At 72.2% G+C, this 55,499-nt stretch carries 46 protein-coding genes and 2 pseudogenes (1 of these 48 running past the window's edge); 29 read left to right on the top strand and 19 right to left on the bottom strand.

Translation table 11 applies throughout. The features are described from left to right. The 4 genes and pseudogenes from IG99_RS23150 to IG99_RS23135 form a co-directional block, all read left to right on the top strand. Positions 1 to 567: alpha-glucosidase C-terminal domain-containing protein (locus IG99_RS23150; RefSeq protein ID WP_037676778.1), on the top strand; the 567-nt coding region annotated here is incomplete at its 5' end. A gap of 28 nt (positions 568 to 595) precedes the next feature. Further along, on the top strand, positions 596 to 1,963 hold the full coding sequence (locus IG99_RS23145) for a maltokinase N-terminal cap-like domain-containing protein (protein ID WP_037676777.1): 1,368 nt from the start codon (positions 596 to 598) through the stop codon (positions 1,961 to 1,963). Between the two features lie 5 nt (positions 1,964 to 1,968). Continuing rightward, positions 1,969 to 3,960, top strand: a pseudogene (gene glgB / locus IG99_RS23140) (1,4-alpha-glucan-branching protein). 82 nt (positions 3,961 to 4,042) lie between these two features. After that, positions 4,043 to 5,042: pseudogene (locus IG99_RS23135) on the top strand (YbdK family carboxylate-amine ligase). A gap of 355 nt (positions 5,043 to 5,397) precedes the next feature. On the opposite strand, the gene IG99_RS23130 reads toward IG99_RS23135, so the two are convergent. Continuing rightward, positions 5,398 to 5,631 (bottom strand): DUF6480 family protein, encoded by a 234-nt coding sequence (locus IG99_RS23130; RefSeq protein ID WP_037676776.1) that lies wholly within the window; start codon positions 5,629 to 5,631, stop codon positions 5,398 to 5,400. A gap of 152 nt (positions 5,632 to 5,783) precedes the next feature. On the opposite strand from IG99_RS23130, the gene IG99_RS23125 reads away from it, so the two are divergent. The 3 genes from IG99_RS23125 to IG99_RS23115 all read left to right on the top strand — a co-directional run bounded on the left by IG99_RS23125 (position 5,784) and on the right by IG99_RS23115 (position 11,894). Continuing rightward, a complete protein-coding gene (locus IG99_RS23125; protein ID WP_037676775.1) occupies positions 5,784 to 7,688 on the top strand; it encodes an AMP-dependent synthetase/ligase in 1,905 nt (634 codons plus the stop codon). 203 nt (positions 7,689 to 7,891) lie between these two features. Then, positions 7,892 to 9,238: an NAD(P)/FAD-dependent oxidoreductase gene (locus tag IG99_RS23120; protein ID WP_394298042.1), complete on the top strand. Its 1,347-nt coding sequence runs from the start codon at positions 7,892 to 7,894 to the stop codon at positions 9,236 to 9,238. Between the two features lie 391 nt (positions 9,239 to 9,629). Next, complete coding sequence (locus tag IG99_RS23115; protein ID WP_234311923.1) at positions 9,630 to 11,894, top strand: FUSC family protein; 2,265 nt, start codon at positions 9,630 to 9,632, stop codon at positions 11,892 to 11,894. Positions 11,895 to 11,930: 36 nt separating this feature from the next. Here IG99_RS23115 and IG99_RS23110 read toward each other — a convergent pair whose 3' ends face one another. From IG99_RS23110 to IG99_RS23100, 3 genes are all read right to left on the bottom strand, one after another. Then, positions 11,931 to 12,767: a DUF1206 domain-containing protein gene (locus IG99_RS23110; protein WP_037676774.1), complete on the bottom strand. Its 837-nt coding sequence runs from the start codon at positions 12,765 to 12,767 to the stop codon at positions 11,931 to 11,933. A gap of 108 nt (positions 12,768 to 12,875) precedes the next feature. Beyond that, positions 12,876 to 13,124 (bottom strand): DUF5133 domain-containing protein, encoded by a 249-nt coding sequence (locus IG99_RS23105; RefSeq protein ID WP_037676773.1) that lies wholly within the window; start codon positions 13,122 to 13,124, stop codon positions 12,876 to 12,878. A 215-nt stretch (positions 13,125 to 13,339) separates the two neighbouring features. Then, a complete protein-coding gene (locus tag IG99_RS23100; RefSeq protein WP_037676772.1) occupies positions 13,340 to 13,783 on the bottom strand; it encodes an ATP-binding protein in 444 nt (147 codons plus the stop codon). A 203-nt stretch (positions 13,784 to 13,986) separates the two neighbouring features. On the opposite strand from IG99_RS23100, the gene IG99_RS23095 reads away from it, so the two are divergent. From IG99_RS23095 to IG99_RS23085, 3 genes are all read left to right on the top strand, one after another. Continuing rightward, positions 13,987 to 14,208, top strand: a complete 222-nt coding sequence (locus IG99_RS23095) for a hypothetical protein (RefSeq protein WP_037676771.1) — start codon at positions 13,987 to 13,989, stop codon at positions 14,206 to 14,208. Positions 14,209 to 14,302: 94 nt separating this feature from the next. Then, positions 14,303 to 15,790 (top strand): aminotransferase class I/II-fold pyridoxal phosphate-dependent enzyme, encoded by a 1,488-nt coding sequence (locus IG99_RS23090; RefSeq protein ID WP_037676770.1) that lies wholly within the window; start codon positions 14,303 to 14,305, stop codon positions 15,788 to 15,790. 302 nt (positions 15,791 to 16,092) lie between these two features. Then, positions 16,093 to 16,548: a cyclic nucleotide-binding domain-containing protein gene (locus IG99_RS23085; RefSeq protein ID WP_037676769.1), complete on the top strand. Its 456-nt coding sequence runs from the start codon at positions 16,093 to 16,095 to the stop codon at positions 16,546 to 16,548. Positions 16,549 to 17,330: 782 nt separating this feature from the next. On the opposite strand, the gene IG99_RS23080 is transcribed toward IG99_RS23085, so the two are convergent. From IG99_RS23080 to IG99_RS23060, 5 genes are all read right to left on the bottom strand, one after another. Next, the gene (locus IG99_RS23080) at positions 17,331 to 18,638 is read right to left on the bottom strand and encodes an MFS transporter (protein ID WP_037676768.1); all 1,308 of its coding nucleotides are present in this window, start codon (positions 18,636 to 18,638) and stop codon (positions 17,331 to 17,333) included. Between the two features lie 98 nt (positions 18,639 to 18,736). Next, positions 18,737 to 20,566 carry a sensor histidine kinase gene (locus IG99_RS23075; RefSeq protein WP_037676767.1) on the bottom strand — a complete coding sequence of 610 codons (1,830 nt, stop codon included), beginning with the start codon at positions 20,564 to 20,566 and terminating at the stop codon, positions 18,737 to 18,739. Then, entirely contained in the window at positions 20,563 to 21,276 is a 714-nt protein-coding gene (locus tag IG99_RS23070) for a response regulator transcription factor (RefSeq protein WP_051865790.1), read from the bottom strand. The genes IG99_RS23075 and IG99_RS23070 overlap by 4 nt, the downstream gene beginning before the upstream one ends. A gap of 19 nt (positions 21,277 to 21,295) precedes the next feature. Beyond that, positions 21,296 to 22,030, bottom strand: a complete 735-nt coding sequence (locus IG99_RS23065; RefSeq protein ID WP_037676765.1) for a L,D-transpeptidase family protein — start codon at positions 22,028 to 22,030, stop codon at positions 21,296 to 21,298. 41 nt (positions 22,031 to 22,071) lie between these two features. Next, positions 22,072 to 23,496: a M1 family metallopeptidase gene (locus IG99_RS23060; RefSeq protein ID WP_037676764.1), complete on the bottom strand. Its 1,425-nt coding sequence runs from the start codon at positions 23,494 to 23,496 to the stop codon at positions 22,072 to 22,074. Positions 23,497 to 23,671: 175 nt separating this feature from the next. Here IG99_RS23060 and IG99_RS23055 point away from each other — a divergent pair, with 175 nt between their 5' ends. Continuing rightward, positions 23,672 to 24,022 (top strand): DUF488 domain-containing protein, encoded by a 351-nt coding sequence (locus IG99_RS23055; RefSeq protein WP_037676763.1) that lies wholly within the window; start codon positions 23,672 to 23,674, stop codon positions 24,020 to 24,022. A 26-nt stretch (positions 24,023 to 24,048) separates the two neighbouring features. Here the strand turns inward: IG99_RS23055 and IG99_RS23050 are convergent, their stop codons facing one another. Further along, a complete protein-coding gene (locus tag IG99_RS23050) occupies positions 24,049 to 25,722 on the bottom strand; it encodes an FAD-binding dehydrogenase (RefSeq protein WP_037676762.1) in 1,674 nt (557 codons plus the stop codon). A gap of 67 nt (positions 25,723 to 25,789) precedes the next feature. Beyond that, positions 25,790 to 26,422 carry a TetR/AcrR family transcriptional regulator gene (locus IG99_RS23045; RefSeq protein WP_037676761.1) on the bottom strand — a complete coding sequence of 211 codons (633 nt, stop codon included), beginning with the start codon at positions 26,420 to 26,422 and terminating at the stop codon, positions 25,790 to 25,792. Positions 26,423 to 26,528: 106 nt separating this feature from the next. On the opposite strand from IG99_RS23045, the gene IG99_RS23040 reads away from it, so the two are divergent. Then, the gene (locus IG99_RS23040; RefSeq protein ID WP_037676760.1) at positions 26,529 to 27,155 is read left to right on the top strand and encodes an alpha-ketoglutarate-dependent dioxygenase AlkB; all 627 of its coding nucleotides are present in this window, start codon (positions 26,529 to 26,531) and stop codon (positions 27,153 to 27,155) included. A gap of 162 nt (positions 27,156 to 27,317) precedes the next feature. Here the strand turns inward: IG99_RS23040 and IG99_RS23035 are convergent, their stop codons facing one another. Next, complete coding sequence (locus IG99_RS23035) at positions 27,318 to 27,755, bottom strand: Lrp/AsnC family transcriptional regulator (RefSeq protein ID WP_037676759.1); 438 nt, start codon at positions 27,753 to 27,755, stop codon at positions 27,318 to 27,320. Positions 27,756 to 27,924: 169 nt separating this feature from the next. Between IG99_RS23035 and IG99_RS23030 the strand changes: the two genes are divergently transcribed. The 4 genes from IG99_RS23030 to IG99_RS23015 are packed head-to-tail and all read left to right on the top strand — an operon-like array spanning position 27,925 to position 31,502. Continuing rightward, on the top strand, positions 27,925 to 29,199 hold the full coding sequence (locus IG99_RS23030; RefSeq protein WP_037676758.1) for an ArgE/DapE family deacylase: 1,275 nt from the start codon (positions 27,925 to 27,927) through the stop codon (positions 29,197 to 29,199). Further along, on the top strand, positions 29,196 to 29,441 hold the full coding sequence (locus IG99_RS23025) for a hypothetical protein (protein WP_037676757.1): 246 nt from the start codon (positions 29,196 to 29,198) through the stop codon (positions 29,439 to 29,441). The genes IG99_RS23030 and IG99_RS23025 overlap by 4 nt, the downstream gene beginning before the upstream one ends. A gap of 51 nt (positions 29,442 to 29,492) precedes the next feature. Continuing rightward, on the top strand, positions 29,493 to 30,239 hold the full coding sequence (locus IG99_RS23020; RefSeq protein WP_037676756.1) for an MBL fold metallo-hydrolase: 747 nt from the start codon (positions 29,493 to 29,495) through the stop codon (positions 30,237 to 30,239). A gap of 9 nt (positions 30,240 to 30,248) precedes the next feature. Continuing rightward, entirely contained in the window at positions 30,249 to 31,502 is a 1,254-nt protein-coding gene (locus tag IG99_RS23015) for a DUF4032 domain-containing protein (RefSeq protein ID WP_037676755.1), read from the top strand. Between the two features lie 15 nt (positions 31,503 to 31,517). Here IG99_RS23015 and IG99_RS23010 read toward each other — a convergent pair whose 3' ends face one another. Then, positions 31,518 to 32,387: a universal stress protein gene (locus tag IG99_RS23010; RefSeq protein ID WP_037676754.1), complete on the bottom strand. Its 870-nt coding sequence runs from the start codon at positions 32,385 to 32,387 to the stop codon at positions 31,518 to 31,520. A gap of 73 nt (positions 32,388 to 32,460) precedes the next feature. Here IG99_RS23010 and IG99_RS23005 point away from each other — a divergent pair, with 73 nt between their 5' ends. From IG99_RS23005 to IG99_RS22985, 5 genes are all read left to right on the top strand, one after another. Next, positions 32,461 to 32,820 (top strand): VOC family protein, encoded by a 360-nt coding sequence (locus IG99_RS23005; protein WP_037676753.1) that lies wholly within the window; start codon positions 32,461 to 32,463, stop codon positions 32,818 to 32,820. Between the two features lie 95 nt (positions 32,821 to 32,915). Continuing rightward, the gene (locus IG99_RS23000; RefSeq protein WP_037676752.1) at positions 32,916 to 34,592 is read left to right on the top strand and encodes an NAD(P)/FAD-dependent oxidoreductase; all 1,677 of its coding nucleotides are present in this window, start codon (positions 32,916 to 32,918) and stop codon (positions 34,590 to 34,592) included. Next, the gene (locus tag IG99_RS22995) at positions 34,589 to 36,046 is read left to right on the top strand and encodes an ATP-binding protein (protein ID WP_037676751.1); all 1,458 of its coding nucleotides are present in this window, start codon (positions 34,589 to 34,591) and stop codon (positions 36,044 to 36,046) included. The genes IG99_RS23000 and IG99_RS22995 overlap by 4 nt, the downstream gene beginning before the upstream one ends. Further along, positions 36,043 to 36,396, top strand: coding sequence for a UBP-type zinc finger domain-containing protein (locus IG99_RS22990; RefSeq protein WP_037676750.1), 354 nt, complete (start codon positions 36,043 to 36,045; stop codon positions 36,394 to 36,396). The genes IG99_RS22995 and IG99_RS22990 overlap by 4 nt, the downstream gene beginning before the upstream one ends. Before the next feature lie 79 nt (positions 36,397 to 36,475). Next, complete coding sequence (locus IG99_RS22985; RefSeq protein ID WP_037676749.1) at positions 36,476 to 39,445, top strand: helix-turn-helix transcriptional regulator; 2,970 nt, start codon at positions 36,476 to 36,478, stop codon at positions 39,443 to 39,445. 33 nt (positions 39,446 to 39,478) lie between these two features. Here IG99_RS22985 and IG99_RS22980 read toward each other — a convergent pair whose 3' ends face one another. Beyond that, positions 39,479 to 41,275 carry a M4 family metallopeptidase gene (locus IG99_RS22980; RefSeq protein ID WP_037676748.1) on the bottom strand — a complete coding sequence of 599 codons (1,797 nt, stop codon included), beginning with the start codon at positions 41,273 to 41,275 and terminating at the stop codon, positions 39,479 to 39,481. A gap of 334 nt (positions 41,276 to 41,609) precedes the next feature. On the opposite strand from IG99_RS22980, the gene IG99_RS22975 reads away from it, so the two are divergent. Next, positions 41,610 to 42,809: a serine hydrolase domain-containing protein gene (locus IG99_RS22975; protein ID WP_051865787.1), complete on the top strand. Its 1,200-nt coding sequence runs from the start codon at positions 41,610 to 41,612 to the stop codon at positions 42,807 to 42,809. Between the two features lie 349 nt (positions 42,810 to 43,158). Then, positions 43,159 to 44,823: a serine/threonine protein kinase gene (locus IG99_RS22970; RefSeq protein WP_037676745.1), complete on the top strand. Its 1,665-nt coding sequence runs from the start codon at positions 43,159 to 43,161 to the stop codon at positions 44,821 to 44,823. Positions 44,824 to 44,852: 29 nt separating this feature from the next. Here IG99_RS22970 and IG99_RS22965 read toward each other — a convergent pair whose 3' ends face one another. Next, complete coding sequence (locus tag IG99_RS22965; RefSeq protein WP_037676743.1) at positions 44,853 to 46,298, bottom strand: serine hydrolase domain-containing protein; 1,446 nt, start codon at positions 46,296 to 46,298, stop codon at positions 44,853 to 44,855. A gap of 73 nt (positions 46,299 to 46,371) precedes the next feature. Between IG99_RS22965 and IG99_RS22960 the strand changes: the two genes are divergently transcribed. Further along, the gene (locus IG99_RS22960; protein ID WP_037676806.1) at positions 46,372 to 47,343 is read left to right on the top strand and encodes an LLM class F420-dependent oxidoreductase; all 972 of its coding nucleotides are present in this window, start codon (positions 46,372 to 46,374) and stop codon (positions 47,341 to 47,343) included. A 73-nt stretch (positions 47,344 to 47,416) separates the two neighbouring features. Here IG99_RS22960 and IG99_RS22955 read toward each other — a convergent pair whose 3' ends face one another. Further along, complete coding sequence (locus IG99_RS22955; protein WP_234311926.1) at positions 47,417 to 47,842, bottom strand: DUF6328 family protein; 426 nt, start codon at positions 47,840 to 47,842, stop codon at positions 47,417 to 47,419. A 165-nt stretch (positions 47,843 to 48,007) separates the two neighbouring features. Then, positions 48,008 to 48,991, bottom strand: coding sequence for an aldo/keto reductase (locus IG99_RS22950; RefSeq protein ID WP_037676740.1), 984 nt, complete (start codon positions 48,989 to 48,991; stop codon positions 48,008 to 48,010). Between the two features lie 147 nt (positions 48,992 to 49,138). Between IG99_RS22950 and IG99_RS22945 the strand changes: the two genes are divergently transcribed. The 4 genes from IG99_RS22945 (at position 49,139) to IG99_RS22930 (ending at position 52,914) form a co-directional block, all read left to right on the top strand. Then, positions 49,139 to 50,860 carry a cholesterol oxidase substrate-binding domain-containing protein gene (locus IG99_RS22945; protein WP_078947840.1) on the top strand — a complete coding sequence of 574 codons (1,722 nt, stop codon included), beginning with the start codon at positions 49,139 to 49,141 and terminating at the stop codon, positions 50,858 to 50,860. Between the two features lie 303 nt (positions 50,861 to 51,163). Further along, positions 51,164 to 51,529, top strand: coding sequence for an apotyrosinase chaperone MelC1 (gene melC1, locus IG99_RS22940; RefSeq protein WP_037676738.1), 366 nt, complete (start codon positions 51,164 to 51,166; stop codon positions 51,527 to 51,529). Between the two features lie 32 nt (positions 51,530 to 51,561). Further along, entirely contained in the window at positions 51,562 to 52,386 is an 825-nt protein-coding gene (melC2, locus tag IG99_RS22935; RefSeq protein WP_037676737.1) for a tyrosinase MelC2, read from the top strand. A gap of 75 nt (positions 52,387 to 52,461) precedes the next feature. After that, a complete protein-coding gene (locus tag IG99_RS22930) occupies positions 52,462 to 52,914 on the top strand; it encodes an SRPBCC family protein (protein WP_037676736.1) in 453 nt (150 codons plus the stop codon). Positions 52,915 to 52,938: 24 nt separating this feature from the next. Here the strand turns inward: IG99_RS22930 and IG99_RS22925 are convergent, their stop codons facing one another. Together IG99_RS22925 and IG99_RS22920 are read right to left on the bottom strand one after the other, a co-directional pair. Continuing rightward, positions 52,939 to 53,649, bottom strand: coding sequence for a ribonuclease H family protein (locus tag IG99_RS22925; RefSeq protein WP_037676735.1), 711 nt, complete (start codon positions 53,647 to 53,649; stop codon positions 52,939 to 52,941). A 31-nt stretch (positions 53,650 to 53,680) separates the two neighbouring features. Then, complete coding sequence (locus tag IG99_RS22920) at positions 53,681 to 54,475, bottom strand: VOC family protein (RefSeq protein ID WP_037676734.1); 795 nt, start codon at positions 54,473 to 54,475, stop codon at positions 53,681 to 53,683. 177 nt (positions 54,476 to 54,652) lie between these two features. Between IG99_RS22920 and IG99_RS22915 the strand changes: the two genes are divergently transcribed. Then, positions 54,653 to 55,499, top strand: the 5' portion of a protein-coding gene (locus tag IG99_RS22915) for a zinc-binding alcohol dehydrogenase family protein (RefSeq protein ID WP_199815580.1). The gene runs 161 nt beyond the window's last position; only the first 847 of its 1,008 coding nucleotides appear in the window; the start codon lies at positions 54,653 to 54,655; its stop codon lies off the right edge, out of view.

The raw sequence follows: 55,499 nt of genomic DNA, 5'->3' as shown, positions 1-55,499 counted from the left end.
TCCCTCCCGGGCTCGCCGATCCTGTACTACGGCGACGAGATCGGCATGGGCGACAACATCTGGCTCGGCGACCGCGACGGCGTGCGTACGCCGATGCAGTGGACCCCCGACCGCAACGCCGGGTTCTCCGCGGCCGACCCCGGCCGGCTCTACCTGCCGACGATCATGGATCCGGTCCACGGGTACCAGGTCACCAACGTCGAGGCGTCGATGTCCTCGCCCTCGTCGCTGCTGCACTGGACCCGCCGCATGATCGAGATCCGCAAGCAGAACCCCGCCTTCGGGCTGGGGACCTTCACGGAGCTCCCCTCCTCCAACCCCGCGGTCCTCGCCTTCCTGCGCGAGTACGAGGACGACCTGGTGCTGTGCGTGAACAACTTCTCCCGGTTCGCCCAGCCCACCGAGCTGGACCTGCGCAGGTTCGACGGACGCCACCCGGTCGAGCTGTTCGGCGGGGTGCGCTTCCCCGCGATCGGCGAACTGCCGTACCTGCTCACCCTCGCAGGACACGGCTTCTACTGGTTCCGGCTCGCCCGAGTCGCATCCCGCATCGGCCGCCGCCACTGAGCGTGCGCCGAGGAAAGGACGCGTCACCATGCCGAAGACCGCATCTCTCGCCCCGAGCAGTACCGGCATCGCCCAGCCGATGGCGTCGCTCGGGGAGTTGCTGCGCGAGTGGCTGCCGCGGCAGCGCTGGTTCGCCGGCAAGGACCGACCGGTCACGGACCTGCGTCTGCTGTCCATGACCGAGCTGTATCCGGGCTGTCTGCATCTTCTGGTGCAGGCGGACCACGCGCCGGTCCCCACACCGGGCGGCGGCACCGCCACGCCCGGCGGCGACTGCTACCAGCTGCTCATCGGAGTCCAGGAGCATCTGTCGCCGCGCCTGGGCCGGGCCCTGATCGGGCGGGCCGACAGCGGCCCGTTCGCCGGTCTCACGGTCTACGACGCGCTCCTGGACCCCCGTTCGGCGCATCTGCTCCTGGAGCGGCTGCGGCACCCCGGCGCGTTGGGTCCCCTGCACTTCCACTCGGACCCGGCCGTGCCGCTGCCCTCCGGACTCGCGCCGCGGCTGCTGGACGCCGAGCAGTCCAACACCTCGCTGGTGTACGGCGACGCGTTGATCCTGAAGGTCTTCCGGCGCATCCAGCCGGGCATCAACCCCGACCTGGAGGTGCCGGTCGCGCTGGCCGGGCAGGGCTGCGGGCGGGTGCCCGCGCCGGTGGCCTGGTTCCGCACGACGCAGCCGCAGGAGGCGACGCTCGGCGTGCTCCAGCCGTTCCTGCCCGACGCCTCCGACGGCTGGACGCTGGCCCTGCACGCGCTGTCGCGCGGTGCGGACTTCACGGCGGAGGCGCACGAGCTGGGGCGGGCCACCGCGGACGTGCACCTCGCGCTGGCCGCGGCCTTCCCCGGCGGTGATCCCGGCGGGGGCGGGGCGATGGCGACGGCGATGACCGAGCGCCTGGAGGCGGCCGCGCTCGCCGTGCCCGCCCTGCGACCGTTCGTGCCGGGTCTGCGGACCGCCTTCGCCGCCCTCGTCGCCTGTGACTCCGGTCCGCCCGCCCAGCGCATCCACGGCGACCTGCACCTTGGGCAGGTACTGCGGGCGGGGCGGGAGTGGTTCGTCATCGACTTCGAGGGCGAGCCGTCCCGTCCGCTGGCCGAGCGGCGCAGCGTCCACTCCCCCGTGCGCGACATCGCCGGCATGCTGCGCTCCTTCGACTACGCCGCCCGGCAGCGCCGCCCCTGGCGGCCCGAGTGGGCGCGCCGTTGCCGTGAGGCCTACTGCGCCGGCTACGCCCTGCGAGCGGGTTGGGACCCGCGCAAGAAGCACGCCCTGCTCCGTGCCTACGAGACGGACCGGGCCGTGTACGAGGTTCTCTACGAGGCCCGGCACCGTCCCGCCTGGCTTCCCGTACCCATGGCGGCGATCGAGCGTCTCGCCGTCAGAGGAGGCTGACCCCGATGGCACTGCGCGACACGTCGCTGACCGAGTCGGCGGGCCCCGTCCCGCCGACGGCCCCCGCCCTGGACGCCGGCGACCGTGCGCGCCTGCTGTCGGGTGCCCACCACGATCCGCACGCCCTGCTGGGCGCGCATCCGGTGCCGGACGGGATCGCCTTCCGCGCCCTGCGCCCCTTCGCGGACGCCGTGAGCGTCGTGATCGACGGCGAGCGCACGCCGCTCACCTCGGAGGGCGAGGGCCTGTTCTCCGCCGTACTCCCCCTCGACGCGGTCCCGGAGTACTCGCTGGTGGTGGTGTACGGCGGCGACGAGCACGCCACGCACGATCCGTACCGTTTTCTGCCGGCGCTCGGTGAGCTCGATCTGCACCTGATCCGGGAGGGGCGCCACGAGCAGTTGTGGAAGGCGCTAGGGGCGGAGCCGATGACCCACCAGGGTGTGAGCGGCACCCGGTTCACTGTGTGGGCGCCGAACGCCCAGGGCGTGCGCGTGGCGGCGGACTTCACCTGCTGGGACGGGACGGCGTTCCCGATGCGCTCGCTGGGCGCGTCCGGGGTGTGGGAGCTGTTCCTGCCGGGGGTCGGCGAGGGCACGAAGTACAAGTTCGAGATCACCTCCCGGTACGGCGAGCGGTTCCTCAAGGCGGACCCGATGGCGCGCCGGACGGAGGTGCCGCCGGACACCGCGTCGATCGTGACGGCCTCCCACTACGCGTGGGGCGACGAGGAGTGGCTGGCCCACCGCGGCGACACGCCCGTGCACGAGGCGCCGTTCTCGGTGTACGAGGTGCACCTGCCGTCCTGGCGGCAGGGGCTGACCTACCGTGAGCTCGCCGAGCAGCTGCCGCCGTACGTCAAGGACCTCGGGTTCACGCACGTCGAGCTGATGCCGGTCGCCGAGCACCCCTTCGGCGGCTCCTGGGGCTATCAGGTCACCGGTTTCTACGCGCCCACCTCACGGCTGGGCACGCCCGACGACTTCCGGTACTTCGTCGATTCCCTGCACCGGGCCGGCATCGGCGTGATCATGGACTGGGTCCCTGCGCCTGGTCGCCAACGCGGTGTACTGGTGCGAGGAGTTCCACATCGACGGGCTGCGCGTGGACGCGGTCGCCTCGATGCTGTACCTCGACTACTCGCGCGAGTCCGGACAGTGGGAGGCCAACAGCCACGGCGGCCGGGAGGACCTGGCCGCGATGGCGTTCCTGCAAGAGATGAACGCGACCGTGTACCGGCGGGTGCCGGGCGTGGTGACGATCGCGGAGGAGTCGACCGCGTGGGGCGGGGTGACCCGGCCGACCGACAGCGGCGGTGCAAGTACCACCACCACGAGATGACCTTCTCGATGGTGTACGCCTACAGCGAGAACTACGTCCTGCCGATCTCCCACGACGAGGTCGTGCACGGCAAGCAGGCCCTCGTCTCCAAGATGCCCGGCGACTGGTGGCAACGACGCGCCAACCACCGCGCCTACCTGGGCTTCATGTGGGCCCACCCCGGCAAGCAACTCCTCTTCATGGGGCAGGAGTTCGCCCAGGGCGGCGAGTGGTCCGAGGCGCACGGCCCCGACTGGTGGCTGCTCGACCCGGCCTACAGCGCCGAGCCGGACCACCGGGGCGTGCGTGACCTGGTCCGCGACCTCAACGTCCTCTACCGCCACACCCCGGCCCTGTGGCAGCGGGACACCGACCCCGCCGGGTTCCGCTGGGTGGCCTGCCACTCCGCCGACGACAACGTCTTCGCCTTCCTGCGCTACGACGGGGACGGCACCCCGCTGCTGGCGGTCAGCAACTTCTCCCCCGTGGTCCGCCACGACTACCGCCTCCGCGTCGCCGACGACGTCCCCGCCTGGCTGGAGGTCCTCAACACCGACGCGGCCCGCTACGGCGGCGGCGGCGTCACCAACCCCGATCCGGTGAAGCCGCAGGACGGCTCGATCGGACTCACGCTGCCGCCCCTGGCCACGGTGTGGCTGATGCCGTACCCCGTGTGAAGCACGCCCTGCTGGGCATTCGGGGGCGTACGACGGGGCTCTCCCGTCGTTCGCAGTTGGCCGGCAGAAAGGGCTGCATCCCGTGCGCACCGTCGGAGTGGAAGAGGAACTCCTCCTGGTCGACCCCGAGAGCGGCGAGCCGCAGGCGCTCTCGGCCGCTGTCCTCGCGCACGCCGAGCGGGAAGAGGAGGAGCAGGACGTCTTCGAGAAGGAACTGCACGACCAGATGCTCGAGTTCGCCACCCACCCGCAGTCGGGGATGGCCGAACTGGGCGACGAGATCGTGCGCTGCCGCAAGGAGGCGGCGCGGCACGCCCGGGAGACCGGGTGCGCGGTCGCCGCGCTCGCCACGTCACCGTTACCGGTCAGCCCCGCGGTGGGCATGAACCGCCGCTACCGGTGGATGGCGGAGAACTACGGGATCGCGACGCGCGAACAACTCGTCATGGGCTGTCATGTACATGTGTCCGTGGAGTCGGACGAGGAGGGGGTGGCGGTCGTCGACCGGGTCCGGCCGTGGCTGTCGGTGCTGGCGGCGCTGAGCGCCAACTCACCCTTCTGGATGGGCCGGGACTCGGGGTACAGCAGTTACCGCAGCCGGGTGTGGCAGCGCTGGCCGTCGGCGGGTCCGACGGAGCTGTTCCACTCGCCGGAGCGCTATCACCGTCGGGTCGCCGACATGGTGGCCACGGGCACCATCCTCGACGAGGGCATGATCTACTTCCCCCGGGGGGGGGGGGAACCCGCGGGCCGGGGGGGGGGGGCCCGGCGGGGAGCCGGTGGGCCACAGCGTGAGCCTGCTGCGGCTGGCCGACTGGCGGGCCGCCCGTTCCGGTCTGACGGGTGAGCTACTGCATCCCACGACCATGCGGCGCACGCCGGCCGAGACGGTCGTACGGGCCCTGCTCGACCACGTCGAGGACGCCCTCGGCGACGCCGGGGATCTCGATCTCGCCCGTACGGCCTGCCAGGAACTGCTGCGGCACGGCAACGGGGCCCAGATCCAGCGCGCGCTGATGGAGCGGACGGGCAGCCTGCGCGACGTCGTCACGGAGTGCGTGCGCCAGACCCAGGACGGCTGAGCAGGTACGCCGGGCCCGGGCCGACCGGGTGCGCGTGCCCGGGCACGGCCGGCTGGGTGCGTACGCCGGGTTCGGCCGGCTGAACCCGTGCGCCGGGAGTGGCGGCAGGCGCGTCGCGTGGGCAGGAGGAGGCCGCCGACGCCCCCGGGCCGACCGGGTGCGCGGGCCGGATCCAGGCCGGCTGGATGCGCGCGCCGTCCCCGCCCGGCTGAGCGAGCACGCCGGATCCAGGCCGGCTGGGTGCGCGCGCCGCGCCCGGGTCTGCTGAACGCGTGCGCCGGGCCCAGGCCGACGGGGTGCGCCTTGCCGGGTCCGGGCCCGGGTCAGTGCGCGCCAGGACCCGGGCCGGCTGGGGTCAGAAGATCAGGATCAGGGCGTACACGAGGAAGAAGGCCGCGACCAGGACGACGAGGCCGAGGATCAGGGCCAGTGGGCCCTTCGCCCAACCCTTGGGAGGGTTGTGCGTCTCCCGCGGTCCGGCCTCGGGGAGGCTGCTCTCCGCGGGGGGTGTTTCGCCGGGGGGTACGCCACCGCCGGGTTCGAGGCCGGTGGTGCGTTCGGGCTCGGGATCGGGACTGATGTGACTCATGCCGTCCGAGTCCCCCGATCCGCGCCCCTTCACCAAGGTCGCGCTACTTCCCGAATCACGGCCCCATCCGGTCTCACCTGGGCTACATTCGACCACCGCCGATGACGGTTCTCGTCGGCGCAGTCACATTCCGTACATGTCAGGAGCAGTGCATGCGCGACCTCGCTCTCGCTCCCCCAGCCGTCCCGCCCCTGACCGGAGGGCTCGCCGACAGCGTCTTCGACACCGCGGACCGCGACCCCAGCCTGCCGGTGCTGGCGCGCCGCCCCCACCCCGCCTCCACCACCTGGCAGGAGATCACCGCGATCGAACTGCGCGACCAGGTGGTCGATCTCGCCAAGGGCCTGATCGCCTCCGGCATCTCCCCCGGCCGGCGCGTGGCCGTGATGGCCCGCACCCGGTACGAGTGGACGGTGCTGGCGTACGCCCTGTGGGCGGTGGGCGCCGAGGTCGTCCCGATCCCGCCGACGTCCTCGCGGGACCAGGTGGAGTGGATCCTGCGGGACTCCGGCTGCGTCGGCGTGGTCGTCGAGGACGAGCAGACCGTCATGACGGTCGGCTCGGTGTGCGCGACGCTGCCGTCCCTGGGGCACGTCTGGCAGCTGGACGCCGGAGCGCTGGAGCAGTTGGCGGCCCGGGGCGAGGACGTACCGCTCGCCACCGTGGACTCACTGCGCCGGATCGTGATGCCGGACTCCACCGCCGTCGTCGCCTACACCTCCGGCGCCACGGGACGCCCGCTGGGCTGCGCGCTGAGCCACCGGAGCCTGGCGAGCCCGTGCGACACGCTGCTGGCCGGCTGGGGCCGCACGGCGGCGCGGCCCGGTGAACAGCCGGCCGTCCTCGCCTTCCTGCCCTTCTCCCACGTGTACGGCCTGATGATCCAGGGCCTGTGTCTGCGCGGCGGCCTGCTGATGGGCCACGAGCCGGACCTGAGTGAGGCCGCGCTGTCGTCGGCGCTGCGTTCCTTCCGGCCGACGTATTTCTACGCCGTGCCGTCGGTCTTCGAGAAGATGTACAAGACTTTCCTGCGCACCGCCGAACAGGCGGGCCGCGGCCCGCTGTTCGAGCGGGCCGCGGAGACGGCTCGGAACTTCGCCACGGCTCAGGAGCGGCAGCGGCTGGGCCGTGGGTCCGGGCCCGGTCTGGACCTGCGGCTGCAGCACGCCGTGTTCGAGCGGACGGTGTACCGCAGACTGCGGGCCGCGTTCGGCGGCCGGGTGGTCCGCGCGACGTCGGGCGGCTCACCGCTCAACCGTGAACTCTCCCTGTTCTACGAGGGCATCGGCATCTACGTGAACGACGGCTACGGGCTGACGGAGACCGGCGGCGGCATCACCATGCAGCCGTTGGGCCGGGAGAAGTCGGGCACGGTCGGGCAGGTGCTGCCCGGCTCGGAGATCAGTGTCGCCGACGACGGCGAGATCCTGGTGCGGGGCCCCTCGGTGTTCCAGGGCTACGTGGGCGATGAGGCCTCGACCCGGGCGGCGCTGTGGGGCGGCTGGCTGGCGACCGGGGACCTCGGGCACCTGGACTCCGACGGGTATCTCACGATCACCGGGCGCAAGAAGGACGTCATCATCACCAGCGGCGGCACGAGCCTGGCCCCGGCCGTGCTCGAACAGCGGCTGCGGATGCATCCGCTCGTCCACCAGGCGGTGGTCGTGGGCGACAACCGGCCCTGCGTCGGCGCGCTGATCACGCTGGACCCGGACTTCCTGACGCACTGGCGCGGCCGGCTGGCGATACAGGGCGACACGCCCAGCCGGGAGGCACGCGAGGAGAACGCGCTGCGGGACGAGATCGGGCGGGCGGTGGCCGCGGCCAACAGCGCCGTGTCCCGTGCGGAGTCCATCCGCGTCTTCCGGGTGCTGCCGGAGCCGTTCGCCCTGTCCAACGGCCTGCTGACACCGTCGATGAAGCTGCGCAGGGACTCGATCGTGGCGCACTACGCGGCGGAGATCGAGGCGATGTACCAGGCGCGTGCGCCGCTGCCCCGGCAGATCCCGGGCGAAGAGGTGCTGAGCTTGGACGACTCGGACAATGTGTTCCGGTAGGAACGGTTCCCCTTTCGGCGGCAGAGGATCATGCTGGGGCGCACGCGTTCGGCTGCCTGCCGTGCCCGGCTGGCGGGAGGGCTTCGGGCGCGATGGGATCAATGAGGTGCCAAGACGCGATACGAGGGCACGCGAATGGCGTTGAGGCAAACCGCCTGGAGCCGCAGAAGGGATGGACCATCGTGACACGACCCAGGATCCTGGTGGTGGGCGCGGGTTTCGCGGGAGTGGAGTGCGTACGACGTCTCGAACGCAAACTCGCCCCTGACGAGGCCGATGTCACCCTGGTGACGCCGTTCTCCTACCAGCTCTACCTGCCACTGCTGCCCCAGGTCGCCTCGGGGGTGCTGACGCCCCAGTCGATCGCCGTCTCCCTGCGCCGCAGCCGCAAGTACCGCACCCGGATCATCCCGGGCGGCGCGATCGGCGTGGACCTCAAGTCCAAGGTCTGCGTCATCCGCACCATCACCGACCAGATCGTCAACGAACCGTACGACTACATCGTGCTGGCGCCCGGCAGCATCACCCGTACCTTCGACATCCCCGGTCTCACCGAGCACGCCTTCGGCATGAAGACACTCGCGGAGGCCGCGTACATCCGTGACCATGTCATCTCGCAGCTCGACCTCGCCGACGCCAGTGACGATCCGGCGGAGCGGGCCTCCCGGTTGCAGTTCGTCGTGGTCGGCGGCGGGTACGCGGGCACCGAGACCGCGGCGTGCCTGCAACGGCTGACGCACGCGGCCGTCAAGCGGTATCCACGGATCGACCCGTCGCTGATCAAGTGGCATCTCATCGACATCGCCCCGAAGCTGATGCCCGAACTGGGCGACAAGCTCGGCCGCAGCGCGCAGGAGATCCTGCGCCGGCGCGGAATCGAGATCTCGCTGGGCGTCTCGCTCGACAAGGCGGGGGCGAACGAGGTCACGTTCACCGACGGCCGGGTGGTGCCGACCCGTACGTTGATCTGGACGGCCGGGGTGGCCGCCAGCCCGCTGATGAGCACGCTGGGTGCCGAGACGGTGCGCGGGCGCCTCGCGGTCACCGCCGAGATGAACCTGCCCGGCAACGACGGTGTCTTCGCGCTCGGGGACGCCGCCGCGGTACCCGACAAGGCCAAGGGCGACGAGGCCGCGGTCTGCCCGCCGACCGCGCAGCACGCGATGCGGCAGGGCAAGCACGTGGCGGACAACGTCATCGCCACGCTGCGCGGGCGGCCGCTGGAGCCGTACGTGCACAAGGATCTGGGCCTCGTGGTCGACCTCGGTGGCACGGACGCCGTCTCCAAGCCGCTCGGCATCGAACTGCGGGGGCTGCCCGCCCAGGCCGTCGCCCGCGGCTACCACTGGTCGGCCCTGCGCACCAATGTCGCCAAGGCCCGGGTCATGACCAACTGGACGCTCAACGCGCTCGCCGGCGACGATTTCGTCCGCACCGGCTTCCAGGCCCGCAAGCCCGCCACCCTCAAGGACTTCGAGTACACCGACGCGTATCTGAGCCCCGAGCAGGTCCGCGAACAAGTGGAGTCCGCTCAGCACCGGCACCCCTGACCCACCGTCGGCGGCCCGCCCACCGGGACCTCCCCGAGGGGCGGGCCGCACGCCGTCCGGCGGCCTGCGCGAATGGCTCGCGGAGGTGTCGGCGGGACGGCTGGCTCGCGGAGGTGTCGGCGGGACGGGCTCGCGGAGGTGTCAGCAGGACGGCGGAAGCGGAGCGGTCCTGCGGCTTGTGCCGGTGGCTCGCGCGGGCACCGGCAGGGCGGTGGGCGGTCCTGCGAGGAATGCGCGGCCGGGGTCAGCCGCGCAGGCGCCCTTCCCGTCGTCGGCCTGGACTGATTGCGTGGACGAGCACACCCTGGGGGTCGGGGGTGCGTTGGGTGGGGCCGGGGGGGCGTGACATGCTGGCTGCGGATCTTGGTGTCTGGTGGGAGAGCGCGACGGCGTGAGGGTGTTGGGACGGTCGGTGTGGGCGGAGCTGCGGGATCGGGCCGCGGCGTCCGATCCGGGGCTGCTGCGGCTGGCGGCCGGGCTGCGGACGGTGTCGGCGATCGTCCTGACCCTGGTCGTGCTGAGCCTGTTGCACGCGGACGTGACACACCTGGTCGCGGGGTCCATGGCGGCGATGGTCTCCACCTTCGCCATCCGCGAGAAGCCGCGCACCCAGCAGGCCGTCACCCTGGCCCTGGGCCTGCCCGTGGCACTGGCCTCCGTGTCGCTGAGCGCGCTGCTGAACACCCGCGTCCTCGTCGGTGACCTGTTCTTCGTCGTGCTGATCTTCGGCGCGGTCTACATCCGCCGGTTCGGCGACCGCGGCACCGCCCTCGGTCTGATCGGCTTCCAGATCTACTTCCTCTCCCTGTTCGTCGGCGCCACCACCGGGCAACTGCCCGAGCTGTACGAGGCGATCACCGTCGCCTTCGCGTGCAGCGCGGTGGCCCGTTTCGCCCTGGTCCGCGAGACACCCGCCGGAGTACTGGCGCGGCTGCGCAAGGCCTTCCGGGCCCGCCTCGCCCAATTGCTCGCCACCCAGGTCGACCTGCTGGACGCGGCTCCGGACGACCTGGAGAAGACGCTGGCCGACGTGCGCGAGAAGACCGCGCGGCTGCACGAGAGCGCGCTGATGATCCAGGGCCAGCTCGGCGAGGGCACCTCCGACGAGGCCGTGGCCCGCCTGGTGCAGCGCCGTATCGCCGACGCCGAGATCGCCGCCGAGCGGCAGGGCCTGCTCCTGCTGAACCTGCGCACCGCGGAGCGGGCCGACACCATCACCATGCATCTGCCCGGCGCGTCCTTCCCGGCCGCCGACCCGCTGCCCGACCGGGACGAGGCGACCGTGACGCTGCGCCGGGACCTGGAGTCGCTCCGGCTGCTGGTCCTGCGACCCGGCGGTCTGGGCATGAGCACCTCGCTGGCCCAGATCCGCAACCGGCTCCTCGGCTACCGCGACGAGGAGAACCTGCCGCCTGCGTCACCGGCCGTCCAGGACGTCTTCCGGGGCGTCGGCGAGACCGCGCGCGCGGTCCTGGGCCTGCGCATCGCGCTGGAAGGGCCCCTGGACGCCTCCGACGAGTCCGACGACTCCCCCGCGACGACCCGCTCGCGCGAGGAGCTGGACGCCGAGGACGCGGCCATCGCCGCCGGTGAGCAGGGCGATGACGAGGACGAGGAGCCGGCGGACGGCGGGCTGCGCCGACCGACGACCCGTGCCGCCGTACAGGTCGCCGTGGGGTCGGCGCTCGCCATCGTCGGTGGCGAGCTGCTCTCCAGCCACCGCTGGTACTGGGCGGTGCTGACCTGCTGGATCGTCTTCCTCAACACCGCCTCCACCGGCGAGATCCTGGTCAAGGGCTACCGTCGGCTGCTGGGCACCGTGTTCGGCGTCGTCGCCGGCATCGTGCTGGCGGGGCTGGTGGGGCAGCACACCTGGACGGCGTTCGCCCTGGTGCTGCTGCTGATCTTCGCGATGTTCTACTCGGCGCCGCTGTCGTACACACTGATGTCGTTCTTCGTCACCGCGATGCTGGGGCTGCTCTACACCCTGCTGCACACCTACAGCCTTTCGGTGCTGGTGCTGCGGGTGGAGGAGACGGCGCTCGGCGCGGCCTGCGGGGCTGTCGCGGCGGCGCTGGTGCTGCCGGTGCACACGGACCGCCGTACGAACGAGTTGCTGGCCACCGCGCTGAACCGGCTCGCCGAGGTCACCGAGGCGGCGGTCGAGCAGCTCAGCGGCGAGGCCGCCACCGATCTGCTGGACCTGGCGCGCGACCTCGACAAGGCCGTGGCGGATCTGCGGGCGTCCACGAAGCCGCTGACCCACCCGATCACCCCGCTGCGCACCCGCCGCGACACCGCGCAGTACGTGGTCGCTCTCCTGGAGACCTGCGCGTACCACGCGCGGACCCTGGCGGCGACGGCCGAACAGCTGCCCACGCATCCGTCGATCGCGGCGGATCCCCGGCTGGGCGGGGCGGGGCGGCGCATCGCGGACAACCTTCAGGTGATAGCGGCGCACGTCGCGGGCCGGCCGGACGCGGGCGAGGTCGAGTCGGGGTCCAGCATCGCGTCCCTGCTGGGCCCGGAGGTGCCCGGCTCCTCGCGCTACGGTCGCATCACCGACCGTGTGCTGCGGCATCTCCAGCGCCTCGACGAGGGCGTGGTGGGTCTGGCGCGGCCGCTGAAGGTGACCGTGGCCGAGCCGAAGCGGTGATCCCGCCCCGGCCCGGCCTCGGTGTCGCGCTTCGTGTCAGACGCGGCGCCAGCGCGCCATCGCGAACGAGAACAGCCCGAACATGACAATCCCGACCGCGACGAGGACCAGCAGCCACGGCCCGACCGGCGTGGCGGCGAAGGTGCGCAGGGTGTCGTCCAGGCCCTTGGCCTTGTCGGGCTCGTACTCGACCGCCGCGCGCACCGCGAAGGCCCCCGCCGCGGCGAACACCACGCCACGGGCGGTACCGCCGCCCACGCCCGTCACGTCCACCATGCGTCGCGTCCGGGGTGACATCGCGCCCAGCTTGAGCTTGTCGTGGAAGGCGCGGCGCAGCGCCTGGACGGCGATCCACACGCCCGCCACCACGATCCCGATCCCGGCCAGGGCGACGAGCCACTGTCCGCCGGGCCACTGCAGGACCTCGGCCGTGACGTCCTTGGACTGCTCGTCGCTGGATCCGCCGCCGCTGCCGGACCCCGCCGCGAACTCCAGGACGGAGTAGGCGACGAAGGCGTAGAAGGCGCACCTGAGCAGTGACAGCAGCCGCTTGCGCGCCTTGTGGCCGTCCTTCCCGGTCGATCCGAAGAGCGCCTCGGACAGCCGCCACACCGCCATGCCCACCAGTCCGATTCCCAGCGCCCACAGCAGTACGGCGCCGAAGGGCTTCTGGGCGATCTCGGCGAGGGCGCCGCGCCGGTCCGCCTGCTCCCCGTTGTCGCCGAAGGCGATCTGCAGGGCCAGCACCCCGACCAGCAGATAGATCACTCCGCGCGCGGTGAACCCGGCCCTGGCGGCGCCCTCCGTCACCGATCCCTTCGCCGCCCGCTCGGCCTCCCTACGGCCGTTGTGTGCCATGACCCTTGTGTTCATTCAGGCCTCCCGCCATCCGGATGCCCCAGGTCGGGGCGGACATACGCGGCCCCGCCCGGCCGGGGGGCGCGGGCGGGGCCGAGGGGTATTGATCCAGCCACTACCGGCTCATTCGGCCCCTGACGTCGCTCCCGTCAGTTGGCCGCGCTCGGCGGCGGTGGCGGTGGTCGCGAGCCAGCGCCGGGCCGTCTCCAGGGCCAGTCTCACGTCACGCGTCCCGGTCGAAACGCACAGGGTGTACGCCAGGTCCTGGGCCCGCGGGCTCGGCGCGGACCCGTGCGCGGTCTTCTCCGCGGCCTTCGACGCCTCGTAGTCCTCGACGAGCCTGCGCAGGACGGCGGGGTGGGGCCTCAGCATCTGTGTCGCTCCTTGTGTCCGTTCACGGTTCCTCACACGGCGAGTGCGCTCCTGGAACAGGGGTTTCAGGGCTCCCGCAGGAGGGGTGGCCGTCCGGACTGTCCCGGAGGGCGCCGGGCGGTGATACCGCTCCTGCGGGCGCGCCTCCGGTCCGAAGCACGAAACCGCGTGTGCCCCGGGTACGTCGGGGCAAACACCGGCGTGCACAAGTGACTTCAGAACACGGGCACCACGGCGGTGATGCGTTTCCCCCCGGTGGGAAGGTCGGACACCCGGACGTCCCGGGAGAGCCGGCATACGATCGGCCAGCCGCGGCCGCCGGTGCGCCGGCGTCCTCGCTCGTCGAACGGATCAGTGGCCACGGGCAGTCGGTCGCTGCGGTCGCTGACGGACACCCGTACGGCCTGTCCGTCGACCTGGACGTCGTACTCCGTGACGCCACCGCCGTGCAGGATGGCGTTGGTGGTCAGCTCCGAGGCGACGAGCAGCGCGTCGGAGAGGCCGTCCTCGTCGCACGGCGAGCCGGTCTCCCGGCACCGGCAGGCCACGACGCACCGTATGGCGTGGCGCACGTCGGCCGGTCGACACGGTCCATGGGCATGGGGCCGGTCCAGGGTGTCCGGCGCTTCGGCGGGTTCGGTCATGTACTTTGCACGCATCCCCTTCGCTCCCTGAGTCATGCTGCCTCACCGGTGTGAAGTGGCCGGGCCCGGCGGAGGTCCCTTTTGTTCGGCTCACCGCTCAGAGCCCGGTCAAACCGGACGTGTCGCTTCCTTCCGGTTCTCGGGCCGGCTTTTCACTCACTTCCGGCCACGGGTGGCCGGAAGGTCATCGAAGCGCGGCGAACGGGTACGCGGACGCCATGACCGATGTCGTGGACTCAGACGAATTGCTGCGCCGGATCCAGCGGGCCAGGGCCTGCGCGGAGGAGGAGACGCGGATCTGGCGGACGCGGGGCGAGGAGCTGGAGCAGACCGATCCGGGCGGAGCGCGCGACGCGGTCGTGCGGGGACTGGCGTACGAGGCGGTGCTCAGGGTGCTGGACGAGATAGTCAAGCCCGGAGCGCGCACCGAGCAGGGGTGAACCGCCGGCCGACGGCGGGCACCGGGAGGAACGCGATGCCGTCGGCCCCTGCCGGGCGTTGATTGGCGGTCGTCGGCAGGGGAACCCGTGTCGCATGGCTGTCGATCACACCCGCGCACCGATTCTGGAAGCCCTGGCCGACTATCACCGCAAGGGGCGGCTGTCGTTCACGCCGCCCGGGCACAAGCAGGCGCGTGGCGCCGATCCGGCGGTGCGGCAGGTGCTGGGGGACGCGGTCTTCCTCGGTGACCTCCTGGCGTCCGGCGGCCTGGACGACCGGCTCACCCGGGGGCAGGTGCTGGAGCGGGCCGAGAGGTTGATGGCCGACGCGGTCCACGCCGAGCACACCTTTTTCACCACGTGCGGGAGTTCCCTGTCCGTCAAGGCGGCGATGCTGTCGGTCGCAGGCCCGCACGAGAAGCTGCTGGTCGGCCGGGACGCGCACAAGTCGGTGGTGTCGGGCCTGATCATCTCCGGCATCGAGCCGGTGTGGGTCGAGCCCCGCTGGGACGCGCGACGGCATCTGGCCCATCCCCCGTCTCCCGAGGAGTACGAGGCCGCGTTCGAGGCGCATCCGGACGCGAGGGGCGCCTTGATCACCAGTCCGACGCCGTACGGCGGCTGCGCCGATCTGCGGGCGGTGGCCGAGGTCTGCCACCGGCGCTCGGTGCCGCTGATCGTGGACGAGGCGTGGGGCGCCCATCTGCCCTTCCATCCCGACCTGCCGTCGTGGGCGATGGACGCGGGCGCCGACATCTGCGTGACGAGCATCCACAAGATGGGCAGCGGCCTGGAGCAGGGGTCCGTCTTCCACGTCCAGGGCGACCTCGTGCCGCCGCAATTGCTGAAGAACCGCGCGGACCTGCTGGGCACGACCAGCCCGTCGGTGCTGATCTTCGCCGGTCTCGACGGCTGGCGCCGGCAGATGGCGCTGCGCGGGCGGGAGGTCATGGGCGGTGCGCTGGGTCTCGCGGCGGAGGTCCGGGCGGCGATCGAGGAGATCGACGGGTTGCACGTCAACGACCGCGCCGACTTCTGCGGTCCCGGGCTGGCCGACGACTTCGACCCGCTCCCGGTCGTCATCGACGTCTCCGGGCTCGGGATCACGGGCTTCCGGGCGGCGGACTGGCTGCGCGAGGAGCGGCACCTGGACGCCCATCTGACCGACCACCGCCGCATCGGCGCGCAGATCACCCACGGGGACGACCAGGAGACGACCGACGAGCTGCTGGCCGCGCTGAAGGACCTCGCGCGGGCGGCGCCGGACCTGGCGCCGGCTCCGCGGGTGGACGTGCCGTCCCCTTCCGAACTGCGCATGGACCAGGCCATGTTGCCTCGGGACGCGTTCTTCGGACCCGCCGAGGACGTGCCGGTGGGCGAGGCCGCCGGGCGGATCGCCGCGGAGATGGTGACGCCGTACCCGCCCGGGATCCCGGCGGTCCTGCCCGGCGAACGGCTCACCGAACCGGTGCTGCGCTATCTGCGCACCGGCCTGGCGGCGGGCATGCACCTGCCCGACCCGGGCGACCCGGAACTGGAGACGGTCCGGGTGGTCGCGGGCGACGCGGGGGGCGCGGAGTGAGTGTGCGGATACGTCGCGCGACAGCAGAGGGGCACGAAGTGAAACAGGTCACGCGGCCGGGTTTCGAGGCGCGAAATCCCTGTGGATGGTTTACGGTTCATTCATAAGTGGTCACGGGGTCGACTGTATCCGTCCCCCGGCGCCACCTCTGACGGCCCTGGCTGGCCTCCCCCGTCCAGCCAGGGCTTTTTCATGTCTTCGGGCAAAACCTCCGGTACGCCGAGGTGCCCATGGCGCCGCGAGCGGCTGAAATGGGCGTAGGGAAAGCACCGCATCCGCCCTTCGGCGAGGAGCTCCGCGCCATGACCAAAGCGATCAAACTCCTGACCGCCCTCCCCCCGCCCCAGCGCGAGCGGCTGATGACACTCGCCCGGGAGGTGCACTTCCCGGAGGACACCCGCATCTTCGAGGCGGGTGGCACCGCCGACCGCTTCTGGGTGATCCGCTCGGGCGCGGTCTCCCTCGTCCAGGAGGTGACGCCGCGCCGACGCGTGACCGTGGCCGGCCTGGGCGCCGGGGACATGCTCGGCTGGTCCTGGCTCTTCCCGCCGTACCAGTGGGACTTCGGCGCGGAGGCCTTCAGCCCCGTACGGGCCTACGAGTTCGAGGCGCGGCCGGTGCTCAAGCTGTGCGAGGAGGATCCGGCACTGGGAATGTCGCTGGTCCGCGTCGTGGCCGAGATCCTCGCGCACCGGCTGGAGATGACCCGTGGCAAGCTCATGGACGCGTACTCGTCGCCCCGGCGCGGGCGGTTCTAGGCACCGTGCGCCGGATGCGCCGGCGGCACGGGCGCGGCTCGTGGGCGGTCCCGTGGGATGAATGCGTCGGCGGCATGGCGGACGCTCCTGGGCGCACCGGTCGGAGGCGTCGACGACACCGCCGTGCGTGTCGGATGCGCCGGCGGCACGGGCGCGGCTCGTGGACGCACCGGTGGGATACGTGGACGACACGGCAGTGACTCGTGAGCGCACCGGTCGGAGCCGTCGATGGCAAGGGCGCGGCTCCTGGGCGCACCGGTCGGAGGCATCGACGACACGGCAGTGACTCGTGAGCGCACCGGTCGGAGCCGTCGATGGCACGGGCGCGGCTCCCGGGCGCACCGGTCGGAGGCATCGACGGCACGACGGTGACCCGTAGGCACACCGGTCGGAGCCGTCGATGGCAAGGGCGCGGCTCCCGGGCGCACCGGTCGGAGGCATCGACGGCACGACGGTGACCCGTAGGCACACCGGTCGGAGCCGTCGACGGCACGGGCGCGGCTCCCGGGCGCACCGGTCGGAGGCATCGACGACACGACGGTGACCCGTAGGCACACCGGTCGGAGCCGTCGACGGCACGGGCGCGGCTCCCGGGCGCACCGGTCGGATGCATCGACGACACGACGGTGACCCGTAGGCACACCGGTCGGAGGCATCGACGACACGACGGTGCCCCGTAGGCACACCGGTCGGAGGCGTTGACGACATGGCACTGGCTCGTCGGCGCGCCGGTCCGAGGCGTCGGTGCGCGGCCCGGCGTCGGGCGGCTGTAGGTTCGCCGGTCAGATTCTGTAGCGGCGCAGGGCCGGCGCCGTCGCGGCGAGGGCCAGCATGAGGGCGACCACCAGCAGGCCGCCGCCCGCGACGGCCGAACGGGGGCCGAACGCCGAGCCCGCCGTGCCGTGCAGGACGTCGGCGAGTCGGGGGCCGCCGGCCACCACGACCGTGAAGACGCCCTGCATACGGCCGCGCATCTCATCCGTGGCCGCGGACAGCAGGATCGCCCCGCGGAAGACCATCGAGACCATGTCGGCGACCCCGGCGGCGGCCAGGAACACCACCGCGAGCCACAGGCTGCCGCTCATTCCGAACCCCGCGATCGCCGCGCCCCAGGCGACGACCGCGCCGATGACCATCCAGCCGTGCCGTCGGGCCCGGGAGAAGGTGCCCGAGAACAGCCCGCCGAGGACCGCGCCGATGGGGATCGCCGCGAACAGCAGGCCGAGGGCGAGCCCTTCGCCGTACGACGCGTAGGTCTCGGCGGCGAGCTGCGGGAACAGGGCGCGGGGCATGCCGCAGACCATGGCGATGATGTCGGCGAGGAAGGACAGCAGCAGCACCTTGTGCCCGGCGATGTAGCGGAAACCCTCCACTATCTGCCGTATCCCCGCCCGGCGCACGGCCGTCGCCGTGAGCGGCGGCAGCGGGGGCAGCCGCAGCACCGCCCACAGCGTGACGCACAGCGCGACGGCGTCGATGAGGTACAGCTCGGGCAGGCCGACCACGGGGATGAGGGCACCGGCGAGCAGCGGTCCCGCGACCAGGCCGGTCTGCATTACGGTCGAGCCGAGGGCGTTGGCGGCGGCCAGTTCGTCGGCGGGGACCAGACGGGCGATGGACGCGTTGCGGGCGGGCGAGTTGAGGCCGAAGAACGCCTGCTGCGCGGCGAGCAGCACCATGAGGACCGCCACCGAGTCGAGTCCCCCGACGGCCTGGAGCCAGAACAGCACCGAGGTGACGGCGATACCGCCGTTGGTGACCAGCAGCAGCTTGCGCCGGTCCACCGTGTCGGCGACCGCGCCGCCCCACAGCGCGAACATCACCATGGGCACGAGCCCGGCGAGGCTGGCGTAGCCCACCCAGGCGGAGGAACCGGTGATGTCGTAGATCTGCTTGGGCACGGCGACGGCGGTGAGCTGACTGCCGACGGCCGTGACGACGGTCGAGGACCACAGCCGGCGATAGGCCGGACGGCGCAACGGACGCGTGTCCATGGCCCACCGGCGCCACCCGCGCCGGGGCGTTCTGTCCTGACTCGGGGCGCCCTCGTCCTCGGTCCCCGCTGCGCTGCTGCTCTCGCTCGTGTCCACGCGCTTCCTGGTTGCTCGTTACATCTTTCGATTCGGGGATCACTATGGCAGGAGGTATCACCCCGGGACGTCGTGGCCGCCTGTCCGCCCGACACCGCTCACGCGTCAGACGGCGCCGCTCCACCCGGCAGCCGCAGGGTGAAGACGGCTCCCCGGCCCGGTCCGCTCGCCGCCGTCACCGTGCCGCCGTGCGCGGCGGCCAGGTCGCGCACGATGGCCAGGCCCAGCCCACTACCGCCGGTGCGGCGACTGCGGGACTTCTCCGCGCGCCAGAAGCGGTCGAAGACGTGCGGCAGGTCGTCGGGCGCGATGCCGCCGCCGGTGTCGCGCACCTCGATGACCACCTCCTCCCCCACGCGACGCGCGGTCAGCGTGACCGTGCCGTCGGGCGGGGTGTGGCGGATCGCGTTGCTGACGAGGTTGCCGAGCACCTGCCGCATGCGGACCGGGTCGGCGTCCAGCCAGGGTCCGTCGTCCGCCTCGGTGCGCAGGGCGACCCCGGCTGTGTCGGCGGCGACGCGGTGGGCCGCCGAGACCTGGTCGAGCAGGTCGCCGCAGCTCACGGGCTCCCGGTGCAGCCGCAGGGTGCCGGCGTCGGCGGCGGCGAGGTCCTGGAGGTCGTCGATGACGCGCTGGAGGACGAGGGCCTCGTCGTGCAGGGAGGCGAGCAGCGTCGGGGCCGGCTCGACGACGCCGTCCCGGGTGACCTCCAGCCAGCCGCGGATGTTGGTGAGCGGGCTGCGCAGCTCGTGGGCGATGTCGCTGACCATGGCCTTGCGCTGGGCCTCCAGGCGTTCCCGGCGTTCGGTGAGGTCGTTGAACGCCTCCGCGAGAATGCCGGTCTCGTCCCGGGTGGTGACCGGCACGCGCGCGTGCGCCTCCGGCGGCTGCTGGGCGGCCTCGGTCAGGGCGCGCAGGGGCCGTACGAGACGGGTGGCGAGGACGGCGGTCACGGCGACCGTCACCGCGAGGACCAGACCGGCGGCGCCGACGACCTTCGCCTTGTTGGCCGGGGACATGTCGAACCGGGGCGCGATGCTGTCCCCGCCGCCCAGGAACAGCTCGGCGGCGGGCGCGACATAGGGGTCGAGCTGGGAGCGGCGCGCGGTGTCGGTGCAGTACCGCACGTCCCGCTCGTCGATGCCCCGGGCGGCGAACTTCTCCGAGAGGAAGCGCGAGCCGATGGACCGGTCGGTGATGTCGACGCCCTCGTACGCGAGTGCGGCATCGGGAAGGCCGAGACGCTTCAGGCACGGCTGGGCGAGCTTCTCGAGGTGGGCCAGGGCCTTCTTCTCGGTGCGCACCAGGGTGTTGAGCCGACCGTCGGCGCACGCGTCGGGCACGTATGCGGGGGCCGCGCCCGTGTCGGAGTCCTCCAGGGCGGGGCGGCCGCTGGGCGTCCGGACGATGTCGGTCTCGATGCCGTTGCGGGCGAAACACCGCCTCCGGGCCTCGGCCGCCGCGTCCAGCTCGGTCCGCTCCCCGGTGGTCAGCCGGTACGGGCCCACCACCCGCGGGTCGATGCCGCTGCGCTGGGCGCCGGGCTCGGTGGAGGTGTCGGTGCGCAGGGGGTCGACGGTGGCGGCGGCGCGCGGCGGCAGTGAGGTGCCGCGCGGTGCGGAGTCGGCGATCGGGGTGCGATCGGCCGTGGTGAGGGCGATGCGCCGGCCGGTCCTCGCCGACAAGGTCCTTACGGTCTCCTCGACGCCGTGCCAGTCGGGGTGGGTCGCGGCGTAGCCGCTCAGGCGGGCGAGGACGTCCATGTCCTCGGCGAGGACCTGGCCCTGCTCCTCGCGCAGGGCCCGGGTGGTGGTCTCCACGGCCAGCCAGGCCGTCGCCGTCACGGAGCAGACGGCGATCAGGACGGAGGCGCTCAGCAGCCGGACCAGCAGCCGTTTGCGCAGCGGTATCCGGGGCCGGGCGCTCATGTGCGCCCGCCCCCCGGTCTGAAGCTCCCGCTGAGCTTGTAGCCGACGCCGAAGACGGTGAGCAGCCGGACCGGTCGGCGCGGGTCCGGCTCGACCTTCCTGCGCAGGTTCATGATGTGCACGTCGACGGCCCGTTCCGTGGAGGCACGGTCGAAGCCGCGGGTGAACTGGAGCAACTGTCGCCGGGTGAAGACCCGTTCGGGTTCGGCCGCCATGGCGAGGAGGATCTCGAACTCGGCCGGGGTGCACTCCACCGGTTCATCGTCGCACCGCACCTCGTGCCGCCGCGGGTCGACGGCGATCCCGGCGGCGCGGACGACGGGGTCCGCGTACCGGTCGGCGGCCCGGCCGCTGCGCCGCAGGACGGTGCGGATACGAGCCATCAGCTCGCGCGGACTGTAGGGCTTGGTCATGTAGTCGTCGGCGCCCAGCTCCAGTCCGAGCAGGACATCGTCCTCGGCGGAGCGCGCGGTGAGCATCAGCACCGGGATGTCGTCGTTCCGGCGCAGCACCCGGCACACCCCGAAGCCGTCGATCACGGGAAGCATGAGGTCGAGGACGACGAGGTCCGGCCGCTGCTCACGGACCGCGTCCAGCGCGGCGGGGCCGTCGTGGACGACGGTGGCGGAGTGGCCCTCCGCGAGGAGGGAGCGCCGGATGAGTTCGGCCTGCATCTCGTCGTCCTCGGCGACCAGCACATGTGCGCACACGTGAGCGAATCCTAGGTGCTCAGCGGGCCAGGGAGGCCCGGTCACCCATGACGACGACGGGGTGGGCGTCGGGGTCGAGTTCGAGGAGCAGGTCCTTCATGTGCGCGCGGTCGATGCTGACGCAGCCGTGGGTGGGCCCGTCGTGGTCGACGTGCAGCCAGATACCGCCGCCCCGGCCGGCGCCCAGGGGGCGGGCCCAGTCGAGGGGCGAAGTGCCGGGCTCGCGGTTGTAGTTGATGGCGATGACGTAGTCGAAGGATCCGGTCAGGGGCTCGCCCTCGAAGCCGGTGCCGGGCGCGGTGAAGCCGATGGAGCGGTCGTACGGCAGCCGGGTGCCGGGGTCACGGAGCAGACCGCCGGCGTCGGTGAGGGTGTAGACGCCGACGGGCGAGCGCAGGTCGCCGGCCGTGTGGTGGCCGGTCCAGCCCTTGAGCGCGTTGTGCGCGGGCCAGCTCGGGCCCGCCTTCCAGCCGGCCCCGGTGCGCTCGTAGAGCACGACGGTCGACTGCGGGGAGTTCTTGCCACGCCCGGTGACCAGCACCACCTGCCGTGACTCGCGCGGTACTTGGGCCCAGGTCCTGGGACCGATGCCGGGCACCTGCTGGGGGGCCACGTCGAGGGAGACCTCGGGGCCGGGCGCGGGTGGGTGCGAGGTCACCGAGGAGGTGGCGGAGGTGGCCGCGGCACCGCCGCCGCATCCGGTGAGCAGGAGGGACGCGGCGAGCAGCGCAGCACGGGGACTGTGTCTGATCATGAGGCGAGCGTGACCGGGAGTTGTGAGGAACTGGTCAGGTTCTATGTTCTGTCGGGCTTGCCGGGTGTGTAGAGCCATGTCTCGAACAGCCTGTCCAGGTTCTTGCCGGACACACGTTCCGACAGGGCGACGAACTGTGCGGTCGTGCCGTGTCCGTCGCGGTGCCCGGTCGCCCAGGCCCGCAGGATCCGCTGGAAGGCGCGGTCGCCCACGGCGGTGCGCAGGGCGTGCAGGGCCATGGCGCCCCGCGCGTAGACGGGCGTGCCGAAGATGTTCGCGCCGCTGCCCGGGTCGCCCGGCGGGAACTCCCACAGGGGGTCGTCGGCGGGGCGGGCGTAGAGCGCGTCGAAGGTCTTCTGCGCGCTGTCGCCGCCGTGCTGCTCGGCGTAGAGCCACGCGGTGTAGGTCGCGAAGCCCTCGTTGAGCCAGATGTCCTTCCAGGTGGTGAGGGAGACGGAGTCGCCGAACCACTGGTGGGCACTCTCGTGGACAAGGGTGGACAGGCTCGGCGCGGAGTCGTACACGGGCCGGGTCTGGGTCTCCAGCGCGAACCCGACGTTCGGGGCACGGTCGACGATGGAGCCGGCGGCGCGGTACGGGTAGGGCCCGAACAGCTTGCTCTCCCACTCCAGGACGGACGGCAGCTTCTTGAGCACCGGCGCGGCGGCGCCGGCCTCCCGGGGGTCGACGGCGTTGTAGACCTGGATGCCGTCGCGGGTCGTGTACTGCTCGACCTTGAACTTCCCGACCGTCGCGGTGGCGAGGTAGGCGGCCATCGGTTCGGGCTGGTGCCAGCGGAAGGTGGTCCTGCCGTGGGCGGTCCGGCTGCCGCGCAGGACGCCGTTGGCGACCGCCGTGTGCCCCTGGGGGACTGTGATCGTGAAGTCGTACGACGCCTTGTCGGTGGGATGGTTGTTGGCGGGGAACCAGGTCATGGCGCCCTGCGGCTCCCCGGCGACGAACGCTCCGTCGTCGGTGGGGATCCAGCCGTCGAGGGAGCCGTCGGGGTCGGTGACCGGGCCGGGCTTGCCGGTGTAGGTGACGGTGACGCGGAACCACTGGCCCTTGCGCAGGGCGCGGCGGGGGGTGACGACGAGTTCCTGTCCGGCACGGCGGTGGTCGGCCCTGATGTGGTCGACGGTGAGTCCGGTGACCTTCAGTCCTTGCAGGTCGAGGTCGAACCGGGTGAGCCGCTGGGTGGCGCGGGCGGTGAGGACCGCCTTGCCGTCGAGGCGGCGCCCGGCTGGGTCGTAACGGAGGGTCAGATCGTAGTGGCCGACGTGGTAGCCACCGTTGCCGGCGAGCGGGAAGTAGGGGTCGCCGACGCCGGAGGCGCCCGTCGTCGTGGCCGCCGCGGGTCCGGCGGCCGCGAGCAGCGCCGCGAGGGCGACGGGGACGGTCACGACGACGGCCTCGCGGCGCAGGACATGGGTGCGTCTCGCGGGCTGCTGCCGAGGGTGCGTCACATGCGCTCCTTGGGGGGTGGAGGGTGGTCAACCGCCCCCAGACTAGGCGCGTCCCCAGGTCGATCGCCCCTCGTTCAGGTCAAGTTCCGCGCGCGTCGCGGGACGGCCGCCGCACCTGCTCCGGGCTGCGGCAGTACGCTCCCGACAGCACCCGCCCCGCGAGAAAGGCCGGCCCGTGAGCGTCCGAGTGCGTCGCGTCTACGAACCGCCCGAGCCCGAGGACGGCGTGCGTGTCCTCGTCGACCGGTTGTGGCCGCGGGGTGTCTCCAAGGACGCGGCGCGGGTCGACGAGTGGCCCAAGGGCCTGACGCCGTCGACCGAGCTGCGCCGCTGGTACCACGCGGGCGAGGGGTCCTACGAGGAGTTCGCCCGCCGGTACGAGGCGGAGCTCGCCGAGCCGGAGGCGGCGGAACTCGTCGACCACGTCCGCGGCTTGGCCCGCGAGGGCACGGTGACGTTGGTGACCTCGGCGAAGGAGCCGGAGGAGAGCCATGTGGCGGTGCTGGTGCGCCTCCTGAAGGCCTAGGAGGCGCACCGGCGTCGGCGTCGAGGTCAGCCCGTCTGCTTCGCCGCCGCCCGGCCCGCCGCGCGGCCGGAGAAGAGGCAACCGCCGAGGAAGGTGCCCTCGAGGGCGTTGTAGCCGTGGACGCCGCCGCCGCCGAAGCCGGCGACCTCGCCCGCCGCGTACAGGCCCTCGATGGGCTGTCCGTCGGTGCCGAGGGCACGTGAGTCTAGGTCGGTCTGGATGCCTCCGAGGGTCTTGCGGGTGAGGACGTGCAGCTTGACGCCGATCAGCGGGCCCGCCTCCGGGTCGAGGATGCGGTGCGGGGTGGCGACCCGGCCGAGGCGGTCGCCGACGTAGCGGCGGGCGTTGCGGATGCCCTGCACCTGGGCGTCCTTGGCGTAGGGGTTGGTGATCTGGAGATCGCGGGCCTCGATCTGGCGGCGCACCTCGGCGGCGTCGAGCAGTGCCTTGTCGGTCAGCCCGTTCATCTTCTCGACGAGCTGTTCGAGGGTGTCGGCGATCACGAAGTCCGCGCCGTTGCGCAGGAACGCCTGGACCGGGGCGGGCGCCCCCTTGCCGAGGAGGCGGTCGCGCAGAACGGCCCGCCGGTCCTTGGCGGTGATGTCGGGGTTCTGCTCGGAGCCGGAGAGGGCGAACTCCTTCTCGACGATCTTCCGGGTGAGGATGAACCAGGAGTGGTCGTGTCCCGCGATGTCCTCGGTGGTGCGCAGGTGCTTGAGGGTGCTGAGGGTGTCGTACCCCGGCAGGCACGGCTCCGGCAGTCGGCGGCCAAGGGCGTCGAACCACATCGAGGACGGACCGGGCAGGATGCGGATGCCGTGGCCGGGCCAGATGGAGTCCCAGTTCTGGACGCCCTCGGTGTAGTGCCACATGCGGTCGCGGTTGACCAGCCGGACGCCCGCGTCGGCGCTGATGTCGAGCATGCGGCCGTCGACGTAGGCGGGCACGCCGGTGACCATCTCGGCGGGCGGGGTGCCCAGCCGCTCGGGCCAGTGGCGGCGGACGATGTCGTGATTGGCGCCGATGCCGCCGCTGGTGACGATCACGGCCTGCGCGGTCAGCTCGAACTCGCCGATCGCGTCCCGGTTGGAGGCGACACCGCGCGGCGAGTCGTCCTCGGCGAGCACCGTGCCGCGTACGCCGCGCGCCACGCCGTCCTCGATGACGAGGGCGTCGACCCGGTGGCGGTGGTGGAAGGTGAGGAGGCCGTCGCGGGAGGCCTGCTTGGCGTAGTCGGCGAACGGCTCGACCACGCCCGTGCCGGTGCCCCAGGCGACGTGGAAGCGCGGGACGGAGTTGCCGTGCCCGTCGGCGCGCAGGTCGCCGCGCTCCGCCCAGCCGACGGTGGGCAGCAGCTTGATGCCGTGCCCCTCCAGCCAGGACCGCTTCTCGCCGGCCGCGAACTCGACGTAGGCGCGCGCCCAGCGCACTGCCCAGGAGTCCTCGTCCTCGACGCGGTCGAACCGCGCGCTGCCCTGCCAGTCGTTCCAGGCGAGGTCGAAGGAGTCCTTGATGCCGAGGCGGCGCTGTTCCGGGGAGTCGACGAGGAAGAGCCCGCCGAAGGACCAGAACGCCTGGCCGCCGAGGTTGGCGGCGTTCTCCTGGTCGACCAGGGCGACGCGCCTGCCCCTGCTGGTGAGTTCGTGCGCCGCGACCAGGCCCGCGAGGCCGGCTCCGACGACGATGACGTCCGCATCCATGGCGACCGTTGCCCTTTCTCCTGAAGGAGTCGTGAGTGGTGTCGTTGAGGTGGTGTCGTTCCGGGTGTCACTCGGTGGTGCCGCTGCCGTCCGTCAGCAGCGCGGTGAGCAGTTGCTTGAGCCAGGCGCGGGCGCGGTCCACGTCCTTGTCCAGCAGCAGTTGGGTGGTGACCCCGTCGTACGCGGCGACCACCGCGTGGGCGGCGGACTCCGCGTCGCCGAGGACGGCGGGCAGCGCGGTGTGGCCCCGGGCCCGGGCGAGCCGGTCGGCGACCGCGCCGCGCAGCCTTGCCCGGTGTTCCAGCAGGGACTGCGCCACGGCGGGGTCCCGGGCGGCGTGCACCAGGAAGTCGGTCTTGACCAGCAGCCAGTCGAGGTCGAGGAGCAGGACATCGGTGACGCGGTCCACGGAGGCCGGCACGTCGAGGTCGGGCTCCGGTCCGTCACTGGCGAGCGCGTCGGCGACCTGCCGGGCGATGAGGTCGGCGCGCTCCTGGTAGAGCGCGAAGAACAGTTCGTCCAGGGTGTCGAAGTTGGAGTAGAAGGCGCCCCTGCTGTAGCCGGCGGCTTCGCAGACCTCCTCGATCGACACCCGGCCGAACCCCTTGGCGGCGAACACGGCGAACGCGGCGTCGAGGAGGTTGGCCCGCGTGCGGACGCGGCGGCGGGTCACCCGACCGGTGATCTGCTGTGCGGCCATCTCTCACCCCTCCCGTTCGATACGGAAATGTATCCGATACACCAGTGCATCGAAAAGAGAGTTGTCCACAGAACACACTTTCGATTCACGGGGTAGGCTGGAGCGCATGGCCGCGCACCTCCAGGGCTCCCTCTTCGACCAGGCCGACGAGCTGCGGCTCGGCAACCTCGACGGGATCCGCCGGACCGAACTCGGCCGTGGCGCCTGGCTCGACGAACTGCCCGGCTGGCTCAGCGGCTCGGACGAGCTGTTCGAACAGCTGGCGGCAGAGGTGCCGTGGCGCGCCGAGCGCCGCAAGATGTACGACCACGTCGTGGACGTCCCCCGGCTGCTGGCGTTCTACGGCCCGGACGACCCGCTGCCCCATCCGGTGCTGGCCGAGGCGCGCCGGGCCCTCTGCGCGCACTACGCCGACGAGCTCGGCGAGCCTTTCACCACGGCGGGCCTGTGCTACTACCGCGACGGACGCGACAGCGTCGCCTGGCACGGCGACCGGATCGGACGCGGTGCCCACGAGGACACCATGGTCGCCATCCTCTCCGTGGGCACCCCGCGCGACCTGCTGCTGCGCCCGATGGGCGGGGGCAGCGCCGTGCGGCATCCGCTGGGGCACGGCGATCTGATCGTGATGGGCGGCTCCTGCCAGCGGACCTGGGAGCACTCCGTACCGAAGAGCACACGCGCCACGGGACCGCGCATCAGCATCCAGTTCCGCCCGCAGGGCGTGCAGTAGGGCGACCCGGGCCGAATATGAACCCGCGCGGATGCCGACGTCGGCCGTCGCGGCCGCATCAGCTGCGCTTCGTGCCGCCGAAGGGCAGGCGTGGGTCGGAGGCGAGGACGGCATTGACGAAGGCCGCTCCGCGGAAGGTCGCGACGGGGCGGTGAAGTCCCGTCACTTCCTGGGGCGGTTGATCAGCCGGGAGAGGACGATGACGCTCTCGGTCCGGTCGATGTGTCTGGCCTCGCGGACTCGCTGGACCGCCCGTTCCAGGTGGGGAATGTCCCGGGCCAGCATGTGCACCATCGCGTCCGCGGCACCGGACACGGTGCACGCTTCGACGACCTCGGGTATCTCCTCGAGCTCCCGCCTGAGCACGTCCGGTGTCGCATCACTCTTGCAGTAGACCTCGACGAACGCCTCGGTGCGCCAGCCCAGCGCCTGCGGATCGACGAGTGCGGTGAACCCCCGGATCGCTCCCGTGGCGACGAGCCGGTCGAGACGGCGTTTGGCAGCCGACGCGGACAGACCGGCGGCCTCACCGATCTCGGCATAGGTACTGCGCGCGTTGCGCATCACGCACAACAGGATGCGTTCGTCGATGGCGTCCATGCGTCGCATCACCCTTCACCGACCCGACAGTCACGCAAAGGATCGTCCACAAGCCCGTATCTACGCAAGAAACCATTGCCTGATCACAACGCATGATGATTGTTTGCACGCCTTCCGGACTTCTAGCATCGGCCCACCGCCCGCCACCCTGGATGAAGGTCCCTCCCGCATGCCCGCGACGCTGAGTTCTCTGGAAGCCGCCGCCCTCGCCGCGGTCGATGAAACGGCCATCGGCCGGATGCTGCTCGACCTGCTCGCCGTCCCCAGCGTGACCGGAAGCGACGCCGAGTCCGACCTGCAGCACGTCCTGGCCAAGCACCTGCGGGGTCTCGGACTGGACACCGATCTGTGGTCGATGGACCTGCCCGCACTGCGCGCCGCATCCGGGTTCCCCGGCACCGAGGCAGCGCGCAGTGAGGCCTGGGGCCTGGTCGGGCTGACCCCGGACGGTGGCGACGGCCCCACCCTGATCCTTCAGGGCCATGTCGACGTCGTGCCGCCCGGCGACCCGGCGCAGTGGGACGGTGACCCGTTCGCGCCCAGGACCGCCGGCGACATCGTGTACGGGCGCGGCGCCTGCGACATGAAGGCCGGAGTGGTCGCCAACCTGGCCGCCCTGGCAGCGATACGCGCCTCCGGCGCCCGGCTGCGCGGACGGGTCGCGGTGCACTTCGTGGTGAGTGAGGAGGACGGCGGCCTGGGCGCGTTCGGCACACTGCGCCGCGGCCACACCGGCGACGCCTGCATCATCACCGAGCCCACCGGCGGCACCCTGGTGACCGCGAACGCGGGCGCTCTGACCTTCCGTATCGAGGTACCCGGCAAGGCCACCCACGGCAGTACGCGGTACGCGGGAGTCAGCGCGATCGACGCCTACCTGCCCATCCATCAGGCCCTGGCCGCTCTGGAAGCCCGCCGAAACCTGCGGCCCGACCCGCTCATGGCCGAGTACCCCGTCCCTTATCCCCTGTCCGTGGGCAGCGTGAGCGCGGGCGACTGGGCGAGCAGCGTCCCCGACCTGCTGGTGGCCGAGGGCAGGCTCGGCGTCCGGCTCGACGAGGACCCGGCACAGGCGCGCGCCGAACTGGAGGAGTGCGTGGCCCGGGCCTGCGAGCGCGATCCCTGGCTGAGCGGACATCCGGCGAGAGTGACCTGGCCCGGCGGCCAGTACGCGAGCGGCCGCCTGAGGGCCGACAGCACGCTGCGCGACATGGTGCACGACGCGCACGCCGACGCCGTCGGCGGACCACGGATGCCGGAACGCGGTGCCCCCTACGGCAGTGACCTCCGGTTGTACTCCGCTGCGGGCATACCGACGCTGCACTTCGGCCCCGGTGACGTACGGCTGGCCCACGGCCCCCGTGAACAGGTGAAGGTCGGCGAGGTCCTCACCGTGGCCCGCACCCTGGTCCTCGCGGTCCTACGGAGCGTCGGCACCAAGTGATCTCCGGCGGCACGGCCGAGGGAGGGCTCCACCAGCCCGTCGTCGTCGCCTTCGCCTACGGCGTGGTCGGCTGGTCCGTGCCGATCGTGGTCAAGTACGCGGCGATCGTGGCCGCTTCGCTGGCGGTGATCCTGGTCGTGTACGAGTACCTGGTGCGCCGGGCCCGGGTGACGCGGTTCCTGTTCGGGATGCGTCCCGACGCCGGTGTGCGACCCGCCCCGCCGACCAGGCCGGTTCCCTGATCTGCTTTGCTGTGCCCCGTCGGGCTCGGACCTCACCACGGCGGGACCATCATGCGGGCAGAAGTGCAGCAAGTCGCCGACGGCACCTATCTGGTGCACGGCTCCAACACCAACTGGGTGATCCTCACCGAGGGGGACTCCGCCACCCTGGTCGACACGGGTTACCCGGGCGACCGCGAGCTGGTCCTCGACTCCCTGGCCCAGGTGGGCAGTTCGCCCGAGGCGGTCGCGGCCGTGCTGATCACCCACGCCCACAACGACCACCTGGGTTCGGCGGAGTACCTGCGGGCCGCCCACGGCACGCCGATCTACCTCCACGAGGCCGAAGTGCCGCACGCGCGCCGCGACTTCCTGCACCAGGTGAGCGTCGGCGAGGTGCTGAAGAACGGCTGGCGGCCCGGTGTGCTGCCGTGGGCGGTGCACGCGATCCGGTCCGGCGGCACCGCGAAGGTGCCGGTGAGCGCCCCCGAGCCGTTCCCGGCGTCCGGCGCGCTCGACCTGCCCGGCCGGCCCGTGCCCGTGCACACCCCCGGCCACACGCTCGGACACAGCGCCTTCCACCTGCCCGAGGCGGGTGTGCTGATCTCCGGCGACGCCCTGGTGAGCGGCCACCCGACCTCGCGGACGCGGGGCCCGCAGCTGCTGCCGGACATGTTCCACCACGAGCGCGGCCGTGCCGTCGCCTCCCTGGACGTGCTCGAAGGGCTGGCGGGCGACGTGCTGCTGCCGGGGCACGGGCCGGTGCACCGGGGCAGCGTGCGACGTGCGGCACAGCGCGCACGCGAGCTCGCGGTTTAAGGTCGGGCCATGGCATTGCAGATCAGCGCCACGAACCCGGAGCATCCCACGCTCCTGCTCACCCTGCCGTGGCAGCTGCCGCTGGAGGAGTGGCCCGAGGAGTACCTCGTGCCGCTGCCGCGCGGCATCTCCCGGCACGTCGTGCGGTACGCCCGCGCCGGTGACGAGGTCATCGCGGTCAAGGAGCTCGCCGAACGGCCCGCGCTGCGCGAGTACGAACTGCTGCGCGACCTCGACCGGATCGGCATCCCGTCGGTGGATCCCCTCGCCGTGGTCACCGGACGCCTCGACCAGGCGGGCGAGCCGCTGGAGCCGGTGCTGATCACCCGGCACCTCGGCGGCTCGATGCCGTACCGCTCGATGTTCGAGACGACCATGCGCCCGGCGACCATGCACCGGCTGATGGACGCGCTGGCCGTGCTGCTGGTCCGGCTGCACCTCGCCGGGTTCGCCTGGGGCGACTGCTCGCTGTCCAACACGCTCTTCCGCCGCGACGCGGGCGCCTACGCCGCCTATCTCGTGGACGCGGAGACCGGCGACCTGCATCCGCAGCTCAGCACCGGCCAGCGCGAGTACGACCTCGACCTGGCGCGCGTGAACATCAGCGGCGAGCTGCTGGACCTGGAGGCGTCGGGGGCGCTGCACCCCTCGGTGGACCCGATCGACTTCGGCACGGAGATCTGCGGCCGCTACGGCAGCCTGTGGGAGGAGCTGACCCGCACCTCGGTCTACCCGGCGGGCAAGTACCACTACATCGAGCGCCGGATCCGTCGGCTGAACGAGCTCGGTTTCGACGTGGCCGAGATGCAGATCGAGCACTCCGCCAACGGCGACACGGTCACCTTCGTGCCCAAGGTCGTCGACGCCGGTCACCACCAGCGGCAGCTGCTGCGCCTGACCGGCCTGGACACCGAGGAGAACCAGGCCCGGCGGCTGCTCAACGACCTGGAGAGCTGGATGGCCACCCAGGACGACTACGCGCCAGGCGACCCCCTCGCCGCCCGCCCCGAGGTGCTCGCCCACCGCTGGGTGCGGGACGTGTTCCGGCCGACCGTGCGCTCGGTGCCGATCGAACTGCGCGGCTCCATGGACCCGGCGGAGATCTACCACGAGCTCCTGGAGCACCGCTGGTACATGTCCGAGCACGCGCAGCACGACATCGGGCTCGACGTCGCCGTCGAGGACTACATCGACAACATCCTGCCGAAGGCCCGCGAGACGCTGGTTCCGACGACTCCGGACACGAGCCCGCTCACCGGGTGACCGGGTCCGAGCGGCTCAGTCGTGCGGCACCACGGCGACGGGGCAGCCCGCGTGGTGCAGCACGCCATGGGCCACGGAGCCGATCCGGGCGCCCACGGCCGTGCGGTGGGCGCGGCGCCCGACGACCATCAGCTGGGCCCGCCCGGCCACCGACAGCAGGACCTGGCCGGCGCTGCCCATCTCGACGTGCTCGACCACGGGCACGTCGGGGAAGCGCTCCCGCCACGGCTGCAGGGCCGCGGCCAGCGCCTTCTTCTCGTACGGCTCCAGGCCGCCGGCCTCGTCGAGCATCTTCAGCGAGCCCGGGCTGTAGGCGAACACCGGCGGCAGGCTCCAGGCCCGTACCGCGCGGACGGTGGCACCGCGGGCGGCCGCCGTCTCGAAGGCGAACCGCAGCGCGGCGGCGCTGTCGTCGGGCTCGCCCTGCTGACCCACGACGACGTCGCGCCCGGCCGCCTCGGCGCTGGGGTCGTCCCCGGCGCGCACCAGGACGACGGGCCGGGTGGTCTCGGCGATCACCTGCCGGCCGACGGAGCCGAGCAGGAACCCGACGACAGGGCCGTGGCCGCGCGAACCGAGGACCAGCAGCTCGGCATCGGCCGCCGCGGCGGTCAGCGCCTCGACGGGCGCACCCTCCGGCACCTCCGTGGCGGCGTCCAGACCGGGGTGCCGTTCGACGACCGTGCGCACGGCCTCCGCGGTCCCGTCCCGCATCCACTGCTCCTGGGCCGCCCGGTCCGCCAGCTCCGCCAGCTCCGGCTGGAACCGCCAGGCGTGCACCACCCGCAGCGGCAGTCCGCGGCGCACCGCCTCCCGGGCCGCCCAGGCCAGCGCGGCCAGGCTCTCCTCGGTCCCGTCGACCCCTGCCGTGATCGGGCGCGTCATGCGGATGTCCCCTCGTCTCGTCTCGTCCCGTGATCCGGATGCCTCGGCCCCAGTCTTCACTACGCTGGCCGTCATGACCTTGGAATGGGAACAGGTGATCGTCGACGCGACCGACCCCGTGGCGCTGGGCCGCTGGTGGGCCGAGGCACTGGGGTGGGTGGTGGTGAGCGACGCTCCCGACGAGTACGAGATCCGGCCCGCGCCGGACCGCAAACCGGGCCTGCTCTTCGTTCCCGTACCGGAGGGCAAGACCGTCAAGAACCGTCTGCACCTGGACTTCCGGCCCGCCGACCACCGTGCCGAGGTGCACCGGCTGCTGTCCCTCGGGGCGCGTTACGCGGACATCGGACAGGGCGAGCAGACCTGGGCCACGCTGTGGGATCCGGAGGGCAACGAGTTCTGCGTGCTCAGCGACCGCGTCTCGGATACCTGAGCACGTCGGGGCGATCGAACATACGATGACCGGAGCCGGGCCGGTGACATTGGGGGTACCGGCCCCCGACCCGACCGCTCGGGGTGTGAGACGTTATGCCAGAGGCCGCCGAAACAGCGCGGACCGTCATCCTGACCGTGGACGACGACCCGGGGGTCTCCCGTGCCGTCGCCCGTGACCTGAGGCGCCGCTACGGCGCGTCGTACCGGATCGTGCGCGCCGAGTCCGGCGAGTCGGCGCTCGAGGCGCTGCGCGAGCTGAAGCTCCGCGGGGACCTGGTGGCCGTGATCCTCGCCGACTACCGGATGCCGCAGATGAACGGCATCGAGTTCCTGGAACAGGCACTCGACGTGTATCCGGGCGCGCGGCGGGTGCTGCTGACCGCGTACGCGGACACCAACGCGGCGATCGACGCGATCAACGTCGTCGACCTGGACCACTACCTGCTCAAGCCGTGGGACCCGCCCGAGGAGAAGTTCTACCCCGTCCTCGACGACCTGCTGGAGGCGTGGCGGGCCGGTGACCACCGGCCGGTGCCGAGCACCAAGGTGGTCGGGCACCGTTTCTCGGCGCGCTCCTCGGAGGTGCGGGAGTTCCTGGCGCGCAACCAGGTGCCGTACCGCTGGTACTCCTCGGACGAGCCCGAGGGCCGGCGGCTGCTCGCGGCGGCCGGGCAGGACGGGCAGCGGCTGCCTCTGGTGGTCACCCCGGACGGTACGCCGCTGGTCGAGCCGGAGGCGCCCGACCTGGCGGCGCACGTGGGGCTGGCCACGACGCCGACGGCCGACTTCTACGACCTGGTGGTGATCGGCGGCGGCCCGGCGGGGCTCGGCGCGGCCGTCTACGGGGCCTCGGAGGGGCTGCGGACCGTGCTGGTGGAGCGGTCGGCGACCGGCGGTCAGGCCGGGCAGAGCTCCCGCATCGAGAACTACCTGGGCTTCCCGGACGGCGTGTCCGGCGCGCAACTCACCGACCGGGCCCGGCGGCAGGCGACGAAGTTCGGCGCCGAGATCCTCACCGCGCGCGAGGTGACGGGACTGGAGATCGGCGGGGCCGCGCGGGTCGTACGGTTCTCCGACGGCTCGGCGGTCGCCGCGCACAGCGTGATCCTGGCGACCGGCGTGTCGTACCGTCAGCTGGGCGCGCCGGGGACGGACGACCTGACCGGCTGCGGGGTGTTCTACGGCTCCGCGCTGACCGAGGCGGCCTCCTGCCAGGGGCACGACGTGTACATCGTGGGCGGCGCCAACTCGGCCGGCCAGGCCGCGATGTACCTCTCCCGGGGCGCCAAGTCGGTGACGCTGCTGGTGCGCGGCCCCGACCTGTCGGCGTCGATGTCGCACTACCTGATCCAGCAGATCTCCGAGTCGTCGAACATCTCGGTGCGCTGCGGCACGGTCGTCGAGGAGGCGCACGGCTCGGACCATCTCGAACAGCTGACGCTGCGGGACGTGGCGAGCGGCGAGACCGAACGTGTCGACGCGCAGTGGATGTTCGTGTTCATCGGGGCGGCCCCGCTGACCGACTGGCTGGACGGGACGGTGCTGCGCGACGAGCGCGGGTTCATCCTGGCCGGGCCCGACCTCACGCCGGACGGGCGGCCGCCGGCGGGCTGGGAGCTGGACCGGCCGCCCTACCATCTGGAGACCAATGTGCCGGGCGTGTTCGTGGCGGGCGACGCGCGCGCCGAGTCCGCCAAGCGGGTCGCGTCCGCCGTCGGAGAGGGAGCCATGGCCGTGATGCTCGTCCACCGGTATCTGGAGCAGTCGTGAGCGGGCGGGCGATGCCGTGCAGCCCGGCGGAGATCGGCTCGCTGTTCCTGTTCGAGGAGCTGACGCCCGAGCAGCTCGGCAGCCTGTGCGCCGCGGGGCGGGTGGAGAAGTTCGAGCCCGGGTGGGTGTACACCGAGGGTGAGCCGGCCACCTGCTTCTACGTCATGATCGAGGGCACGGTCGTCATCTCCCGGCGGGTCGGCGGCGACGACGTGGAGGTCAACCGGACCTCGCAGCGCGGGGTGTACGCGGGCTCCATGCAGGCCTATCTCGGGGACCGGGTGCCGCAGGTCTACGGCAGTTCGCTGCGCGTGACGGAGCCGACGAGGTTCTTCGTGCTGCCCGGCGAGACGTTCGCGGCGTTCATGCGGCAGTGGTTCCCGATGGCCGTCCATCTGCTGGAGGGGCTGTTCTTCGGTTCGCGCAACACCCAGCGGGCCGTGGGGCAGCGGGAGCGGCTGCTGGCGCTGGGCTCGCTGTCGGCGGGGCTCACGCACGAGCTCAACAACCCCGCGGCGGCGGCCGTGCGGGCGACGGCGACCCTGCGCGAGCGGGTGGCGAAGATGCGGCACAAGCTGGCCGTCATCGCGCAGGGCTCCTACTCCCCCGAGGTCCTCTCCGGACTCATCGAGATCCAGGAGCGCACCGCCGAACGGGTCGCCAAGGCCCCGGCGTTGAGCCCCCTCGAGGCGTCCGACCGGGAGGACGAACTCTCCGACTGGCTCGACGACCACGGCATCACCGAAGGCTGGCGCATCGCGCCGACCTTCGTCCAGGCCGGACTCGACGTGGACTGGCTGGAGCAGGTCGCGGCCGCGGTCGACGAGGAGATCCTGTCCGGTGCGGTCGGCTGGCTCAACTACACGGTCGAGACCGAGCTGTTGATGGACGAGATCGCGGACTCCACCAACCGCGTCTCCCACCTCGTCGAGGCCGCCAAGCAGTACTCGCAGCTCGACCGCGCCCCCTACCAGGTCGCCGACGTGCACGAACTCCTCGACAGCACGCTGCTGATGCTGTCGGGCAAGATCGGGCAGCGGATCAAGGTCGTCAAGGAGTACGACCGTACGCTCCCGAAGGTGCCGGCGTACCCGGCGGAGCTGAACCAGGTGTGGACGAACCTCGTCGACAACGCCGTCTTCGCCATCAACAGCACGGGCGGGGAAGGGACGTTGACGGTGCGGACGGCGCGTGAGCACGACCGGATGCTGGTGGAGTTCCGGGACACCGGGCCCGGGGTGCCGCCCGACATCCGCACCCGCATCTTCGACCCCTTCTTCACCACCAAGCCGGTGGGCGAGGGCACCGGACTCGGTCTGGACATCTCCTGGCGGATCGTGGTCAACAAGCACCACGGTTCTTTGCAGGTCGAGTCCGCACCGGGTGACACCCGCTTCCAGGTGCTGCTGCCGCTCACCGCGGCGGACCCCGACACGACAGAGGAGCCGCAATGACCAGCGAGAACGCGATCGACCCCACGGCCCTGCCGAGCGGCGCGGGCTGTCTGGAGTGCGACGAGGCCGGCGGCTGGTGGTTCCATCTGCGGCGCTGCGCGACCTGCGGCCACGTCGGCTGCTGCGACTCCTCCCCCGCGCAGCACGCCACGGCCCACTACAAGGCCACGGGGCATCCGCTGGTGCGCAGCTTCGAGCCGGGCGAGGAGTGGTTCTGGGACTACGCCACGAACGAGCTGTACGAGTCGGGCCCGGACCTGGCACCCCCGGCCGCCCACCCCGAGGACCAGCCGGTCCCCGGCCCGGCGGGACGTGTCCCGGCGGACTGGGCACGGACGTTGAGGCGCTGACGCGGGCGGGGAGAGCCCGGGTACGTCTCCCTTCCGGGCTCAGCGGGGTGCCGCCGGAGGCCCGTGCCAGGATGGGGCCGTGCCGCAGAATGTGTTCACCCCGCCGCTGATCGGCCGGGACGAGGAGCTCGCCCGACTCGCCGGTGTTCTGGAGCGTACCCGGGCCGGGGAGGCGCGGGCCGTGCTGCTCGCCGGGGACGCCGGTGTCGGCAAGACGCGGGTGCTGGACGAGGTCGCCGCCCGGGCCGCCGCGGCGGGGACGACCGTGCTCACCGGTCACTGTGTCGACCTCGGTGACGTCGGTCTGCCGTATCTGCCGTTCACCGAGATCCTGGGCGCGCTCACCGCCGACGAGCGCTTCGCGGACGTCCTCGCCGGGCATCCCGTGGTCGACCGGCTGCTGGGTGCCGGGACGGACGCCGTGCGGGACGTGGGCGGGCGGCTGCGGCTGTTCGAGGGCATGGCGGCGCTGCTGGCCGACCTGTCGGACACCGCCCCGCTGCTGCTCGTCCTGGAGGACCTGCACTGGGCCGACCAGTCCTCCCGTGACCTGCTGCGGTTCCTGCTCAGCCGGGGCATCGTGCAGCGCCCGGCCGGCGGTGCGCCCGGCCACCGGCTGGCGGTCCTCGCGTCGTACCGCGCGGACGACCTGCACCGCCGTCATCCGCTGCGCCCGCTGCTCGCCGAGCTGGTACGGCTGCCCTCCGTGGAGCGGCTGGAGCTGCAACCCATGGCGGACGCGGAGGTGACCCGGCTGGTGCGGGCCCTGGAGGCGCGGCCCCTGCCGGAGACGACGGTGCGCCGGATCGTGGAGCGGGCCGAGGGCAACGCCTTCTACGCCGAGGAACTGCTCGCCGCGACGGACACGGAGGCCGGGGGCGTGCCCAGTGGTCTGGCCGACGTCCTGCTCATCCGCGTCGAGCAGTTGTCCGACACCGCCCAGCAGGTGCTGCGCACGGCCGCCGTCGCCGGGCGCCGCGTCGAGCACGAGCTGCTGCGGGACGCGGTGCGCCTTGCCGAGGACGAGCTGGAGTCGGCGCTGCGCGAGGCGGTCGGGCGCCAGCTGCTGGTCGCCGGGGACGGGGACACGTACGCGTTCCGGCACGCCCTCGCCCGCGAGGCCGTGTACGCGGATCTGCTCCCGGGCGAACGGGCCCGCCTGCACGGCGCGTTCGCGCGGCTGCTCGCCGCGGGCGGCCGGCCGGAGAACGCGGCCGAGCGCGCCCACCACCACCGCGAGAGCCACGAACTCGCCGAGGCGCTCGCGGCGTCGATGGAGGCCGCCGACCACGCCCAGCGGGTGGGCGCGCCGGCCGAGGAGCTGCGCCATCTGGAGGCGGTCCTCGACCTGTGGGCGGCGGTGGAGTCGGCCGCGCGGCCCTGGGGCGAGGGCGTCGACCGGGTCACGCTCACGCTGCGCGCCTCGGCGGCGGCCGCACACGCCGGGGACACCCACCGCGCGGTCGCCCTGGCCCGCTCCGCGCTGGCCGGGGTCGGCCAGGACGCCGATTCCGAGCTCGCCGCCCGGGTGCGCTACACGCTCGCCGGGAACCTGATGAACGTCGACAGCCTGTCAGCGGCCTTCGCCCACAGCAGTGAGGCGCTGGCGATGATCCCCGCCGAGCCGCCGTCGCCCACCTGGGTGTGGGCCGCGGCCACCCACGTCATGGCGGCGCGGCACGTCGGGGACAACGACACCGCGCTGCGCGTCGCCCGGCAGGCCCTGGGCGCCGCCGAGGAGTTGGGCCTGACGGACGCGCAGGCCGACCTGATGGTGTCGCTCGCCCTCCTCGAGGGCGGCGGCCGACAGAGCGCCGGGGGTCGCGAGCGGCTCCGTGAGGCCCGGGAGCTGGCCCGGCGGTCGGGCAACGCGCAGGTGGAGGGGCGGGCCCTGTTCAACCTCGCCATCGGCTCCTTCGAGGCCGGGGCCCTGGAGGAGTGCGTGCCCTGGGTGACCGAGGGGCTGGACCGCGCCCGCCGCGCGGGGCTGCTGTCGTCGCTGTATCCCCTGGAGATGCGCTACCTCCGACTGCTGGTGCTGTACGCGCTGGGCCGCTGGGACGAGTGCCTCGGTGCGGTGGCGGAGGACGCCGAGGTGCTGCCCGCGGCCGGCGTGTACACGGTCGGGCCCGCGCTGTACGTGTCGGTGGCCCGGGGGGACCTGATGGGGGCCACGGAGCGGGCCGAGGCGCTGCTGAAGGGGCCGTTCGACTGGATGGCCGCGCTCGTCGCGGGCATCGTCCTGACCGACGCGGCCGCGCTGCGCGGGGATCCGCCAGGGGCCGTGGCGCGGCTGCGGTCCACCGTCGAGGCCCTCACGGACGAGGCGGGCAACCGCCCGTACGTCACGGTGCGGCTCGCCGCGCTCGCCTTGTCGGCCGTCGCCGACGCGGCCTGCGCCGCGCGCCTGACCGGCGACGAGGCTGCGGCGCGCCGCTGGGCGGGCACTGCGGCCGAGTTGGAGGAGTTGGCCCGCCCGACGGTCCTGCCGGAGGAGGGCGGAGCGCGGCAGGGGCCGGAGGGGCTCGCCTGGCTGGCCCGTGTGGAGGCGGAGCGGATACGCGCCGTGTCGGGGCCGGACGTGGCGGCCTGGGAGAAGGCGGTCGCCGCTTTCGCCTACGGCGACGTGTACGAGCGGGCGCGCTGCCGACTGCGGCTCGCCGAGGCTCTGTTGGTGGCCGAGCGGCGCGAGGAGGCGGCCGCCGAGGCCGGGGCGGCGCGGGAGACCGCCGTGCGGCTCGGTGCCGCCGCGCTGCTGGAGCGGGTGGACGCGCTGGTCCGCCGCGGCCGTCTCACGGAACCCGCCGCGGAGGGCACCATGGCCAACCGGGCCTCGCCGCTCACGGCTCGCGAGCAGGACGTGCTGCGACTGCTCGCCCGGGGCCGCAGCAACCGTCAGATCGGCGAGGAGCTGTTCATCAGCGGGAAGACGGCGAGCGTGCACGTCTCCAACATCCTCGGCAAGCTCGGCGCCGCGAGCCGCACGGAGGCGGTGGCGATCGCCTACCGCCTGGGCCTGGTCACCCCCGAGCCGACGGCGTCCCCCTGACCCTGGGGGCTCGCCGTCGGCGCCGGGTTGGTGTCAGTGCCGGGCGGGCGTGTTCGCGGCGGTCACGTTGACGGCCGCCCACGACGTGTTGACCGTCTTGTACTCGACGCTGGTCGCGCCGTAGAGGTCCTTGGCCGCCTTCAGCGTCGCGATGCGCGCTCCGTGGAAGTCGGTCGAGGAGACCATGTAGCGGGTCAGGGCCCGGTAGTAGATGGCCGTGGCCTTGGCTCGGCCGATTCCCCTGACCGTGGAGCGGTCGTAGGTGGGCGAGTTGTAGGTGACGCGGCCGATGGTCTTGCGGCCGCTGCCCTCGGCGAGGAGGTAGTACGCGTGCGAGGAGACGCCGGAGCCGGCGTGGACCTCGGCGTTGTACACGGCCGGTGACCAGTAGTCGATCGCGCCCTCCAGCCGGTCGAGGGACGGGCGGTCCAGACGGCGCAGGAACTTCTGGTCCAGGCCGAGCTTCTCGCCGATGAGGTAGTTGGGCGGGTTCTTCGCGTTGTTGGCGCTGAACTCGACGTTGGAGCCGAAGATGTCCGCCAGGGACTCGTTCAGCGAGCCGGGCTCGCCGTACTGGTTGCCGGCCGAGTCGACCCGCGTGGGTTCCAGGCGGGCGGTCGCGTCGACGACGCCGTGGGTGAGCTCGTGGCCGGTGACGTCGAGGACGACGAGCGGCTTCTTGAGCATCTCCCCGTCACCGTCGCCGTAGAGCATGCAGCCGCACTCCGGGTACCAGAACGCGTTGCCCACCTTGTTGCCGAAGTGGACCATGGCGAGGGCGCCCTTGCTGTTGTTCTTGATGCCCTTGCGGTTGAAGGTCTTCTTGTAGAAATCCAGGGTCTGGGTGACGCCGTACTGGGCGTCGACCGCGGCACTGGTGCGGTTGGAGACCGTCCCGTTGCCCCACTTGTTGTTGGTGGAGGTGAACTTCCGGCCCTGAGCGAAGTTCTCCAGCTCCTGCCCCTTGGCGTCGCGGGTCTCCGTCCCCCAGCGGGTGGGGTCCTTCAGGAGGTAGCTCGTGCGGGCCGTGCGGGTGGTGGTGAGCTTGACGGAGCCCGCGAAGAGGGAGGCGCCGGTGCCCGTGGCGGTCGACGGGTAGGCGGCGGCGCCCGGTGCCGGAGCGGCGGTGAGGCCGTTGGCGGGCGGGGCGGTGCCGGTCTGCGGGTCGAGCCTGTCGCCGCGCTCGCGCAGGGTGTCCAGCAGCCGGGGCGAGAGGAACTCGTCGCTGTCGGGCGCGCTGCTGCGCACCTTGCCGGTGAGGGCGTCGACGACGACCGTACGGGAGCCGCCGGCCCCGGTGGTGTCGGCGTCGGTGACGCGCACCTGGTAGGCGAGGGCCGGGGCGCCGTCCCGGGCGTCCACGACGAGTTCGGCGGCGGCCGCGCGGCCCTTGGCCGCCGCGGCGGCCTTCGTCTCGGCCTGCCGGGCCGTCAGCTTCGCCGTGACGGTGGCGGGACGGACGGTGCGGTCGGCGGCGCGGGTGACACCGGCGTAGGCGAGCCGCTCGGTGAGGTGGACGACGAGGTCGCCGCCGAGGACGGGCATCCCCTCGTGTGTCCGGGCGAAGCGGACGTGTCGTGCGCCCTCCGGGTCGATCAGCACGTCCTGGGGTTCGAGCGCGTCGCCGTCGGTGACGCCGGTCGCCGAGGCGTGCGCGAAGGCGGCGGCCCGGGCTGCCTCGACGACGGCCGCTGCCGGTGATCCGGCGGCGGTGGCCAGGGCGGGGGTGTCCCCCGCGGACGGGGCCGCGAGGGCCGTGCCCGTCAGGCCCGTGGCGGCCGTCGCCACGGCCACGGCAACCGCGAGGCTGCGTATGTGTGCTCTACGCACGAATGAGGGTTCCTTCGTTCACGGGCGGCGGTGGTCACCGGCCAGCCGTGGCCAACCGCCCAGTGTCACGGCGCCGTTGAGCGCCGTGGGGGCCGGTCGAGCCCCGGGAGTAACCCTTACGGATACGTCATGTCCATGTAAAGGCCGGAAAGCGGTATTGATGACACTTCGAGGCGATACTCTGCGATTCCGCGCCGCTCGGTGATCAACGGATGACCAACTGTGCTGCGGATGTGGAGATGTGATGGAGTGCGAGAAGGTTCCCCGCTTCGGGTGTGATCGATCTCGCACCGGATCGCCGGGCAGGCCCCGGCGGAGACGGGAGAGAAACCGGATGGTCTCAGCAACGGTGGGCAGGGGTACGGCACTGGCGGCGGCCCTGCTGACCCTCCTCGCGGTCCCGGCGCACGCGGCGCCGCAGGAGCCACAGCCCGACCTCACCGGACTGCGCGGCTTCCTGCGCACCGCGCAGGAACAGGGGGCGCCCGGCGCGATGGCGCGGATCGACGACCACGGCACGGTCAGCAAACTCACCGTGGGGGTCGCCGACCGCACCACCGGAAGAGTCCTGAGCACCACCGACCGCTTCCGTATCGGCAGTGTCACCAAGACCTTCACCACCGTCGTCCTGCTGCAACTCGTCGACGAGGGCAAGCTGAGCCTGGACGCGCCGGTCAACCGCTATCTGCCGGGGCTGCTGCCGGACGGCACCATCACCGTGCGGCAGGTGCTCAGCCACCGCAGCGGCCTGTACGACTACACCAACGACATGTTCGCGCGGACCGTCCCCGGCTTCGAGGCCGTCCGCGGCAAGGTCTTCACGTACCGTCAGCTGGTGGACCTGTCCCTCAGGCACGCCCGGACCGGCGCGCCCGGCGCGGCCTACTCCTACTCCAACACCAACTTCGTCGTCGCCGGGATGCTCGTCGAGAAGCTGACCGGGAACCCCGTGCGGACCGAGTACCAGAACCGGATCATCAAGCCGCTGAACCTGAGCGACACCTTCTACGTGCACCCCGACACCCGCATCCCGGGCCGTCACGCCCTCGGCTACCTCACCCCCGACGAGTCCGGCGCTCCCCTGGTCGACGCGACCGAGCAGACGGCCTCCTGGGCACAGAGCGCGGGTGCGATCGTCTCCAGCACGCAGGACCTCAACACCTTCTTCTCCGCCCTGCTCGGCGGCCGGCTGACCTCGGCCGCGCAGCTGGCGCAGATGGAACGCTGGACGCCGGCGGGCACCGGCCAGGCGTACGGACTGGGCCTGCGCCGCCGCGACCTGTCGTGCGGCGTCTCCGTCTACGGCCACACCGGGACCGTCCAGGGCTACTACACCTACGCCTTCGCCTCGAAGGACGGCGGGCGCAGCCTCACCGCCGTAGCAACCACCTCCAACAACGGCACCGTGCTCAACACGATGCTGCGCACCCTGGAGTCGGCGTTCTGCGGCAAGCAGACGCCCGCGGCCCGCGGCGCCGGCGCCGCGGTCGTGGAACGGCACGAGGACGTCGCCCCGGGCATCCTCCGGGACTGAGGCCCCCACACTGTCCTCGGTGGAGCGGTTCGGGCCGCGCCGGTAAATCGAAAAGACGGCCGGACCGAATACGTCGGCGCCCGGAGTTGGCTTTCCGGGTGCCGACGGTTCGGTTTACCGCGGGTTACCACCAGTTCGGCGTACAGATATTCGTACGGCGGCCTCACGCGACGGAATTGCCCCGGCGTCCACGTGCGCGAGGGCGGCACGTACGCCCTTTCGTCGCACATACGCTCACCCTTTTTGAATGAAAGACAAGAAGCGGCCCCGAGTTGCGGTTTCGTTGAACGCACACCGGCACGCTCGCCGTACCACTGGGAAAGGGCCAGAACCGGGGGTTCAGCGAGGGATGACCATGGTCAAGGCGCACGTCTCCGCACATGAGTTGGTCGCCGGAAGGTACCGGCTCCTCGATGTCGTCCACCAGGAGACGAACCGTGTGTGCTGGTACGGCGAGGATGTCGAGACCTCCCGGCCGTGTCTGCTCACCGGCATCGGACTGCCACCCGACGTGGGCGAGGAGACCACCGGCCGGATACTGCGTATGTCCGAGACGATGGCGCGCCTGTGCCCCGGCCAGGTCGCGCCCGTCATCGGCGCGCTGATGGAGTCCGGCACCCTGTGGACCGTCACCGACTGCGTCGACGGCACACCACTGGGCGAAGTCCTCGCACAGCAGGGCACATTGAGCCATGTCAAAGCGGCCCGCATCGGCCTCGAACTGCTCGACGTACTGAACAGCGCGCACGGCCAGGGCATCACCCACGGCGAACTCAGCCCCGGCCAGGTGTTCGTGCGGGACCGCGGCCCGATCGTGGTCACCGGTTTCGGCCTGGCCGGCGCGACGCTCGCGCCCCGGCTGACCGCACCGTCGTTCGCCTCCCCCGAGCAGGCCCGCGACCAGCGCATCGGGCCCGCGGCCGACCTGTGGGCGCTGGGGGCGATCCTCTACACGATGGTGGAGGGACGCCCGCCCTTCCGTGACCGGGGCCGGCCGGAGGCCACGCTCAAGGGCGTGGACCGGCTGCCGTTGCGCACACCGGTGCGCGCCGGATCCCTCAACCAGGTCGTGCAGGGACTGCTGCGCAAGGAGTCCCGGGAGCGGCTGACCCGGCCGGTGGTCCGCGCGGCCCTCACCCGGGTCCTGACCGAGGACCCGGACGGCGCGTTCGAGGAGGGGTCCGAGCCGCTGCTGCGCCGCGCCTACACCGCGGTCGTGCACGCCGGGCCCGGGTGGAGCGGGCGCACCATGGTGGCCGGGACGGCCCTTGCCGTGGTCACCGTCGCGGTCGCCGTCCTCGCCGCCACGGACCTGCTGTCCGGCAGCGGCACCTCGTCGTCCGACGCGCAGGCGCGACCCTCCTCCTCGATCGACGCGCCCGCCACCCCGCCCGTCCCGTCGGCCTCCGGCGGCGCGTCCGCCCAGAGCCCGGACGGGCAGGCGACCGAGCCGTCCGTGAAGCCGACCCCCACCGCGTCGAAGCCGCCGTCCGCCTCCTCAGCCTCCTCGGCCCCCGAATCGGCGCCGCCCTCCTCCCCCGGCGGTCTGCCGTCCGGCTTCCACCGCTACGACGCGGCGGAGGGCTTCTCCGTCGCCCTCCCCGATGGCTGGAAGCGTCTGAACACCCAACGCCAGGGGGACCTGGCCTACCGCGTCACGTTCGGCGCGCCGGGCGACGCGCGCACGCTCGCGGTGACCTACAGCGAGCGCGTCGGCCCGGATCCGGTCGCCGTCTGGCGTGACGACGTCGAACCCGGGCTGCGGAAGGAGGACGGCTTTCGGCGCATCGGCGACATCGAGGCGACGACGTACCAGGGGTACAAGGCGGCCGACATGGAGTGGCTCAGCGACTACGACGGCACCCGCGTCCGCACCTTCGGCCGCGGCTTCCTCCTCGGCGGCCACCGCGGCTTCTCGCTGCGCTGGACGGCGCCCGCCGCCGACTGGGACGGTGCCCAGAACCAGCGCGCCCTGGACACCGCCCTGAAGACCTTCCGGCCGGCGTCGGACTGACGGCCGACGGCCGGACGTGACGGCCGGCCTCAGTCCGAAGGGCGCGGGGCGCGCAGGGAACGCAGGGGGCCGCCGTGCAGTGGTTCCGTGGCCCAGTGGGCCGTGAACGTGCGGTCGGTGAGCGAGCACGTCACGACGAGGTGGTGCGGGGTCTCCAGGAACGCGACATCGACGGTGAGGGTGCCGGCGTCGGTCCAGCCGCCGCTCACCGCGGTCGGTAGCGGATCCTCGCCCACGCTCCAGTCGGCCCCGCCGAGCGCCAGCTCCAGCCGGTGTCCGTCCTCGGTGAGCGTGACCGTCCAGCCGTCCGCACCGGGCGCGAGGGCGACGCAGGCCAGGGTCCGCCGGGCCGCGCAGACGCCGCCGGCCGGGGTGAACTCGGTGGCGGACCACTCCTCGGCCCGTTCCGGCGGCGCGGGCTTGCCCGGAGCCGGGGGCAGCGCGAGCCGCGCGAGCCGCTCCCGCAGCGCCTCGTCGGCGCCGTGCCCGTCGGGCAGCGGTCCGTCGGCGAACGCGGGCAGCAGGTGCTTCCAGGCCAGGTTCAGCCAAGCCTGCATGTCCGCGGTCGCCGCGGTCGCCGCGATCACGGCGTCCTGCTCGGGCAGGACCAGGCAGAACTGGCCGTACGCGCCGTCGCCCCGGTAGCCGTGCCGGGACCTCCAGAACTGGAAGCCGTAGCCCTGGTCCCAGTCCTGCCGGTCCTGCGGGGCCGTGGCGCCCGCCGTCGGGATGTGTTCGCGGGTCGCCTCGGCCACCCACTCCTCCCCCAGCAGGCGCTCGCCCTCCCACACACCGCCGTTCAGATACAGCTGGCCGAGCCGGGCGACGACGTCGGTCGTGGCGTGCAGCCCACTGAAGCCCAGCTCGCGGCCGGCCCGGTCACGCAGCCACGCCACCTCGCCGGCGCCGACCGGATCCAGCAGCCTGGGCCGCAGGTAGTCGGTGAGCGACTGTCCCGTGACGCGCTGGACGATCGCGCCCAGCGTGTAGGTGGCGGGCTGGTTGTAGGCGAAGACGGTGCCCGGATCGCGGTCCGGGGGCAGCAGCAGGAACCCTCGGACCATCTCGTCGCGGTCGAGCGCGTGGGCCCTGTCGACGGTCTCGTCCTCGTGCCCGCTGGCCATCGCCGCGACGTGCCGGACGAGCATCGCTCGGCTGCGCGGGTCGGCGATGTCGGCCTCGAACTCGGGGAAGTACGAGATCACCGGGTCGTCGAGCCGGATCAGCCCCTCGGCGACGGCGAATCCGGCGGCCGAGGAGGTGAAGCTCTTGCTGAGCGAGTAGAGGAGGTGGGGGCGCTCGGGGGTGTACGGCGCCCACCAGCCGGACGCCACCAAGCGACCATGGCGCAGGATCATCAGGCTGTGGGGTTCGATGTCCGGGGCGGCGTCGAGGGCGTCCAGGAAGGCGAGGACCCCGGTGGCGTCGACACCTTGGGCGGCGGGCGTGCTCGAAGGCAGTGGGCGAACACTCATACGGCCATCCTCCCCCGGTGATCGGGCGGTGATCGAGCCGTTTTGCGCACCCATGGACGGGGACTCGCACCCCATGGTGCAAATCGGATACACGATGATGACCGAGCAGGCCGGCCCCCGAGAGCTCGTGGACCACGTGGTACGGGCGGAGGAGGCGGGCTTCGACTTCTCGGTGACCTCGGACCACTACTTCCCGTGGCTGCGTTCGCAGGGGCACTCGCCGTACGCGTGGGCCGTCCTGGGCGCCGCCGCGCAGGCCACGTCGCGCATTCCGCTGATGACCTACGTGACGTGTCCGACGTTCCGCTACCACCCGGCCGTGGTGGCCCAGAAGGCGGCGACGCTGCAGTTGCTGTCCGAGGGCCGCTTCCGGCTGGGGCTCGGTTCCGGTGAGAACCTCAACGAGCACGTGGTGGGCGGCGGTTGGCCCGCCGCCGACGTACGGCACGAGATGCTCGAGGAGGCCGTGGAGATCATCCGCGCGCTCTTCGAGGGCCGTCACGTCAACCACCGCGGAACCCACTTCGACGTCGAGTCGGCCCGGCTGTGGGACCTGCCCGACGAGCCGCCGCAGATCGGCATCGCCGTCTCCGGCGAGCAGTCCTGCGCCCTCGCGGGCCGGCTCGCCGACCTGGTCATCGCCACCGAACCCAAGGCCGACCTCCTGGAGGCCTTCGACCGGCACGGCGGCACGGGCAAGCCCCGCGTGGGCCAACTCCCCGTCTGCTACGACCCCGACCGCGACGCGGCCGTCAAGCGCGCCCACGACCAGTTCCGCTGGTTCGGCAGCGGCTGGAAGGTCAACTCCGAGCTGCCGCACCCGGACTCCTTCGACGCGGCCACCCAGTTCGTCACCCCGGACGACGTCGCCGAGTCGATCCCCTGCGGCGACGACCCGGAGGACTTCGTCGAGGCCGTACGCCCGTACGCCGAGGCCGGGTTCACCGAGATCGCCCTGGTGCAGATCGGCGGCGAGTCGCAGGAGGCGTACACGGAGTGGGCGGGCAAGACGCTGCTGCCCGCGCTGCGCGACGCCCTGGGCTGAGGCGGGCGCGCGGGGAGTGGGGCTCCCACGACGAGGAGCCCCACAGTGTCCACCTCGCACCCCGCCGCGCCCCTCAGCGGGACGTGTAGCGGCGCCTCGTCCACAGGGGCAGGGCGAACCAGCACAGCACATACCACAGGACCACCGCGCCGACCAGCCAGGGCACGAAGCCGTCGTGGGTGGCCACCCGCAGGACCAGCAGCAGCGCGGCGGTCATCGTGCCGAGCAGCAGGACCAGGCCGACGAAGGTCAGTCGGGAGGCCCACTGGACCGCCTGGGGCTTCACGAGGCGACCGGAGACCAGGCGGTGGAGGGACACGGGGCCTATGAGGGCGCCGGTCGCGCAGGCGCCCATGACCACGGTCACGATGTAGATCGTGTGGTCCGTGTCCCCCAGGCTCCGGTAGACGGGCGTGAACACCACGGTGAGCAGAAAGCCGAAGAGGATCTGGACGCCCGTCTGGGCCACCCGGACCTCCTGGATGAGCTCCCCCCACATCCGGTCGGCTCTCTCCTCCTCCGTCTCGTTGCGTCCCCTGCGCCTGTTCTCACCGTCTCCGGTGACCGTCACCGTTCCTCCCGGGCTCTCGAACGTTTTTGCGTCCTTCTGTTTCCCGCGAGTACCCCGTGAACGGCGATTCTGTCGGGCCGCCGCCCGACCGTCCTACCAGCGGTCCTCGACCTGCTCCTTGATCCGCCGCTCGTAGAGGTCCCGGATCGCGGCCAGCGTGTCGTCGGACAGCTCGGGCAGCCGGGCGGCGGCCGCGTTGGCGCGGGCCTGCTCGGGCGAGCGGGCGCCGGGGATCACGGTGGTCACGCCGGGCTGCTGGACGACCCAGCGCAGGGCCAGCTGAGCCGGGGTGCATCCCTCGGGGGCCAGGGCGGCGAACTCGGCGGCCGCCTCCACGCCGGTGGCGTAGTCGACGCCGGAGAAGGTCTCGCCCTGGTCGAAGGCCTCGCCGTGCCGGTTGTAGGTGCGGTGGTCGTTCTCGGAGAAGACGGTGTCCTTGGTGTACTTGCCCGACAGCAGGCCGGAGGCGAGCGGAACGCGGGCGATGATCCCGACGCCCGCCTCCTGGGCCGCCGGGAGCACCTCGCGCAGGGGCTTCATGCGGAACGGGTTGAGGATGATCTGCACGCTCGCCACGCCCGGCCGGGCGATCGCGGTGAGCGCCTCGGCGCAGGTCTCGACGCTGACGCCGTACGCGGCGACGCGCTCCTCCTCGACCAGGGTGTCGAGGGCGTCGAACACCTCGTCGTTGGAGTAGACGGGGGTCGGCGGGCAGTGCAGCTGCACCAGGTCGATGCGGTCGACGCCGAGGTTGCGCCGGGAGCGGTCGTTCCAGGCGCGGAAGTTGTCCAGGACGTAGTTCTCCGGGATCTGCTCGAGGCGGCGGCCCATCTTGGTCGCCACCTCCACATGCAGGTCGGGGCGGCCGCCGAGGAAGGTGGCGATGGTCTGCTCGCTGCGCCCGTCGCCGTAGACGTCCGCGGTGTCGAAGAAGGTCACGCCCGACTCGGCCGCCGCCTCCAGCACCGCCAGGGCCTCCTTGTCGTCGACGTCTCCCCAGTCGGCGCCCAGCTGCCAGGTGCCGAGACCGACGACGGATGCGTGCTGACCAGACCTACGGAATTCGCGCTCGTCCATGGCGTCAGTCTGTCACTCGTCACGGCCGTGTGCGGACTGGGTCGCTCCTGCCCGTGTCCTGCCCGCGCCCTGTGAATCTTTCACCCACACGAGTGACGATGTTCGACCGGGGTCGATCGTGTGTCCAGGGCGTCCTAGCGTGAGCGCGTGACCGATCGTTCAGTGAGCAACTTCCTGTCGGCAGACCCCTCCTGGAGCCGTCGCGGCTTCCTGCGCGGCGCCGCCGCCCTGGCAGCCGTACCGGTGCTCGTGGCGGCGGATCCGGCCGTGGCGGCCGAGGAGCTGCCGGACTTCCCGGCGGACGTCCCCCTCCAGCGCACGGCCTACCGGAACTGGGACGGGGAGATCACCGCGACCGGGCTGTGGGCGTGCGCGCCCGGGGCGCCGGAGCAGGTCGTCGCCGTCGTCAACTGGGCCTGGGGCCACGGCTGGACGGTCCGCCCCCGGGGTTCCTCGCACGGCTGGTCGCCGCTGACGATCCCGCCGGACACCCGGGCGGACGCCCGGGTCCTCCTGGTCGACACCGCCCCGCACCTCACGGGCCTGTCCCTGGAGTCCCCGACCACCGTGCGCGCCGGGACCGGGGTGACGCTGGAGGCCCTGCTCACCTGCCTGGAGGGACACGGTCTCGGCGTCACCGCCAGTCCGGCGCCCGGCGACCTCACCCTGGGCGGCGCCCTGGCGGTCGACGCGCACGGCACGGCCGTACCGGCGCGGGGCGAGGAACGGCCGGCGGGACACACGTACGGCTCGCTCAGCAATCTCGTCCTCGAACTGACCGCCGTGGTCTGGGACGAGGCGAGCGGTGCCTACGCGCTGCGGACGTTCACCCGTGACGAGGCCGACTGCGTCGCCCTGCTCACGCATCTCGGGCGGTCGCTGGTCACCGAGGTGGTGCTGCGGGTGGGCGCCAATGCCAACCTGCGGTGTGTCAGCCGTACGGACATCCCGGCGGCCGAGCTGTTCGCGGCGCCCGGGGGCGACGGGCGCACGTTCGCGAGCTTCCTGGAGTCCGAGGGGCGGGTGGAGGCGATCTGGTTCGCCTTCACCGAGTTCCCGTGGTTCAAGGTGTGGAGCGTCGCCCCGGCCAAGCCGCTGACCTCGCGCCGGGTGACGCGGCCCTACCCCTACCCGTTCTCCGACAACGTCCCCACCGTGGTGGCCGATCTCGCCGGGCGGATGGTGTCGGACGGCACCTGGTACCTGGCTCCGGTGCTCGGCAACGCGCAGCTCGACGTGGCGACGGCAGGGCTGGTGGCGACGCTGTCCGCCGACATCTGGGGGCCGTCGAAGAACACGCTGCTTTACATCAGACCGACCACGCTGCGGGTGCACGCCAACGGCTACGCGGTGCTGACCGGCCGTGACCAGGTGCAGCGTGTCGTCAGCGAGTTCACCGCCTTCTACCGGGAGCGGCTGACGGCGTACGCGGCCGAGGGGCGGTTCCCGGTGAACGGCTCCGTGGAGATCCGGGTCACCGGTCTCGACGACCCGGCGGACACCGGACTCGCGGGCGCCCGTCCACCGGCGCTGTCCGCGCTGCGGCCGGTCGAGAACCACCCCGAGTGGGACACCGCCGTCTGGCTGGATGTGCTGACCCTCCCGGGCACCCCGCACGCGGACGCCTTCTACCGGGAGTTGGAGCGGTTCCTGCTCGACACCTACGACGGCACCCACGCGCTCACCCGGGTCGAGTGGTCGAAGGGGTGGGGGTACACGGACGAGGCCGCCTGGAGCGACGACGAGGTGCTGGGGACGGCCGTCCCGGCCTCGTTCGGCTCCGCCTGGGGCGAGGCCGCCCGTGTGCTCCGACGGCTCGATCCGCACCGGGTGTTCGACACGACCCTGCTGGGCCGGCTGTTCGTGTGAGGCCGGGGTGCGACCGCCCCGTGGCTCCTTGCAGATCGCGCCAGTTCGACCGCGTGAGCCACGACACGGCACTCCGGCGGGGCAGGGAAAGATCATCCGGAAATCCGCCGCCAGGGGCAGGAATTGCCCCTTCCCGGCGTCACGGGCGTCCGCCGACAGCAAGATCAACTTTGTTCAATGCTGTATGACATGTAGGTAATTGTCCGGATCGGAGCCAACCGACTCCGGCCGATTTCTCCCCCTCCCGGCGCGCTCGATAGGCATGCGGAGTCACCTGTCGAACACCCCTTTGGGAGATACCGCATGCCCGAACTCACCCGCCGACGCGCCCTCACCGCCGCGGCCGCCGTCGTCGCCACCACCACCGGCGTCCCCGCCGCGGCCGCGGTGGCCGCGGAACACCCGCACGGCTCACCCGAGTCGTTCGACGAGGTCTACAAGGGCCGCCGGATACAGGGCCGGCCGCGGGCCGGGGGCGGTCATCACCACCACGGCGCCGAGTATGCCGTGTTCGTCGACGGGGTGGAGCTGCACGTCATGCGCAACGCCGACGGGACCTGGATCAGCGTCGTCAGCCACTACGACCCGGTGCCCACCCCGCGCGCCGCCGCCCGCGCCGCCGTCGACGAGCTCCAGGGCGCCCGACTGCTGCCGTTCCCGTCGAACTGACCGCCGCACGACCGTACTTGGAGCATCCGCAGATGACCGTCCGCAAGAACCAGGCCGCCCTGACCACCGACGAGAAGCGCCGCTTCGTCGCCGCCGTCCTGGAGCTGAAGCGCAGCGGCCGCTACGACACCTTCGTCACCACGCACAACGCCTTCATCCTCGGCGACACCGACAACGGCGAGCGCACCGGCCACCGTTCACCGTCCTTCCTGCCGTGGCACCGCAGATTCCTGCTGGAGTTCGAGCGCGCCCTGCAGTCGGTGGACTCCTCGGTCGCGCTCCCGTACTGGGACTGGTCCGCCGACCGTTCCGCCCGGGCCTCCCTGTGGGCCCCGGACTTCCTCGGCGGCACCGGGCGCGCCCTGGACGGCCGGGTGATGGACGGCCCGTTCGCCGCCGCCACCGGGAACTGGCCGATCACCGTGCGCGTCGACGGCCGTACGTTTCTGCGCCGCTCACTGGGCAGCGCCGTACGGGAGCTGCCGACCCGTCGGGAGGTGGAGTCGGTGCTGGGGTTGGCGACGTACGACATGGCGCCCTGGAACAGCGCGTCGGACGGCTTCCGCAATCATCTGGAGGGCTGGCGCGGCGTGAACCTGCACAACAGGGTGCACGTCTGGGTCGGCGGCCAGATGGCCACCGGAGTCTCCCCCAACGACCCCGTGTTCTGGCTCCACCACGCCTACGTCGACAAGCTGTGGGCCGAGTGGCAGCGCCGGCACCCCGGCTCGGGCTACGTCCCGGCGGCCGGGACGCCGGACGTGATCGATCTCGACGAGCGGATGAAGCCGTGGAACGACACGGCTCCGGCGGATCTGCTGGACCACACCCCGCACTACACGTTCGACACGGACTGAGTGACGGAACGGTTTGCCTCGCAGGTCAGGGGTACTCGCGGCGACGTACCCGAGAGAGCGAAGGAGGAGACGACCGTGACGAAGGTCGAGGAATCCATCGAGGTCGAAGTCCCCGTGCACACGGCCTACAACCAGTGGACGCAGTTCGAGACGTTCCCGGAGTTCATGAGCGGGGTGTCGCGCGTGGAGCAGCGCACGGACACGCTCACACACTGGGTGACGGACATAAGTGGCGTGCACAAGGAGTTCGACGCGGAGATCACCGAGCAGATCCCGGACGAGAGGGTCGCTTGGACGACTGTCGCCGGTGAGGCACGGCAGGCCGGTGTCGTGACCTTCCACCGCCTCGATGAGGAGCACACCAAGGTGATGCTCCAGCTGGACTACGAGCCCGAGGGCATCGCCGAGACCGTCGGTGACAAGCTCGGGTTCGTCAAGAGGCAGACGAAGGGCGATCTCAAGCGCTTCAAGGAGTTCATCGAGGAGCGCGGCCGTGAAACCGGCGGCTGGCGCGGCGTGGTCACCTGACCGGCCCATGCCCCGCTGCCGGGGTCACCCCACAGCTGCCGTCCGGCACTCCGGGTGACCCCAGCCCTGGTCGTTCTTGGCGATCTGTTCCCCGGCCGCGTAGGTGCGCCCGCACACGCAGCGGCCGGGGAACTTCGCCTTGATCGTGCGGGCCGACGAACCGCCGCCGCGCTGTCGGGGTGCCTTCGCCCCGGCGGCGCGGCGGCGTGTCGTGCCGGCGGCAGGGGTGTCGGGCGAGGGCGGCGGCTCGGGCGATCCGAGGGCACTGCCCGCGGCCTGCTGGGCGGTCGCCGCCTGGCTGGCGGCGCGGTCGGCGAAGTCGTTGAGCGGGTCGCCGTCGACCTGGTGGGCGGGGACGTAGCGGAAGTCGACGTCGCGTCCGTCGAGCAGTTCGTCGATACGGACGACGAGCTCCTGGTTGGCGACCGGCTTGCCCGCGGACGTCTTCCAGCCGTTGCGCTTCCAGCCGGGCAGCCAGGTGGTGACCGCCTTCATGGCGTACTGCGAATCCATCCGGACCTCGAGCGGCACATCGGGCTCGGTCGCCGTCAACAGCCGCTCCAACGCGGTGAGTTCGGCGACGTTGTTGGTGGCCCTGCCCAGCGGGCCCGCCTCCCAGCGGGCCGGGGCCTCGGAGTCGTCGGAGACCACCCACGCCCAGGCGGCCGGTCCGGGATTGCCCTTCGAGGCCCCGTCGCACGCGGCCACCACACGTTCACGCATGGGCACGATCATGCCATGACGTCAGAGGGCGTCTCGCCGTCGGTCAGACGTCCGTGGTCTTCGGCATCTCACCCTCGGTGGTGGTGACGTCGATCACCGAGAAGTTCGCGCCCTGCGGATCGGTCAGGGCCGCGAACCGGCCGTAGGGGGTGCCCATCGGCCCGAACCGCAGGGTGGCGCCGAGCTTGGTGGCCTTGGCGACCGCGTCGTCGCAGTCGGCGACCGTGAAGTAGACGTTGATGTACGGCGGGACCTCGGGCGGGAAGTCGTCGGTCATCCTCATCCGGCCGAACGCCATGGTGTCGCCGACCTGGAACATGCGGAAGTCCATCGTGTCGTCCTGCAACTGCCGCGCCCGGTAGGAGAAGACGGCCGGGAAGAACGTGTCCACCTTCTCGGGCTCGCGCGTGAAGACCTCGGCCCAGGCGTACGCGCCGGGCACCCCCGTCGCCTCGAACCCCTCGTGCCGGCCCGCCTGCCACACGCCGAACACCGCGCCGCTGGGTTCCCGGGCCAGGACCATCGTGCCGAAGTCGCCGACCTGCATCGGCCCCATCAGCACCTCGCCGCCGTTGTCGCGGATCCGGGCGGCGGTGGCCTCCGCGTCGTCCGAGGCGATGTAGAGACACCACTGCGAGTGGCCCTCCTGCCCCGGCATCGGCGGTACGACGGCGGCGACCGCCTTGCCGTCGGCGTAGGCCTGGGTGTAGTTGCCGTACTCCGACGACTGCTCGCCGAAGGTCCAGCCGAGGACGTCGCCGTAGAAGCTCTTCGCCCCCTCGACGTCACTGAACATCGCGTCGGCCCAGCACGGGGCTCCTGCGGGTTGTGCGGCCATGGCGCGGCCCCTTCCCGGTCGATGCGTCGCCGAAGGGCCGTCCCCCTGGGATGCCCGATGGCTTGTCCGAATCCTCACGCTAGTCACCACTTGTCCCGCTCGCGCGCTGAATGTCGGTTTCCGCACCAGACTGGAAGTCCGAGGCAGGACGGGGGCGGCGAGATGGCGGACGGGACGATGCGCGCGTGGTCGGTGGCGGCGCCGGGGCCGGTCGAGCGCGGCTCGCTGCGGCTCGTCGAGAAGCCGGTGCCCGTGCCCGGCGCGGACGAACTGCTGGTGCGGGTGCGCGCGTGCGGGGTGTGCCGCACCGACCTGCACGTCACCGAGGGAGACCTGCCGGTGCGCCGGCCGGGTGTGACGCCGGGGCACGAGGTGGTGGGGGTGGTGGCGGGGGGTGGACCGGCGGTGGACGGGTTCGCGCTCGGCGACCGGGTGGGGGTGGCTTGGCTGCGCCGTACGGACGGGAGCTGCCCGTACTGCGCCCGAGGGGCGGAGAACCTGTGCCCGGCGTCGCGGTACACCGGCTGGGACACCGACGGTGGTTACGCCGAGTACACGACCGTGCCCGCCCCATTCGCCTACCCGCTGCCCGCCGGCGTCGACGACGTGACGCTCGCGCCGCTGCTGTGCGCGGGCATCATCGGTTACCGCGCGCTGCGCCGCGCCGCCCTGCCGCCGGGCGGGCGGCTCGGTTTGTACGGCTTCGGCGGCAGCGCCCACCTGTGCGCGCAGGTGGCCCTGGCCGAGGGCGCCACGGTGCACGTCCTGACGCGCGGGGCGGCGGCGCGGCGGCTGGCGCTCGACCTGGGCGCCGCCTCCGCGCGTGACGCCTACGAGGCGCCGCCCGAGCCGCTGGACAGCGCAATCCTGTTCGCTCCCGTCGGCGACCTGGTGCCGGTCGCGCTGCGGGCCCTGGACCGGGGCGGGGTGCTGGCCGTCGCGGGCATCCACCTGAGCGACGTACCGCCGCTGCGCTACGAGAGCGAGCTGTTCTACGAGAAGGAGCTGCGCAGCGTCACCTCCA

This window comes from Streptomyces griseus subsp. griseus (assembly GCF_000720255.1).
Lineage (GTDB): Bacteria > Actinomycetota > Actinomycetes > Streptomycetales > Streptomycetaceae > Streptomyces > Streptomyces griseus_I.
Note: the sequence above shows the minus strand (reverse complement) of the source record. Positions and strands in the feature narration are given on the sequence as shown.

Coding starts and splice junctions, on each gene's coding strand:
- IG99_RS23100 (WP_037676772.1), bottom strand. CDS start 13,783: ATGCGTGCAAAGTACATGACCGAACCCGCCGAAGCGCCGGACACCCTG.
- IG99_RS22925 (WP_037676735.1), bottom strand. CDS start 53,649: ATGATCGTGCCCATGCGTGAACGTGTGGTGGCCGCGTGCGACGGGGCC.
- IG99_RS23105 (WP_037676773.1), bottom strand. CDS start 13,124: ATGCTGAGGCCCCACCCCGCCGTCCTGCGCAGGCTCGTCGAGGACTAC.
- melC2 (WP_037676737.1), top strand. CDS start 51,562: ATGACCGTCCGCAAGAACCAGGCCGCCCTGACCACCGACGAGAAGCGC.
- IG99_RS23130 (WP_037676776.1), bottom strand. CDS start 5,631: ATGAGTCACATCAGTCCCGATCCCGAGCCCGAACGCACCACCGGCCTC.
- IG99_RS22975 (WP_051865787.1), top strand. CDS start 41,610: ATGGTCTCAGCAACGGTGGGCAGGGGTACGGCACTGGCGGCGGCCCTG.
- IG99_RS23010 (WP_037676754.1), bottom strand. CDS start 32,387: ATGACGCGCCCGATCACGGCAGGGGTCGACGGGACCGAGGAGAGCCTG.
- IG99_RS23035 (WP_037676759.1), bottom strand. CDS start 27,755: ATGGACGCCATCGACGAACGCATCCTGTTGTGCGTGATGCGCAACGCG.
- IG99_RS23050 (WP_037676762.1), bottom strand. CDS start 25,722: ATGGATGCGGACGTCATCGTCGTCGGAGCCGGCCTCGCGGGCCTGGTC.
- melC1 (WP_037676738.1), top strand. CDS start 51,164: ATGCCCGAACTCACCCGCCGACGCGCCCTCACCGCCGCGGCCGCCGTC.
- IG99_RS22970 (WP_037676745.1), top strand. CDS start 43,159: ATGACCATGGTCAAGGCGCACGTCTCCGCACATGAGTTGGTCGCCGGA.
- IG99_RS22950 (WP_037676740.1), bottom strand. CDS start 48,991: ATGGACGAGCGCGAATTCCGTAGGTCTGGTCAGCACGCATCCGTCGTC.
- IG99_RS23090 (WP_037676770.1), top strand. CDS start 14,303: ATGGCTGTCGATCACACCCGCGCACCGATTCTGGAAGCCCTGGCCGAC.
- IG99_RS23095 (WP_037676771.1), top strand. CDS start 13,987: ATGACCGATGTCGTGGACTCAGACGAATTGCTGCGCCGGATCCAGCGG.
- IG99_RS23015 (WP_037676755.1), top strand. CDS start 30,249: ATGGCATTGCAGATCAGCGCCACGAACCCGGAGCATCCCACGCTCCTG.
- IG99_RS23030 (WP_037676758.1), top strand. CDS start 27,925: ATGCCCGCGACGCTGAGTTCTCTGGAAGCCGCCGCCCTCGCCGCGGTC.
- IG99_RS23040 (WP_037676760.1), top strand. CDS start 26,529: ATGGCCGCGCACCTCCAGGGCTCCCTCTTCGACCAGGCCGACGAGCTG.
- IG99_RS23005 (WP_037676753.1), top strand. CDS start 32,461: ATGACCTTGGAATGGGAACAGGTGATCGTCGACGCGACCGACCCCGTG.
- IG99_RS23045 (WP_037676761.1), bottom strand. CDS start 26,422: ATGGCCGCACAGCAGATCACCGGTCGGGTGACCCGCCGCCGCGTCCGC.
- IG99_RS23145 (WP_037676777.1), top strand. CDS start 596: ATGCCGAAGACCGCATCTCTCGCCCCGAGCAGTACCGGCATCGCCCAG.
- IG99_RS22955 (WP_234311926.1), bottom strand. CDS start 47,842: ATGTGGGGGGAGCTCATCCAGGAGGTCCGGGTGGCCCAGACGGGCGTC.
- IG99_RS23085 (WP_037676769.1), top strand. CDS start 16,093: ATGACCAAAGCGATCAAACTCCTGACCGCCCTCCCCCCGCCCCAGCGC.
- IG99_RS22960 (WP_037676806.1), top strand. CDS start 46,372: ATGGTGCAAATCGGATACACGATGATGACCGAGCAGGCCGGCCCCCGA.
- IG99_RS23020 (WP_037676756.1), top strand. CDS start 29,493: ATGCGGGCAGAAGTGCAGCAAGTCGCCGACGGCACCTATCTGGTGCAC.
- IG99_RS22990 (WP_037676750.1), top strand. CDS start 36,043: ATGACCAGCGAGAACGCGATCGACCCCACGGCCCTGCCGAGCGGCGCG.
- IG99_RS22965 (WP_037676743.1), bottom strand. CDS start 46,298: ATGAGTGTTCGCCCACTGCCTTCGAGCACGCCCGCCGCCCAAGGTGTC.
- IG99_RS23110 (WP_037676774.1), bottom strand. CDS start 12,767: ATGAACACAAGGGTCATGGCACACAACGGCCGTAGGGAGGCCGAGCGG.
- IG99_RS22920 (WP_037676734.1), bottom strand. CDS start 54,475: ATGGCCGCACAACCCGCAGGAGCCCCGTGCTGGGCCGACGCGATGTTC.
- IG99_RS23000 (WP_037676752.1), top strand. CDS start 32,916: ATGCCAGAGGCCGCCGAAACAGCGCGGACCGTCATCCTGACCGTGGAC.
- IG99_RS23065 (WP_037676765.1), bottom strand. CDS start 22,030: ATGATCAGACACAGTCCCCGTGCTGCGCTGCTCGCCGCGTCCCTCCTG.
- IG99_RS23075 (WP_037676767.1), bottom strand. CDS start 20,566: ATGAGCGCCCGGCCCCGGATACCGCTGCGCAAACGGCTGCTGGTCCGG.
- IG99_RS23125 (WP_037676775.1), top strand. CDS start 5,784: ATGCGCGACCTCGCTCTCGCTCCCCCAGCCGTCCCGCCCCTGACCGGA.